We start from the raw sequence: 56,848 nt of genomic DNA on the forward strand, positions 1-56,848 counted from the left end.
CCCCGCGGAGGCGGCGGAGAAGGCCCATCAGGAGATGGCGACGGCGATCGGCTGATCCCACGCTCGCACGATCCCTCCGGCCGGGAGGGGGTGGATCATCCACCCCCTCCCGGCCGCTCGTGCCCCTCGGGGGCGGCCCTTCCTCATCGGCCGCGGACGCGCTAGGATGTGGTGAGCATCACGGAAAGCGGATTCCCGTGACGATTGCCGGGAAGTGAAACGTTACAGACTGCTGGAGCGCCGGCCTGACGACGGCCGCAGCACTGCGAGGAGGAACAACGATGGGGACCAAGGACAAGAAGCGGCTCGCCCAGGCGGTGGCAGTCGCCGCCGTGTCGGCGCTGGCGCTCACGGCGTGCGGCGGCGGTGGCGAGAGCGAGGATGGCAAGGTCCGCCTGACCTTCGCCTGGTGGGGCTCGGATGACCGGTCGGAGCTGACCGAGGAGATCATCGCGGCCTTCGAGGAGCAGAACCCGGACATCGACGTCGTGGGCTCCTACTCCGACTGGAACGGCTACTGGGACCGGCTCGCGACGCAGACCGCCGCCGGCGATGCGCCGGACGTCATCCAGATGGATTCGCAGTACCTCCGCGAGTATGCCGACCGCGGTGCCCTGCTGGACCTCTCAGGGGTCGATGTCTCCAAGTTCGACGAGAGCGCCGTCGACAACGGGCGGACCGAGGAGGGGCTCTTCGGCATCACCACCGGCGTCAACTCGCCGACCATCCTGGCGAACCCGGCCGTGTTCGAGGAAGCCGGCGTCGCGCTGCCGGACGACACGACGTGGACCTGGGACGACTACGCCGAGATCTCGCAGCAGATCTCCGAGGCCACGGACGGCAAGTACGGATCCTCCGGCCCGTCGGAGCCGCTCGGCCTGCAGGTCTGGCTGCGTCAGCAGGGCAAGGCCCTCACCACGGAGGAGGGGACGCTCGGCTTCGACCAGGCGGACGCCGCCGAGTACCTCCAGCACCACCTGGGCCTGATGGAGTCCGGCTCCTACCCCGAGGCCTCGATGCTCTCCGCCGACCAGACCGTGAGCGTCGACCAGTCGCTCATGGGCACCGGTCAGTCGGCCATGGCGCAGTACTGGACCAACCAGGTCAGCACGATCGCCTCCGCCTCCGGGGCCGACATCCAGCCGCTGCGCTTCCCGTCGCCGACCGGCAACGCCGAGGACGCGGGCCTCTTCTACAAGGCCTCGATGCTGCTCTCGGCCTCCGGTCAGACGGAGCACCCGGAGGAGGCGCAGCAGTTCATCGACTTCTTCGTGAACAACGTCGAGGCCGGCCTGATCGGCGGCACCGAGCGCGGCGTCCCCGCCAACAGCGAGGTCCGCGAGGCGGTCATGGCGGAGCTCGAGGGCCCGGACAAGGTCTCCGCCGAGTTCGTCGAGGAGATCGAGCCGGAGCTCGGCCCCTCGGAGCCCATTCCGCCGCAGGGCTTCTCCGAGCTGCAGAACATCGTCTTCCGCTACGAGACCGAGGTCTACTTCGGGCGCCAGTCGCCCGAGGAGGCCGCCGGGGCCATGATCGGGGAGATGGAGCAGGCCATCGCCTCCTGACCCGCCTGAGGCGAGGGTCACCGCCACGAGGAAGGTCCTCTCGCCCACTGGGCGGGAGGACCTTCCTCGTGGCGAGTCGGTGCCGTCGGACTCCGTGCGATGGTTCACCGCCGGACGGGAACCCGCCACCGTGACCCGCGCGGGGTCCCGTCAGGCGGGAGTCGGACTCCCGTCGATCCGACGGTTCAGGCGGCGCGGGTTGGCCTCCTGCAGGTCCGCCGGCAGGAGTGCGTCGGGCAGGTTCTGGTACGCCACGGGGCGGAGGAAGCGCTCGATCGCGAGGCTCCCGACCGACGTCGTCCGGCTGTCCGAGGTGGCCGGGAACGGGCCGCCGTGCACCATGGCGTGGCCGACCTCGACGCCGGTGGGCCAGCCATTGGCGAGGATGCGGCCGGCCTTGCGCTCCAGGACGGGGAGGAGCCCGCGGGCGGCCTCCCGGTCGGCGTCGGTCAGGTGCAGCGTGGTGGTCAGCTGGCCCTCGAGCCGCTCGGCCGCCTCCCGCAGCTGCTCGGCGTCGTCGTACCGGACGACGAGCGACGCGGCGCCGAAGATCTCCTCGTGCAGCACCGGGTTCGTCAGGAAGGTCGCGGCGTCGGTGCCGAGGACGACGGGCGCGGGGGCGTTCCGGGTCGCGCCGTCCGTGCCCCGGCCGACGACGTCGACGCCGTCCTGCCCGGCGAGGGCCTCGACGCCGGACTGCCAGGATCCGCAGATGCCGCGCGTCAGCATGGTCTGTCCGGTGCAGGCCGCCGCCGCACGGCCGACGGCGGCGACGAAGGCGTCTCCGGCATCGCCGGCCGGGACGAAGACGAGGCCGGGCGCCGTGCAGAGCTGCCCGCTCGACCCGGTGACGGAGCGGAGGTAGGCCGTCGCGAGCGCGTCCAGGTCGCCCTGCAGCGCCCCGTCGAAGAAGAAGACGGGGTTGATCGAGCTCATCTCCGCGTACACCGGGATGGGCTCGGGCCGCGCTGCGGCGGTCCGCATGAGCGCCGTGCCGGCGGAGCGGGAGCCGGTGAATCCGACCGCTTTGATGGCCGGATCGGCGACGAGCGCCTGCCCGATCGTCGAGCCCGGCCCGTAGACCAGCGAGAAGACGCCGGGGTGGAGATCGAAGTCGCGGACTGCGTCGACGATCGCGCGGCCCACCAGCTCGCTGGTGCCGGGGTGGGCGTTGTGCGCTTTGAACACGACGGGGCAGCCCGCCGCGAGTGCGGATGCAGTGTCGCCGCCGGCCGTGGAGAAGGCCAGGGGGAAGTTGCTGGCGCCGAAGACGGCGACCGGCCCCAGCGGGATCATGCGCTGGCGGATGTCGGCCCGCGGCAGCGGCGTCCGCTCGGGAAGGGCCGGGTCGATGCGGGCGCCGCGATGATCCCCCTGGCGCACGACGGCGGCGAAGAGCCGCAGCTGGTTGGCGGTGCGCCCGCGCTCGCCGGTGAGGCGCGCCTCGGGCAGGCCGGTCTCGGCCATGGCGCGGGCGACGATCTCCTCGCCGGCGGCCTCGATGTTCTCGGCGATGCGCTCGAGGAAGGCCGCGTGGGTCTCCGGGTCCAATGCCCGGAACGAGTCGAACGCGTCCGCGGCAGCGCGGGTGGCCGCGCCGAGCTGCTCGGTATCGACGAGCGTGTAGGCGGGCTCGAGCGACTCGTTGGTCGCCGGGTCGACGGCGACGGTGGTCTCGCCTCGGCCCTCGACCGGGGCCCCGTTGATGAGCGAATGCCCGGCGAGTGCGGTAGCTGTGCTGGTCATGGTGCTCCCTTGCTTGGTGGTGCTGTCTGGGTCAGGCGGTGGCGAGCGCGGCGTCGGCGGGGCGGATGCCGGCGGCGTCGATCAGGGCCGTCAGGTCCGCGACGTCCCGTTCGGTGAGGTCCTGCAGGGGCGGGCGGACGCTGCCGGCGTCGCGGCCGACGGCCTTCAGGCCGCCCTTGACGATCGAGACGCCGTAGCCCTTCACTCGGTCCCGGATGTCCAGGTACGGCAGGACGAACCGATTCAGCTTCTCCGTCACGGCGGCGCGGTCCTGGCGGCGCACGTCGCCGTAGAACTCGAGCGCGAACTCCGGGACGAAGTTGTACATGGCCGAGGAGTAGGTGCTCATCCCGAGCTGGAGCATCGGCAGGGCGAAGGTCTCGGCCGTCGGCAGGCCGCCGAGGTAGAAGAGTCGGTCGCCGGCGCGGGCGACGACGCGGGTGACCGCCTCGATGTCGCCGGTGGCGTCCTTGAAACCGATGAAGTTCGGGTGCCGCTCCGCCAGTCGGATCACGGTCTCGGCGCTGTAGATCGCATTCGCCCGGTTGTAGACGATGACTCCGATGCCCGTGGCCGAGCACACGGCGTCCACGTGGGCCAGCAGCCCCTCCTGGTCGCACTCGGTCAGGTACGGCGGCAGCAGGAGGAGGCCCTCCGCGCCGGCGGCCTCGGCCGCACGCGCGTTCTCGACGGCCTGCGCCGTCGAGCCGCCGGCCGAGGCCAGGACCGGGACCCGGTCCCCGGCGACGTCGACGGCCAGCTCGACCACGCGGGCCGACTCGGTGGGTGTGAGGCTGAAGCCCTCGCCCGTGCCGCCCGCGGCGAACAGCCCGGCCACGCCGTGGCTCGCCTGCCAGTCCAGATGGCGGCGGTACGCGGCCTCGTCGACCCGCAGGTCGGCGTCGAACGTGGTCACCGGGAAGGAGAGCAGCCCGTCCTTGAGCTGGTCGGCGAGTTCCTGCGGGGCAAACTGGGGCACGGCTACCGTCCTTGATCGCGCGGAGTGGGCGTGCGGTGCACGCGGGGTGTCAGTGCGAGCCTAGGAACGGATTCAATACCTGTCCAAGCCCGAAATTGGATGATCTGATGCCCTCCGTGCATCGAGGCCGTACCGGGCCATGCGTTCTACGCCGACGACGGCTCCCCGGCGTCCAGGTACTCGGCCAGCCGGGCGACTGCCGGGTTCCGCGTGCCCCGGTGCCAGATCGCGTGGAGCTCGACCGCCTCGCCGTCCGCGGAGGACAGCGGCACGTACTCGACGCCGGCGATGCCGAGCCTGCGGGCGGACTCCGGGACGAAGGCCACGCCGCGGCCGGCGGCGACCAGCGACACCATGGTCAGGATCTGGCTGACCGAGTGCACCACGTTGCCGTGCTCCACCGGCATGTGCCGGACCGCCAGGTCGTAGAAGTAGCGGGCCTTGGTGGGGGAGTGCATGATCAGCGGCTGGCCGCGCAGGTCTTGTGCGGAGACCGGCCGCTCGGTCGCCAGCAGTGGGTGCCCGGAGGGGACGGCCAGCAGGAGCGACTCGGCCAGCAGCAGGCGGGACTCGAAGTCCGCGGCGTCGAACGGCGGACGGGCCAGTCCTACGTCCAGCTCACCGCCGAGCAGGGCCTGCGTCTGCTCGGAGGTGACCATCTCCTGCAGGTCGACGTCGACGTCGGGCAGCGCCTCGGCCAGTCCCGTCAGCAGGGCGCCGAGGACGCTGAAGCCGGATGTGGCGGTGAAGCCGATGCGCAGCAGGCCGGCCTGGCCCTGCGCGATGCGCCGCGCCGTCGTCGGCGCCTGCTCGGCCGTCGTCAGCAGCCGGCGGGCGTCCGTCAGGAAGGCCTGCCCGGCGGCGGTCAGGGCCACGGACCGGTTGTCGCGCTCGAGCAGTAGCGTGCCGATCGACCGCTCGAGCTTCTGGATCTGCCGGCTCAGCGGGGGCTGGGTCATGTTGAGTCGCTCGGCGGCGCGGCCGAAGTGCAGCTCCTCCGCCACGGCGACGAAGCTGCGGACTTGGTCCAGTGTGAACACGATGCTCCCGGGGTATCGAAGTGAACCGACGAATGCTCAGATGGGCCATCCTACGGGTGGCGACCCGCCGCGGACAGCCGTCGCCGCGACGCGGTCAGATGCACCCGCATGGCGGCGGCCGCGCCGGCCGCGTCCCCGCCGGTCAGGCACTCGAGGATCTCGAGGTGCTCCGCGTGAACCTGTGCGGGGGTACTCGTCCCGGCGCCGGCCAGGCGGGCGCGCGGCATGGCGATCATGAGCGGCCCCAGTGCGGCGATGGCGTCGGCCAGGTACGGATTGCCGGAGGCCCGGGCGATGCCCAGGTGGAACGCGAAGTCGCTGCCGAGGGCCTCGGCCGGGCGGTCGGCGGCCGCGTCGAGTCGGTCCAGGTGGTGGGCCAGGTCGGCCAGGTCCGCGTCCGTTCTGTGTCCCGCGGCCAGGGCCGCGGCCTCGGGCTCGAGGGCGAGCCGGAACCCCAGCAGGTGCGCCCGGTCCTCGAGCGTCCGCACCGGGCGGATCCCCGGGGTGTCCGCCGGGTCCGGCGGCGGGGCGAGGACGAAGCTCCCCGCGCCCCGGCGCGTGTGGACCAGCCCCTCGGCCTGCAGCCGGGTCAGCGACTCGCGGACCGCCGACCGCCCCACGCCGTGCTCGGCCATCAGCCCGGACTCGCTCGGCAACCGCGTCCCCGGCGGAAGGGTGCCGTCGACGATCTGTGCGCGCAGGTGCGCCGTCAGCGCGTCGGTCCGGGTGGCCATGTCAGGCCCCGAACTCGACCGAGTCGGTGGTCCAGGCCCGCGCCTGGTCCGACAGCGTGATGCCGAGCCCTGGCCGGTCCGGCACCAGCATCCGGCCGTCACGGGTCTCGAGTCGCTCATTGAACAGCGGGTCCAGCCAGTCGAAGTGCTCCACCCACGGTTCGCGCGGGTACGCGGCCGCCAGGTGCAGGTGGATCTCCATGGCGAAGTGCGGGGCCAGGTCCAGCCCGGCATGGTCGGCGAGCGTCGCGAGTCGCAGGAACTGCGTGATCCCGCCGACGCGGGGCGCGTCGGGTTGGATCACGTCGCACGCGCGGGCGGCGATGAGCCGCTCGTGCTCGGCGACGGAGGCCAGCATCTCGCCCGTGGCGATCGGCGTGTCCAGAGCGGCGGCCAGGGCGGCGTGACCCTCGGCGTCGTACGCGTCCAGGGGCTCCTCGATCCAGATCAGGTCGAACTCCTCCAGTCGGCGGCCCATGCGCAGGGCCGTGGCGCGGTCCCACTGCTGGTTGGCGTCCACCATGAGCGGGACGCCGTCGCCGAGGTGCTCCCGGATCGCCGTCACGCGGCGCAGGTCCTCGGCGGTGTCCGGCAGGCCCACCTTGATCTTGATGCCGCCGATGCCGTCGGCCAGCGAGCGGGTGGCACGGTCCTTGATCTCGTCGATGCCGGCGTGGAGGAAACCGCCGGAGGTGTTGTAGGTCCGCACCGAGTCGCGGTGCGCCCCGAGGAGTTTCGCCAGGGGGAGCCCGGCGCGCTTGGCCTTCAGGTCCCAGAGTGCGACGTCGACGGCGGCCAGTGCCTGCGTGGCCACTCCTGAGCGGCCCACCGAGGCGCCCGCCCAGAGCAGCTTGGTGTTGATGCGGCCGATGTCGCTCGGGTCCTCGCCGAGCACCAGTGCGCCGACCTCCTTGGCGTGGGCGTACTGCGCGGGCCCGCCGGCGCGCTTGGAGTAGGAGAAGCCGAGCCCCCGGTGCCCCTCTGCCGTGAGGATCTCGGCGAAGAGGAAGACCACCTCGGTCATCGGGCGCTGCCGGCCGGTGAAGACCTTGGCGTCGGAGACCGGGGCGGCGAGCGGGAGCGTGGCGGTGGAGAGCCGCACCTGGCGGACGGTGTCGTGGGTCATGCAGGCAATCCTGCAAGTCGGCGATTTGTCGGACAAGAGGCAGGGGGCACTCGGTCCGGATCGGCATGACGGGGTGCCCCGGGAGCATGGTGCGGCGCGGGGGAGCGGCGGTGCCGCGCCCGCAGGTGCGGGCGCGCGACGGCGAGCTGCGGAGAGGGACGGCGGCGGGCCCCGTGGAGGGACCCGCCGCCGTCGTGCTCCTCACCCCGTGAGGCTCCGCAGGCCTAGAAGCGCTGCTGCGCCTGCGGGTTGAGCTCCTTCAGGTTCTTCTTCGCCTTGCCGTCGATCGACGGGTCCAGCTTGAACGTGTCGAAGCCGAGTGCCAGGTCGTTCGAGTACACGTAGCCGTTGTAGTAGTACGACGACCAGGTGCCTCCGTCGCTCAGGCCCTCGCCGCGGTCGAACCACGCGACCTCCTTCGGGTTCTTCGAGTCCGTGAAATCGAAGACCGAGGTGCCGCCCTGGTACCAGGACTGCACCATGAGGTCGCGGCCCTTGACCGAGATCAGCGAGCCGTTGTGGGCCACGCAGTTCTCGTTCTCGGTGTTCATCCGCGGGATCTTGTAGTAGGAGCCGAACTCCATCTCGCCACCGGCGATGTCGTAGATCGCGTTGGCGCCGAGCTCGGGGCCGAACTCCTCGGTGCAGGTGGCCCAGCCGCCGCCGCCGAGCTCGTCGGTGAAGACCACCTTGCTGGCGTCGTTGTTGAAGGTCGCCGAGTGCCAGAAGGCGAAGTTCTCGGTGTCGCGCACGCGGTCGATCACCTTGGGGTTCTCGCGGTCGGAGATGTCCATCAGGATGCCGTCGCCCATACAGGCGCCGGCGGCGAGGTCCTTCTCCACGTAGGTGGTGATGTCGTGGCAGCCGGACGTGGCGCTCGCGTTGCCGCGGTCGTCGCCCTCGTAGCCGCCGTCGGGGAAGAGCGACGGCTCGGAGACGACGGCGGCCGAGGCCGGGTCGGCCGTCGGGATCTTGACCACCGAGATCAGGTCGTGCGGCGGTTGGCAGTTGGCCAGGGCCTCATTGGGGGAGTACGACGAGACGTAGACGTAGAGATCCTTGCCGTTCTTCGTCGGCGCCATGGAGTTCGTGTGGGAGCCGCACTTGGTCTCGACGGCCTTGACGTACTTCGGGGCGGCCGGGTCGCTGATGTCGAAGACGCGGATGCCCTCCCAGTAGTTCTGGGTGTCCGAGGTCCGCTCGCTGCCGCAGGACGAGTCCGCCATGCGGGCGTCCACCGAAGTGACGAGCAGGTCGCCGTAGACCGAGACATCGTTCTGGGCGCCGGGGCAGTAGACCTCGACGACGGTGCGGGGCTGGGCCGGATCGGACAGGTCGTAGACCGTGAAGCCGTCGTAGTTGCCGGCGTAGGCGTAGTCGCCCTGGAACGCGATGTCCGAGCCCGTGCCCTGGAGCGCGCCCTTGCGCGGGACGTTGCTGAGGTGCTCCATGTTGTGGCTGGCCACGTCGCCGGGGGCCACATCGGGAGCGGAGGTCGCGGCGGTGACGTCCGGGGCGGAGAGCTGCTCGGCGAAGGCATCCTCCGCGAACGCGTTGTCGGGGACGAGTGCATCGTCGTCAGCGGGCACGGCCGAGGCGGGGGCGGCGGCGAAGAGGGCCGAGCCGGCGAGCAGCACGGCCGCGGCCGCTCCGATCGCCGATCGGCCCCTCGGGCGGTTCTGTTGGGATAGACGCATCGTGCGTCTTCACCTCCTAGGTCGGGTGTCTGTAGTCTGTCGGGTGAACGGCCATTCGTCCAGAACTTTTCGGAACAGTTCGTTCGGTCATGACCGCCCGCACGAGAGGACCCAGACGTGGATCGCGCTACCCCTAGTCATCGTTCAATCTTCAAGCAAAGCGAGAGTCCGCGCCGCCGTCGCCTCGTCGCTGGCGGCGCGGCCTGCCTTCTGACACTCGCGCTCGTTTCCTGCTCGGCGAGCGCGGCCGTGACCACCGGCAAGGGTCCCAAGAAGTCGGAGGCTCCGGCCTCCTCGCCCGCGGTGGTCATGCCCGGTGCGCCGGGGGAGGAGGGGGAGACGGGCTCGCCGGAGGACCTCCCCGAGGATGCCGGGTCCGACCAGTGGAATGAGGCCGACGCCCACTTCATGGCGATGATGATCCCGCACCACGCCCAGGCCGTGGAGATGACCGCGCTGGTCCCCGACCGGGCGCAGTCCGAGCAGCTCAAGAGCCTCGCGTCCCGCATGCACCTGGAGCAGGGCGCGGAGATCGACTACATGGCGGAGTGGCTCACGGCCCGCGGGCTGGAGGTCCCGCCGGAGGCCGGCGGCACGGACTCCGGCCACCACGGCCACCACGACGGCGCGCCCATGGAGGGCACGCTGACCGAGGAGGAGATGGCCGCGCTCGCGGCGGCGGAGGGGACCGCGTTCGACCGGCTGTTCCTCGAGGGGATGATCAAGCACCATCGCGGCGCGCTGACTATGTGCCACGAGGTCCAGGTCGAGGGGATCGACCTGACCACGCAGGAACTGGCAGCCCACATCGCTTCCGGCCAGTCGGCCGAGATCGCACGCATGCAGGATCTGCTCGCCGCGCTCCCGGAGTGACCAGCGTCGCGACCCGTCACCCGGGTGGGCCAGGCGGGCCCGCGGCGTTGAGCTCCTCGTAGATCCCGCAGGCCCCAGGCCGCGGGCCGCTCGGCGAGCGCGGCGACCAGTTCGGCCGGAGGCTCCGCGCTCGCCGACCCGGCGTAGGCGCCGGTGGGAGGCCGGGTCAGCGTTCGCTGACGGGCTCCGGGCTGTGCAGCTCCGGATGTGACCGTCCGGACCACACCTTGATGATCGCCCAGCTCGCGGCCGTCAGCGGCACGGCGAGGATCGCGCCGATCAGGCCGCTCACCACGGTGCCCATCGTCAGGGCGAGCAGGATGACGAGCGGGTGCAGGCTCAGCGTGTGGGCCATGACGATCGGCTGCAGGAAGTTGCCCTCGAGCTGGTTGACCAGGATGACCACGCCCAGCACGATCAGGGCGACGACCCACCCGTTGGCCACGAGTGCCACGAGGGTGGCCAGCACGCCGGCGACCGTCGCACCGACCATCGGGATGAACGAGGCCAGGAACACGATGACGGCCAGCGGCAGCGCCAGCGGGACGCCCAGGAGCAGCAGGGCGAGGCCGATGCCGACGGCGTCGACGGCGGCGATGATCGCCGTCCCGCGGATGTAGCCCCCGAAGGTGTCCAGCGCCTCGTCGCCGGAGGCCCGCCACTTGGGCAGGTGCGCGTCCGGCATCCAGGACAGGAAGAAGCCCCAGATCTTGTCCCCGTCCTTCAGGAAGAAGAACAGGATGACCAGGAGCAGGACAGTGCCGGTGAGGAAGGAGCCCGCCGCCGTGATCCCGCTCAGGGCGCCGGCGCCGAACTGACTGCTCGTCAGCCAGTCTGCGACGGTGTTCACCGAGTCGTTCAGCGCGGTGTTGAACTGGTCCTGGCTGACATCGAACGGCAGATTCCGGGAGATGTCCTGGACGGTGGACTGCAGCTGCGTGAAGCCCTGCACCGCCTGATCGACGAGCCGCGGCCACTCGCTCATCACCGAGACCACCAGGCCCCAGCCGAGGCCGCCGAGCACCACGATCGAGCCGAGGAAGACGGTCCACGCGGCGAGCAGCGGGCTCATGACCCTGCGCAGCCGCGCCACCAGCGGCCACAGGGCGCACGCCAGGATGAGGGCGATCAGCAGGGGCAGCACCGCCAGACTGACGATCCGCGAGCCCCACACGATGACCGCGATGATCGCCAGCACCAGCAGGACCTGGGCGGAACGCGTCGCCGCCGAGCCGAGGAAGTCGCCCCACATGCGGGCGACGCGATCCGAGTGGGTCCGCGCGGCCGGGCGGGACACCGGCGGCCTGCTCGTTGCCTCCAGACGACGACGGCGGAAGAGTCCCATGGGCATGACGCTCCTTCGTGGGGTGGCGCATTCTCGGTCCCCTCCGTTCGGGGAGGACCTGCGGATGGACGAAACTGTGTTCAGGCTACAGCGGCGGGAGCCCGGAAGCCGGTAGGCCCCGGGCCGAGCGGCCGTCCCGGCGGAGTGCGCCCGCCGGGACGGCCCGTCGGCTCAGGCCTCGGCCTGGCCGCGCCAGAGGTCGACGCCGGTCTCCCCGGACGTGATCCGGTCGATCAGGTGCAGCTCTTCGTCGGAGAACGGGGACGCGTCGAGGGCGCCGAGATTCTCGTCGAGCTGCGCCGTCGACGACGCGCCGATCAGGACCGAGGTCGCCCCGCCGTCGCGTAGCAGCCACGCGAGCGCCATCTGCGCGAGCGTCTGGCCGCGCTCCTCGGCGACCCGGGCGAGGTTGCGGACGATCGAGAGGTTCTCCGGCGTCAGTCCGCGCAGGGAGGTGCGGCCGCCGCTCGGGGTCGCGTTCTCGTCCGTGAGGTACTTGCTGGTCAGGAGGCCCTGGGCCAGCGGGGTGAACGCGATGGAGCCCATGCCCTCCCGCTCCAGGGTCTCGAGCAGGCCGTCCTCGACCCAGCGGTTCAGCAGCGAGTAGGAGGGCTGGTGGATGACGAGCGGCGTGCCGAGGTCGCGGGCGACCCGCGACGCCTCGGCGGTGCGCTCGGCGGAGTAGGAGGAGATGCCGACGTAGAGGGCCTTGCCCTGGCGCACCAGCGTGTCGAGGGCCCCGATGGTCTCCTCGATCGGGATCTCGGGGGAGGGGCGGTGGGAGTAGAAGATGTCGACGTACTCGAGGTTCATGCGTTTCAGCGAGGCCTCGGCCGAGGCGAGGAGGTACTTGCGGGAGCCGCGGCTTCCGTACGGGCCGGGCCACATGTCCCAGCCGGCCTTCGAGGAGACGACGAGCTCGTCGCGGTACGGCGCGAAGTCCTTGGCCACCATGCGGCCGAAGTTCTCCTCCGCGCTGCCGAAGGGCGGACCGTAGTTGTTCGCCAGGTCGAAGTGGATGATGCCGTGGTCGAACGCATGCCGGAGGATCTCGCGCTGGAGATCGAAGGGGCGGTTGTCGCCGAAGTTCCACCAGAGGCCCAGGCTCAACGGCGGGAGCATCAGGCCGGAGCGCCCGACGGCGCGGTACCCGATCGCGTCGTAGCGGTCCTCGGCGGCGACGTAGGGGCGGTGCGTCTCGACGACGCGGTCACAACGGAACTCTTCCACGGGGAACTCCTCGAAGTATGGGGTCACTGTGTGTCGTCCGCCCTGGGGCGGACGTCGGCGGGGCCGCCGGGAGCGGGCCCGCGGGCCGGTGCTGTCGCAACCGGCCCCTGGGCGCATTCTGCCACCGGACATGAGAGAAGCACCGGCCGGATGCGGACAAGGAGGCGATAAAACCGCATTCGACCGGTGCTTCGTGATCACTCGCACCTTGAGAAGGTGGAACCAGCCTAGGATGCGTTTCTTGGAACGGGCTGAACATCAGGTCGGAGTGCCCTGTGGCCTCGGGACTGCCGCCGGCGCCTCGCTGCCGGCCGGCGACACGCCGGAGAAGCAGCGCAGAAACAGCGCAGAAAGGGACGGGCCGGCCCCGGTGGGCCGGCCCGTCCGCCGTCGCACGCGCCGGGGCTCGAGCGGCTTTCGCCGACCGAGCCCCGGCGGATCAGTAGTTGGAGGGTGGATCGGAGCCCGGGAACGACTCGTCGGACCACTCCTCGACGAGCTGCTCGTCGTGCTGGTGCTTCAGCTCCTCGTCGGGGACCTGCACCGGATCGTCCTCGGACTTCGCGTTCACGTCGTTCCGATCGAGGTCCTGTGGGTTCGTACCGGGTGCACTGTTGCTCACGGGTGTCTCCTCTCCATTGGTGACTCCAGTCTGCGTCCAGATGCGCCGCTTGGCCAGAGGACCGGCCGCCGATGGCACTGCTTTGAGCAACCTCCCAGTGACCGTCCAGCTCCGGGCGGCCGTCGGGCGCAGGGGCGCGCTCCGGGGGCTCGGACGGGCCCCGCAGCGTGGATGCTCACCCGTTAAACGCAGAGGCACCGGTCGGCGGTTGGGGGAAACCGTTGGTCCGACCGGTGCTCTCATCACTCGCACCTTCATGAGGTGATTCCACTGTAGGAAGCGGACCTTGGGCCGTCCTGTGAAGCGAGTGTCAGCGCGGTGGGAATCTCAGACGGCGAACGCCGAGCGCCCGGTGATTGAGCGGCCGATGATCAGCGCCTGGACTGTCTCGGTGCCCTCGTATGTGTGGATCGCCTCGATGTCCGCGAGGTGTCGCGCCACCCGGTGCTCCAGCAGGATGCCGTTCCCGCCCAGGAGGTCGCGGGCGTTCGCGGCGATCGCGCGGGCCGTCCGGGTGCAGGTGTACTTGGCCAGCGATGCCTGCTCGGGCGTCAGGGAGCCGGCGTCCGCGCGGGCCGTCATGTGCCGCACCATCAGCTGCAGGGTCACCAGCTCGGACTGCATCCGGGCCAGCCGCTCCTGGACGATCTGGCTGGCCGCCAGCGGCCGGCCGAACTGCACCCGCTGCTGCGCGTACTGGACCGCCGTCTCGTAGCAGGCCGTGGCGTGCCCGACGGCGGACCAGGCCACGCCGAGGCGCGTCGCGAAGAGCACCCGGGCCGTGTCCTTGAAGCTGCCCGCCCCGGGGAGGACGTGCGTGTCCGGGACGAACACGTCCTCCATGCGGACGTGCGCCTGCCAGATGGCGCGCAGACTGAGCTTGTTCTCGATCGTCGTCGCGGTGTAGCCCTCCCACTGCTGCTCCACGAGGAAGCCGCGCACCGCGCCGTCGTCCTCGGTCCGCGCCCAGACCACCGTGACGCCGCCCTCGGGGGTGTCCGCGAGCGAGGCGTTGCCGATCCACTTCTTCTCCCCGCTGAGCCGGTAGCCGCCCTCGACCCGCGTGGCCCGGGTCTCGAGGGACACCGAGTCGGAGCCGTGCGCGGGCTCCGTCAGGGCGAAGGCGCCCCACACCTCGGCGCGGGCGAGCCGCGGCACCCAGTGCGCGATCTGCTCCGCCGAGCCGCAGTACGCCACCGAGCGGAGCGCGAGGCCGCCCTGCACGCCGCAGATGGTGCCCACCGAGCCGTCGGCGCGGGAGAGCTCCATGTTCACCAGGCCCGCCGCGAGCGTGCTCATCGGTGCGAATCCCTCGACCTCGACGCCGTCGCGCAGCAGGTCGAGCGCACCCAGGCGGCGCCCCAGGTGCAGCGGGTAGTCGGCGCGGTTCCAGTAGTCGTCGATCACCGGGCGGACGTCGTTCAGGCCGAAGTCCCGGGCGCGGGACCAGTACGCGCGGTCGGCATCCGGCACGTCGGCGAAGACGCCGGCCGGGTCGACCTCCACGTCGCCCCAGACCTCGTACGACGGCGCCTCCACGCCGTGCGGGAAGGAGTCAGCCTCCGGGGCGGGCGACGGGGCGGAGTGGGTCTCGGGGTTCATGGGTGCTCCCTCTGCGGAGGCCGCGCGCGGCGGCGGACGTGGTGAGACCACTATCGATGAAACTCAGTTCCAGGTCAAGGAACTGAGTTTCATCCCGTTTCGCCGAGCCGGGTCGCTCGTGTCGAGCCGGGGTTCCTGCGGGTCGGGGGCCATCACTCCGCCTGCGCCGTCGGAGGGACGGGGCGGTCGCGCAGCTGGGCCCGGACGGCGTCCAGCACGGCCGCCTCGTCCAGGCTCCCGTCGGGCGCGGCCTCCAGGACGGTGACGACGACGCCGGCCGGGCGGCGCGGGCCCGGCGAGGATCCGGGCGTCCCGCCGGTGGTGCCTTCGCCGGGGCCGCCGGCTGCGGACGGGATGCGCAGCAGCTGCCCGACGACGCGGCGCAGGTCCGACTCGAGGCTCGCGCGCGCGGCTGCGGTCGCCGCGGCCGCCTGGTCCTCGGAACGCAGCCACTGCCGCAGCCGCGTGTTGTGGACCGCGACGATGGCTGCGGCGAGGGCGGCCGACGTCGCGTCGTCGTCCAGGAGCGGGCGCAGGGCACGGCGGAAGGCGCGCTCGTAGCGGTGGGTGCTGACCAGCTCGCGGTCGCGCAGGGCCGGGACGGCGGACAGGAGCCGGTGGCGCAGGCGGGAGACCTCGGCGTGGCCGGTGTGGTGGTCGAAGACGGAGAGGGCCGTGGTGAGGAGCGTCTCGAGGATCCCGGCGTCAGGTGCCGCGGAGCGATCTCTTTCCGCGAGGTCCTCCGGGCGAGATCCCGCAGCCGCGCCGTCAGCGGGCACGGGCTCGGCGCGCTCGCGCAGCGGCGCGAGGCCGTGCTCGACGGCGGCCAGGATCCCGTCGAGGTCGGCGAAGACCATGCCCTCCTTGGAGCCGTAGCGGCGGAAGAAGGTACTGCGGCTCATGCCGGCGGCGGTGGCGAGCTGGTCCACGCTCGTCGCCTCGAATCCGTCGCTGATCAGCAGGCGCAGCGCGTCCTGCGGGATCGCGGAGTCCGTCATGACGGCGAATCTAGCACGCGCTCCTCCGCCCGTTCGTCGTCGCGCACGTGCCGGAAGCCCAGCGCGAGGACGCCGCCGAGCAGGGCGGCGCAGCCGGGGAGCAGCAGGGACTGGCCGAGCCCCGTGGCGACCGCGTCCGCGAGCTCGGGTGGGATGGCGCCGGCGAGGAGCTCCCCCGGGTCGCCGACCCCGCGCGCTGCCGCCGCGGTGCCGTCTCCCGGCGCGGACGCCGCGGCCTGGTCCGCCACGCTGGCGGAGATCCGGGCCTCCATCAGGAGCGCGACGAGGGCGGAGCCGACCACGCCGCCGAGCTGGCGGGACGTGTTGTAGATGCCCGAGCCGGCGCCGGCGTTCGAGTGGTCCAGGTCCCGCGTGGCGGTGAGCGAGATCGCCGGCCAGACGAAGGCGCTGCCAGCGCCCATCAGGGCGGCGGGGAGCAGCAGCCAGAGCAGGGGGACTCCCAGCGGCAGGACCAGGCCGTAGCCGATGATGGAGCCGCCGAAGCAGAAGAACCCCAGCGCTGCCTGGATCCGCGGGTCGCGGCGGTTCACCAGGGAGCCCGCGTAGCGGGCCAGCAGCGCGCCGACCACCGCCATGGGCGCGATCAGCAGGGCCGCGACTGTCGGCGTCGTCCCGCGCACCGACTGGAGGTAGAACATGATCGGGATGTTCAGGCAGTAGATCACCAGGCCCATGCAGGTGACGGCGGCCGTGGCGAGCGTGAAGTTGCGGTCGCGGAACAGGCCGAGCGGGACCAGCGGGTCGAGCCACGGCCACCAGCGGCGCTGCACCGACTGCCAGAGGACGAAGACCACCATGATGACGGCACCGGCGGTGATCAGATGCCAGATCCCGATCCAGCCGACCACCGGGCCCCAGTCGTACGACTCGGCCTCCTGCAGGCCGAAGACCAGGAGCAGGATCCCCACCGCGGAGAGTCCGACGCCGAGCCAGTCGACTGTGCGCGCATGCGTCTCGAGGGTCGGGACGGCGACGACCACGCGCCAGTACGTCACGACGCCGATGGGGACGTTGACGAAGAAGATCCACTCCCAGCCCAGGGAGTCGGTCAGGACGCCGCCGAGCAACGGTCCCGCCAGCGAGGCGATGCCCGCGATGGCGCCCCAGACGCCCATCGCCGCGCCGCGCCGCCGGGCGGGGAACAGGCGGGTGATGAAGGTCATCGACTGCGGGGTCATCAGCGAGGCCCCCAGGCCCTGGGCCACGCGGGCGACCACCAGAGTGGTCAGGTCCCCGGCGAGCCCGCACGCGAGCGAGGCCAGGGTGAAGACGGCCAGGCCGGCCAGGTAGAGGTTCTTGGGGCCGTAGCGGTCGCCTAGCCGCCCGGTGATCAGCATGGGGACCACGAGCGCCAGCAGGTAGGAGCTATGGACCCAGACGACACCCGAGACGCCGGCTCCGAGGCCGCTCATGATCGCCGGCATGGCGGTGGTGACGATCGTCGAGTCCACCAGGATCATGAAGAAGCCGATGGCCAGCGCCCAGAGGGCGCGCCATGCGGCGCGGTCCTCCTGCGTGATGGCCGCGTCGGGGGCAGCGGGGTTCACGGCACCAGGACGGAACCGTCGATGCAGGTGACCGAGTGGCCCGCGAGCCAGACGCCCTCGGCGTCGCGGTACGGGTAGAGGTCCCCGGCCCGGCCCACGCGGGTGCCCTGCCGGACGGAGTACGCGTCCTCGGCCAGGCCCTCGGTCATGAGCCAGCGGGCGAACCCGGCATTGAGGCTTCCGGTCACGGGGTCCTCGGGCAGGGCCTCACCCGGGCAGAAGGCCCGGACCTCGTAGTCGGCGGGGGCCTGCTCGACCGCGGAGCCGAAGGCGCTGAGGTCCATGGCCGCGGTGTCCGGAAGGGGCTCCAGCTCGGCCCGGGCACCGCTCGGGCGGACGGCCTCCCGGGCAGGATCCCGGCGGAGCACCTGCTCGGCCCCTGGGCGGGAGTACGGGCCGATGACCCCGACCTCGAGTCCCTCGAGCGCGGCGAAGTCCGGCTCGATGCGCAGCACGGTCTCCGCGTCCTTGAGCAGGAGCCCGGCCCAGTGCGGCCCGTTGACGAGCCACTGGTGCGCCACGACGTCGTCCGCCCGCAGGCCGAGCGCGGAGAGCGCCCAATCCAGCACGTCGTCCTCCAGCGGGCCGGTGCGCACGAATTCCGGCCCCTTCAGGGCCAGACGCGGGCTCGCGTCGGTCGACTCGATCCTGATCTCGATCAGGCCCGCGCCGCACTCCTGGACCAGGACGCCGGGCCGCGCCGGCCGTCCGCCCGCCTCCAGCCAGGCGTGCGCCGTGCCGAGCGTGGGGTGGCCGGCGAAGGGCAGCTCGGTGGTCGAGGTGAAGATGCGCACCCGGTAGTCGGCCCCGGGGCTGGTCGGCGGGAGCACGAAGGTGGTCTCGGCCAGGTTGGTCCAGCGGGCGAAGCCCTGCATGTCCTGCGTGCTCAGCCCGGATGCGTCCAGCACCACGGCCAGCGCGTTGCCGCGGTACGGCGCGGTGGAGAAGACGTCGACCTGTTTGAAGGGGACAAGAGCCATAGGTGAATCGTGGCACAGGGGGCCCGTGCAATGGCTACCGTGGCCCAAGATGACCGTGGATCCGGCCACGGACACGGTCCATCCCCGCAGTCGGATATGCCACGCTTGGACCATGCGATCTTTCGTCCCGACTGCCCCCGCAACAGATGAGCCGATCATCGATCCGGACCGGTTCGGCGAACCGGACCCGGGGATGGGCAAGCTGACCGAGGAAGTCGTGGCCGGTCTGCCCGCCTACGTCCAGCCGTGGGTCGGCGCCGGCATCGCAGTCGTCGTCGCGTTCGTGCTCACCTGGGTCGGCGCCGCCGTCGTGAACCGGGTCCTGCGGCGCAGGCCGCTCCTGCGCGACGACATCAAGCGGGCCCGCTGGCCCCTGTTCCTGCTGCTCAGCTGCGTCGGCACGCTGGGCTCGTTCGCGGTGACCGCTCCGGTGGCCGACTGGCGCGGCTCGGCCGACTTCCTGCTCCTGGCCACGATGATCGCCGCCTTCGCCTGGCTGGTGACCGTCCTGCTGCACCTCGTGGAGTCGATCCTGCTCTCCAAGTACCGCAGCGAGCAGTCCGTCGACGCGCGGCACATGGCCAAGCTGCGGACGCAGGTCTCGCTGCTCCGGCGCGTCGTCGTCGCGGCCGTGCTGGTGCTCGCCGTCGCCGGCATCCTGCTCCTGATCCCCGAGGTGCGGGCGCTCGGCGCCGGAATCCTGGCCTCCGCCGGCCTCATCTCGGTGATCGCCGGCATGGCGGTCCAGTCGACGCTCTCCAACGTGTTCGCGGGACTGCAGCTGGCCTTCACGGACGCGCTGCGCGTGGACGACACCGTCCTCGTGGAGGGCTCGCGCGGCAACGTCGAGGAGATCACGCTGACCTACGTCGTCGTGAAGCTGATCGACGACACCCGCATGATCCTGCCCTCCACCTACTTCACCACCACACCGTTCCGGAACTTCTCGCGCGGGACGGACGACGTGTCCGGCGGCATCGAGATCGAGCTCACCTGGAAGGCGCCGGTGGACCTGCTCCGGAAGCGGCTGGAGGAGACGGTCGCCGCAGACCAGGCCTGGGACGGCCGCGACGCGAGCCTCGCCGTCTCCGATGCCAAGGGCGGGCTCATGACCGTCTTCATCTGGCTCACCGCGCGCAATGCCGGCGACCTGTGGAACCTGCAGAACAGTGTGCGCGAGGAGCTGCTCCGGACACTGCAGCAGCAGCATCCGGACGCGCTGCCCGAGCCGGTGATCCGCGGGGGTGGCGCCTGACCGTCTGAACCTGACGGCGGGGGCCGAGGATCGGGAGTTCGGGCCACGCGGCGTCGGCTGACCGGGTCCTGACCCGCCGATGGGGCAGAATGGACCGGTGCCGTTCGACCAGCCCTCCGCCCCCCAGCAGCGGGAGACCCATCCCTGCCTGCGGCGCGTGGTGGCCGACTCGAGCGACCGGGTGGCGTGGCTGCGGGCTCGCACCCGGGGCATCACCGCGACCGACGTCGCCAAGCTGTCCACGCCCCGCAGCATCGAGGCCGCCGTCGCGGCGAAGCTCGGCGGCTCCGGATTCACCGGGAACCCGTACACAGAGTACGGGCGCACGCGGGAGCCCGTAATCGCCGACTGGGTCCTGCGGCACCACGGGATCGAGCCGAGCAGCCTCCTCTTCCACGCGGAGACCGAGGTCCGCCACCTCGCGACCCCGGACGGCATCGCGATCCGACCCGACGGACGCGTCGAGCTCGCCGAGATCAAGACCACCAACAAGGTCTGGCGCTCCATCCCCCGCCACTACCTCCGCCAGGTGTGGTGGCAGCAGTACGTGATCGGCGCCGAGCGCACGCTCATGGTCTGGGAGGAGCACCGGGACTTCCGGCCGCTGCACGACGAACCCCGGATCCAGTGGGTGGACCGCGACGACGAGCAGATCGCCGACCTCATCCGCAACGCGAATCGGCTGATCGACCTCCTGCACCAGCGGACCGTCGCCATGCAGCAGTACGCCGCGCGCCGGGCCGACTACGGGCCCGCCGCGCTCAACTACTGACGCCGGGGCCGCACGCGCGCGGGACCGGCCTCAGGGCCCGCCCGGAACCAACCCCGAGCCGGGGACGTCGCGGCCCTGAAGTCCGCGCCTGACGGCCCTGAATTCCGGCCGGAGCGCTCGGCCGACACCGGTCCTGCGCCTAGTCTGGCGCCATGGAGACCCACGATTCGTCCGATGCGCCCCGACGTCCCGGCCGCTCCGGGCCGAGGCCGTCGCGCACGATGGTCCTGGCGGCGCTCGGCCTCGTCGCGGCCCTGGCGGGCGTGCTGTACTTCGGCCGGCCGCTGCTGCCATTGTTCAGCGACCCGCAGGTGGCACGGGAGACCATCGGCGGGCTCGGCGCGTGGGCTCCCCTGGCCTTCATCGGCCTGCAGGTCGCGCAGGTCGTCATCGCCCCGCTGCCGGGGCAGGTCAGCGGCCTGATCGGCGGTCTGCTGTTCGGGCCGTGGCTGGGTCTGCTCTACACGATGACCGGCGCGTTCATCGGCTTCTGGCTGGTGTTCGTCCTCGCCCGCCGGCTCGGCCGGCCGTTCGTCGAGCGCTTCGTCGAGCCGGCGACGCTGGAGAAGTTCGACGCGCTGCTCGCCCGCCGCGGTGCGTTCGTCCTGTTCCTCATCTACCTGCTCCCGGCCTTCCCCGACGACGTCGTCTCCTTCGTGGCCGGGTTGAGCACCCTGCGGATCCGGACCCTGCTCCTGGTCTCGCTGGCCGGGCGGCTCCCCGGCTACCTCGTGCTCGGCTTCGCGGGGGAGGGGCTCACCGGCGAGAACATGAACCCGATCGTCGTCGGCGGGGCCGTCCTGCTGGCCCTGGGCATGGTCGCGCTCTGGCAGCGCCGCTGGATCCACGAGTTCGTCGCCAGCGAGGACCACGCCGCGTTCCTGCGCGCGTCGTGGCGGTTCTCCCTCGGCTGGACGATCGTCCTGGGGATCGGCCTCGCCGGCCTGGTCGCCTTCCTGCTCTGGGCGGCCCTGGTCCCGCCCGTCCAGTGACGAGGTCCGGTGCACCGGCCCCGTGCGTGAGGCCCTGGCGGGAGAGGTCTCAGCGCGCGAGGTCTCAGTGCGCGAGGTCTCAGTGCGTGAAGATGGCGACCGGGCGGTCCTCGATCCGGTGCACCCGCACCTCGGTGTCGAAGACGTCCGTGAGCACGTCGTCGCGCATGATCTCCTCGGGGCTGCCGGTGTGGCAGACCTGTCCGTCCCGCAGCGCGATGATGTGGTCCGAGTAGGCCGCGGCGAAGTTGACGTCGTGGACCACGATCACGATGGTCTTGCCCAGCTCGACGGCGGCGCGGCGGAGCTGGCGCATCATCAGCACGGCGTGCTTCATGTCCAGGTTGTTCAGCGGCTCGTCCAGCAGGATGTACTCGGTGTCCTGCGCCAGGACCATCGCGACGTACGCGCGCTGGCGCTGGCCCCCGGAGAGCTGGTCCGTGAACCGGTCCTGGAGCGGGGTGAGGTTCAGGAACTCCAGGGCGCGGTCGACGGCGGCGCGGCACTCCGGGGTCGGCCGCCCCTTCGAGTGGGGGTAGCGGCCGAAGCCGACCAGGTCGCGCACGGTGAGCCGGGCGGTCAGGTGGTTCTCCTGCCGGAGCACGGAGATCAGGCGCGCGAGGTCGGAGCTGCGGGTCGTGGCGACGTCGTGCCCCTTGACCGTGATGCGCCCGGCCGAGGGGTCCATGAGGCGGCCGATGATGGTCAGCAGCGTCGACTTGCCGGCGCCGTTGGGGCCGATCAGGGAGGTCACGCCGCCGGCGGAGATCCCGCCGGTGACCGGCCCGAGGACCCGGAGGCCGTTGTAGTCCTTGACGACGTCGGTGAAGGCGATCACAGCTTGCCCTTTCGCAGTAGGAGCAGCAGGAAGAGGGTGCCGCCCGCGAATTCGATGATGACGGTCAGGAAGCCCGACGCGTAGAAGACGTGCTCCAGCACGAACTGCCCGGCCGTCAGCGTCAGCAGTCCCAGCAGGAAGGCCATGGGCATCACGTACTGGTGCCGGTGCGTGCCGGCGATCTGGTAGGCGAGCGTCGCGACGACGAATCCGAAGAACGTCATCGGACCGGCCAGGGCCGTCGAGAACGCGACCAGGATCGCGATCAGCACCAGCATGACGGTCAGCTCGCGCTTGTGGTCGAGGCCCAGGGTCTGCGCTGCGTCGCGGCCCAGCAGCAGGACGTCCAGCCGGAAGCGCCGGCGCCACAGCACGGCCCCGACTCCCGCGCAGACCGCGAAGGCCAGCGGGAGGTAGCCGGTGTCCACGGAGCTCATCCGGCCCATCAGCTCCACCGAGAGCATGTCGTAGTCGGTCGGGTTCAGGAGCCTCTGGACGAAGATCGAGACGGAATCGAACGCCATGCCGAGCACCACGCCGACCAGGAGCAGCACGTACAGGCTGCCGAACCGGCCGGAGAACAGCCAGCGGTACAGGAGCGTCGCGAAGACCACCATCAGCAGCGTCTCCGCGACGAGCTTCGGGATCCCGTCGACCCTCGCGAGGAGGACTCCGCCGAAGAGCCACACGAGCATGGTCTGCAGGAAGGTGTAGAGCGAGTCGAAGCCCATGATCGACGGCGTCAGGATCCGGTTGTGCGTCACGGTGTGGAAGACCACGGTCCCGATGCCCTGGGTGAAGGCGACCACCAGCATGGTCCCGAGCATGGTGAGCCGCTGCTCGATCGCGAAGGCGAAGGAGCCCTGGATGAACAGGAGGAGCAGGCAGCACGACGCCGCCGCGGCCAGTGCGCCCACGACGGCCAGCCGCTGGCCCGGGCCGAGCCGGCCGGGGGCCAGACGACCGGCCAGCCGGCGCAGGCCGGAATCCCTTGCGGTCGGCGCCGCCGGCGCGTCGGGGGTGCGTCGGGCATCAAGCATTGACATGTCTGCGCTGCCTCAGGACCAGGGAGATGAAGACGACGGCGCCCACCACGCCGAGGATGACGGACGCCGGGATCTCCATCGGCGCCACGATGGTGCGGCCGACGAGATCGCACGCGAGCAGGAGCACGGTGCCCAGCAGGGCGACCCACGGCAGGTTCCGGCGCAGGTCGTCGCCGAGCACCAGGGAGACGAGGTTCGGCACGATCAGCCCGATGAACGGGATGAACCCGACGACGACGGCGGTCACGCCCGTGGCCAGTGCGACGATCGAGACGCCGAGGAAGACCACCCGATGGTAGTCCAGGCCCACGTTGGTGGCGACGTCGCGGCCGAGTCCGGCGACCGTGAAGCGGTCCGCGACGAGGTAGGCGGCCGCGCAGGCCAGTGCAGCGAGCCAGAGCGGCTCGTAGAAGCCCTCGACGATCCCGCTGAAGCCCCCGGACCGCCAGGCGGACATGGTCTGGAGCAGGTCGAAGGTCCCCGCGATGAACGTGCTGAAGGATCCGACGACCGCCCCGAGCATGATGCCGACGAGGGGCACCACTAGCGAGTCCTTGACCCGCACCCGGTTCAGGAAGGCGATGAAGACCCACGTGCCGCCGAAGGCGAAGGCGATGGCGACGGCCATCTTCGCCAGCGGGGAGGCCCCGGGATCCACGAGCAGTACCGCGAGCATCCCCAGCCCGGCCCACTGGGCCGTGCCGGCGGTGGTGGGCTCCACGAACTTGTTCTGGGTGATGAGCTGCATGATCACCCCGCAGACGGCCATCGCCGCGGCGGCGAAGACCAGGGCCAGCGTGCGCGGCACGCGCGAGACCCAGAACATGTGCAGGACGTCGGACTCCGTCAGGAGGCCGTGCAGGGTGATTTCGTAGCCGCCTACCAGCAGGGAGGCAGCGGTCAGCCCGAGGGCCGCCACGACGGTGGCGGCCAGGAGGAGACGTGGAGTGGGGGTGCGCATGGTTGCCCTCGGGAGAAGGGCGCGGGCCCCGCAGGGCGGGGTCCGCGCGGCGGGCGCTACTCGGCCGGCGTGAACTCGTCGCCCTCGGCGGAGACCGCGGCGTCGCGGTCCATGACGATCATCCAGTCCGGGTTCGCCTGGGCGACGGTCTCGGGCGCCAGTCCGGAGTCGTTGTGCACGGACTCGCCGTCCAGCTGCTGCTGGGCGAAGACGTCCTCCAGGTCCACGCCCTCGAGCAGGCGGCCGATACGTCCTGCACCGTTGTCGATCCGCCCGCCCGAGGCGTTGGCGAGGAAGACGGTCTCCCCGCTGGTCGCCTCCTCGGCGGCGGCCTGGGCCTCGTCCAGCGCCGCCACCAGCTCCGCGGCCCTCTCCTCCTCGCCGAAGATCTGGCCGAGGACCTCGGTCTGGTGGCGGAGGCCGCCCAGCCAGCCTCCCGCGGACTCCTCGTCCGGCTGCACGTCGACCACCGGGGCGATCTTCTCCAGGTCCTCGGTGTACTCGGTGAAGCGTCCGCCGCCGATGATCAGGTCGGGCTCCGCGGCGCTGACGGCCTCGAGCTTGGCCTCGCGGTGCGAGCCGGCGTCGGCGATCTCCGCGTCGTCCTCCCACGCGGCGTAGCCCTCGGCCGGCAGCAGCGGCTTCGGTACGGCGACGGGCTCGATGCCGAGGGCCTTGACCGTGGCGAACGTGGTGTTGTTCAGGACCGCGACGCGCACGGGCTCCGCCGGCACCTCCATCTCGCCGTTGTTTCGTCTCGATCGTGACCGTCCCGGCGCTCGAGGACGACGCCGGTGCGTCGCCCTCCGCCGGGGCGGTGCTGCTGCACGCCGCGAGCGACAGGACGGCGGCGCCGGCCGCGGTGAGCGTCAGGGCGGACTTCAGCGAAAGCTTCATTGACTTCTCCTGGGCGAGAGGGGAGCGAGGGCCGCCAGGCGGCCCTCGCTACAAAATTAGGACACGTAATCGTTTCGAAAACGGTGTGTCACATGGAAACGCACACGAAGGGTCACCTAACTCCCAATCGCCGAGGCCGACCGACCCGACCCTGGAGACCTGTTTATGCCCCATGCCTCATTTCCGTCACAGAAGTTTTGTGTAATTGGGCTGAGTGAGGCTAGCCTTACTGCGTGGTGGACCCGTATCCGCCGCTCCCCGATCATGACCCCTCGACCCGCAAGGACGTTCCATGGCCATCACCCGCCGCGCCGGGCTGCTCGCAGCCGCCGCCGCCGTCGTTCTCACCGCCTCCGCGTGCTCCGGCTCCGCAGCGCCCGCGGAGTCCGCCGACTCGCCGGAAGGGGCGGGCGGCTTCCCTGTGACCGTCGAGCACATCTACGGCGAGACCGTGATCAAGGAGCAGCCGGAGCGCGTCGCCGCCGTCTCCTGGGTCAACGCCGACACGGCGCTCGCGCTCGGCGTCGTGCCCGTCGCCATGCCCGAGGACACCTGGGGTGGCAACGAGAACGGCTCCACCGACTGGAAGGACGCCAAACTCGAGGAGCTCGGTGCGGCGATCGGCACCGAGAACGCGCCGGTGCAGTACTCCGAGGCCGACGGCATCAACTACGAGGCCATCGCGGAGTCCACCCCCGACGTCATCCTCGCGGGCTACTCGGGCCTGACGCAGGAGGAGTACGACAAGCTCTCCAAGATCGCGCCGGTCGTCGGCCCCCAGAAGGAGAACTACCTCGCCTCCTGGCAGTCGGTGACCGAGGCCACCGGTGCCGCGCTCGGCAAGACGGAGGAGGCCGAGCAGGTCGTGGCCGACGTCGAGGCGCAGTTCGCGGCCGTCGTCGAGGAGAACCCCGTCCTGGAGGAGAGCACCTTCATCGCCGGCAACGTGGACGCGGCCGCCAACACGCTGAGCATCTACGCGGGCGACGACACGCGCCCGCGCTTCTTCAAGGCCCTCGGCATGGAGCAGGCGCCCGTCGTCGACGAGCTCGTCGAGGACGGCCAGTTCTACGGCGACGTCTCGCCGGAGCGCAGCTCCGAACTCGAGTCGGATGTCTTCTACAGCTGGGTCGCCGGCGAGGAGGGCGCCGAGGCCGTGCGCAACCACGACCTCTTCAAGCAGATCCCGGGCGTCGCCAACGGCGGCTTCATCACCACCGTGGACGATCACTCGACGCTCGCGATCTCCTCGGCCTCAGCGCTGAGCCTGCCGTGGGCCATCGAGAACATCGTGCCGGACGTCGTCGCGGCCGCCGAGGCCGCGGCCGAGTAGACGTCCACCAGCAGGAGCCCGGCCGGGCCCGCGAGCCGCGGGCCCGGCCCCGCGGGTGCGGACCGGGAACGGTCCGCCGCCCGGGCCGGGTTTCAGAGGGCGGCGCGCTCGGCCGGTTCGAGCGTCGCCAGATACGAGAGTTGAGCAGCAACGGAATGCTCCGCAGCACCGCGCACCGAGGAGTCGACGTCGGCATAGACCACGTCGGCCACTCGGCGCACGTCCGAGGCGGCCGGGCGCCCGCCGTCGTCGGCGACTGCGGCCGGGTCCAGGTCGAGTTCCAGCTGCACGACGGCGTCGCGTACCTGGCGCAGGCGCTCGAACCGATGCGCCCGGTAGGCACCGGCGATGGCGGCCAGATCCGGCAGCACGGGACCGTGCGCCGGCAGCACCGTGGCGGCGCCGAGACCGGTCAACCGGTCCAGGCTCTCCAGGTAGTCCCCGAGGGTCCCGTCCGGGAAGTCCAGGATCGTCGTCCCGCGGCCCAGGATGGTGTCCCCGGTCAGGACCGCGCCGTGGGGCCCGTCGTCGGGGAGCAGGAAGCACACCGAGTCGGAGGTGTGCCCCGGCGTCGCCAGCACGCGGATCCGCAGGCCCGCCGCGGTCACCACCTCGTCCGGACGCAGCGGGTCGCCGTCGCCGGCGAGCGTTCCGTGGAGCGGGTGCCCCGGCGCCGCGGGACGGCAGTGCTCGCCCAGGACCGCCCGGACGGGCGCCCCGGTGAGGGCGTGCAGCCGGTCGATCCCCTCCGTATGGTCCGGATGCCGGTGCGTGACCAGCACGAGCTCCACCGCCCCCTCGCCGGCCAGCGCGGCGAGGTGGCCGGCGTCGTCCGGGCCCGGGTCGACGACCACCACGGCTTCGGCGCCGGGGAAGGCGAGCACGTAGGACTGCGTGCCGTCCAGGGTCATGGGCCCCGGATTCGGCGCCAGCACCTGGCGGGCGAAGGCGGAGACGGGCCGCGCGGTACTCTGCGTCATGCACCCCAGTGTGGTCGGCGGCGGGACCCGATGACAACGCACGCCGCCGGGGACCCCGCGGCGCCGCGCACGACGGCCGCCTCGACGACGGCCTCGACGACCTCGACGACTAGGCGACGGAAGACGACATGACTGAAGTTCTCGCCCGGCGCCCCGCCGCCTCCCGCGCGGGCGGCCCCGAGACCGCCGAAGGCCCCGGCCACCCGTCCGGCGGGGCCGTCGGGCCGATCGGCCGCCGCCGCTCGCTCCCGCGCGTCCTGACGGTGGCCGTCGCGCTCGCCGTGCTCCTGGTCCTCGCCACCGCGCTGTCGCTGACGGTCGGCGCCCGCAACACCGGTCTGCCCGTCGTCTGGGACGCCCTCACGGCGTTCGACCCCGCCGACGGCGACCACCTGGTGGTGCACTCCCGGATTCCGCGCACCGTGGCCGGGCTGCTCGCCGGGCTCGCCCTGGCGCTCGCCGGCACCGCCCTCCAGGGGATCACGCGCAACCCGCTGGCCGACCCCGGGATCCTCGGGCTCAACGCGGGCGCCGCGCTCGCCGTCGTCCTGGGCATCCACCTGGCCGGCATCGCCGGGGTCACCGGCTTCGTCTGGCTCGGCTTCGGCGGCTGTGCGCTCGCCGCCGTGACCGTGTACGCCGTCGCGAGCCTCGGCCGGGAGGGGGCCACGCCCGTCAAGCTCGCCCTGGCCGGCGCCGCTCTGACCGCCGGCTGCACGTCCGTTATGCACGGCGTGCTCATGATCGACCAGACGGCGCTGGACAGCTTCCGGTTCTGGCAGGTCGGCACGCTCGGGGTGCGCAGCACCGAGACCATGGTCTCCCTGCTTCCGTTCCTCGCGGTCGGGACCGCGGTGTGCCTGCTCTCCGCCCGCCTGTTCAACGCCCTCGCCCTCGGGGACGACGCCGCCGCCGGCCTCGGCCTCCGCGTCGGCCGCGGGCGGGGGATCGCGGCCGCTGGCGTGGTCCTGCTCGTGGGGACGGCCGTGGCGATCGCCGGCCCCATCGCGTTCGTCGGGCTCGTGATCCCGCACGGCCTGCGCGTCCTGGTCGGCAGCGACTACCGGGCCCTCCTGCCCCTCTCCGCCCTCGCCGGGCCGGTGCTCCTGCTCCTCGCCGACGCGTTCGGCCGGGTCGTCCTGCCGCCGTCGGAGGTCCAGGTCGGCGTGATGACCGCCGTCATCGGGGCCCCCGTCTTCATCTGGCTGATCCGCACCCGGAAGCAGGTCGCCCTGTGACCGCCGCCGTGACGGACCGGACCGTCCCCGCCCTGCCCCGGCCCCACCGCGGGACACGGGTCGCCCTGGTGCTCGCCGGCGTCGTCGTCGTGCTGTTCCTCGTCACGGTGCTCCTGGGCTCCACGATCGTGAGCCCCTCCGAGCTCCTCGCGGTCCTCTCCGGGCAGACGGTGCCCGGGGTGAGTTTCATCGTGCTGGAGGACCGGCTGCCGACGGCGTTCGTCGGTGCCCTGGCCGGGGCGGCGTTCGCGCTCTCCGGGACCGTCTTCCAGACGCTCCTGCGCAACCCGCTGGCCAGCCCGGACATCATCGGGATCGGTTACGGAGCGGCCACCGCCGCCGTGGCGGGGATGCTGGTGCTCGGCCTGCAGGGCCCGTGGTTCAGCGTCTCCGCGTTCGTCGGGGCGCTCGTGGTGGCGCTCGTGGTCTACTTCCTGGCCGATTCCGGCCAGCACACCGGCGGCCGGCTGATCCTCATGGGCATCGGTGCCGGCGCCATGCTCCACGCCGTCATGAACTACCTGCTCTCCAGCACCGACGTGCGCAGCGCGGGCGACGCCCTGCACTGGCTCGTCGGCTCGCTCTCCAACAGCAACTGGGAGCGCGTCGGGACCCTCGCGGTGGCCCTGGCCGTGCTGGCGCCGCTGACCGCGTTCGCCGCCACGCGGCTCAAGGTGCTCCAGCTCGGCGACGACGCCGCGGCAGGCCTCGGCGTCGACGTCGCCCGGAGTCGGCTCACCCTCGTGGTCCTCGGCGTCGCGCTGGCCGCGGCCGCCACCTCGGTCACGGGCCCGATCGCGTTCGTCGCGTTCCTCGCCGGCCCGCTCGCCCGGCTGCTCACCGGCGGCCGCACCGACTTCCTGTGCTCGGCGCTCGTCGGGTCGGCCCTCGTGCTGGCCGCCGACTTCGCCGGCTCGAATCTCTTCGGCGACACCAGTCTGCCGGTCGGGGTAGTCACGGGCGCGCTCGGCGCCCCGTTCCTGCTCTGGCTCCTGGTGCGCTCCAACCAACAAGGAATGGGAGGCTGACATGGCCCGTCTCGAAGCCCAATCGCTCACCCTCGGCTACGACAAGTCGATGATCGTCAACGACCTGACGCTGGAGCTCCCCGCGGGCGAGGTGACGATGATCGTCGGCGCCAACGGCTGCGGCAAGTCCACGCTGCTGCGCGGCATGGCCCGGCTGCTCAAGCCCTCGGCCGGCTCCGTGGTCCTCGACGGCAAGGACATCCACACCCAGCCGGCGCGCGAGATCGCCAAGGTCCTGGGCCTGCTCCCGCAGACACCGATCGCCCCGGACGGCATCACCGTCCGCGAGCTGGTCGGGCGCGGCCGCTACCCGCACCAGGGCTGGTTCCGCCGGTGGTCCGCCGAGGACGACGACGCCGTCGGCCGGGCGCTGCATGCCACCGGGACCGAGGAGCTCGCCGAGCGCGCGATCGACGAGCTCTCCGGCGGCCAGCGCCAGCGCGTCTGGATCGCCATGGCGCTGGCGCAGGAGACCGACCTGCTGCTGCTCGACGAGCCCACCACGTACCTCGACGTCGCCCACCAGTTGGAGGTGCTCGACGTCGTCGCCGACCTCAACCGGCGGCGCGGCACCACCGTGGCGATCGTGCTGCACGACCTCAACCTGGCCGCCCGCTACGCGGACCACCTGGTGGCTCTCAAGCACGGCGAGGTCTACGCGCAGGGGCACCCGGCCGCCGTCGTGACGGAGCGGATGGTCCAGGACGTCTTCGGCATGCCGTCGCGCGTGATCCCGGACCCGGTCGCGGGCACGCCGCTCGTGCTGCCCATCGGCCGCCACCGGGTGGTCCGCGGGCGGGACCTGGACCAGAACGCCGCCCGCGCCGCCGCCGGGACCGGGAGCACGGGCACGATGCCCAGCGTGGCCGCAGCCCCCACGGCAGCCGTCGCCGGGGACGCCCAGCACGCCGGCGTCGACGCGCCGGAGCCCGGGGTCGAGGGGGAGGACGGGCTGTTGGCCGCCCTCGAGGCCTGCCCCACCGTGGCGTTCAAGCTGACCGCCGTCGCCGCCACCACGCTGAGCCCGAGCTACCGCCGGGTCACGTTCACGGGCGAGGACCTGGCGCACTTCGGCACCGGCGGGCACCCGCTGGATCTGCGGATCAAGCTCGTCATCCCGTCCCCGGCCTCCAGCGGCGAGGACCACGTCGCGGCCCTGCGGCCGGACGGGCGGATCGCCGCCGACGACGTCGCCGGGTGGTACCGCAAGTGGCTCGCCGTCGACCCGCAGGAGCGCGGCTGGCTGCGCACCTACTCCATCCGCTCCTTCCGCCCCGCCGGGCACCCGGGCAACGTCGGCGAGCACCCGGAGATCGACATCGACTTCGTCCTCCACGTCAAGCGCGAGGGCGGGAAGCTCGTCGGCGGTCCGGCCTCGGTCTGGGCCGCCGAGGCCGAGCCGGGCGCCGAGATCACCATGCTCGGGCCGAACTCCAAGCTGTGCGCGCCCGACTACGCGGGCATCGAGTTCCGGCCCGGCACCGCCCGGCGGATCCTCCTGGCCGGCGACGAGACGGCCGCCCCCGCCATCTGCTCCATCCTCGAGACCCTGCCGCCGGGGATGACGGGCAACGCGTTCATCGAGGTGCCCGGCGTCGACGACATTCAGGGCTCCTTCACACGTTCCGGCGTCTCCGTGCAGTGGCTCCCGCGCGGGTCGCGCCCGCACGGAGAGCTGCTGAACCAGGCCGTCCGCTCGGCGGTCGCGATCCCCGCGGCGGGTGCCGTCGTGCCCGGGCAGGACCCCGAGGACGTGGACGTCGACTCGACGATCCTCTGGGAGACCGCCGAGGCCGGGAGCCATCCGTTCTACGCGTGGCTGGCCGGGGAGGCGGGCACCATCAAGGAGCTGCGCCGGTACCTGGTGCGCGACGCGGGCCTGAACCGCAAGCAGGTCTCCTTCATGGGCTACTGGCGGCGCGGCAAGGCGGAGATGTAGCCGGGGCGCCAGGGAAGCCGCCGTCCCGCTGGGACGCCTCGGCGTCGCACTCCTGCAGGTCTCGGCAGCGATCCGGCTGCAGGACTGCGACGCCGAAGCGGTGCGACTACTCGGCGGTGGTCTCCCAGTGCTCCGGGCCCCGCGAACCGGCCGCGTAGGTGTCCATCGGGACCTCGTCCCGGGCCCAGGCCTCCAGCACGGGAGTGACGATCCGCCAGCACTCCTCGGCCGCGTCGCCGCGGACCGCCAGGCGAAGGTCGCCGTCGAGCATCGAGGACAGGACCTCGCCGTAGGGCTCCAGCTGGCCGCCGCCCAGCTCTCCCGTGAGCTCGCTCTGCTCCAGCGTGAACGGGTCGCCGCGGCCGTTGGTGGTGACTCTGAGCGTGAAGGTGTCCGGCTTGAAGTCGATGGTGAGGGTGTCCGGAGTGTTGCGGCCCTGCAACCCCTCGGGGACGTGGGCGGGGCTGCGGAAGTGGACCACCGCCTGCTTCTGCCCCTGTCCGAACGACTTGCCGCTGCGCAGGACGAACGGGACGCCCGCCCACCGGTGGTTCGCGATCTCCACCTGCACCTCGGCGAGGGTCTCGGTGCCGCGGGCGGGGTCCACGCCCTCCTCGCTGGTGTAGTCCGGCACCTCGCGGTCGCCGATGCTGCCGGCCGTGTAGCGGGCGCGCCGAGAGTGCCGCACCGGGTCGGCCACGCGGGCGGCCCGGAGGACCTGCCCGACGGCGTCGCGAAGGTCGCGCTCCTCGACGCTTGTGGGCTGGTCGATCGCGAGGAGCGCCATGACCTGCAGCAGGTGGCTCTGGATCATGTCCCGGAGCGCCCCGGCTTGGTCGTAGTAGCCGGCTCGCCCCTCGAGCGTGACGGTCTCGTCGTAGAAGATCTCGACCCGCTCGATGGACGTGCGGTCCCAGACCCGCTCGAAGACGCGGTTGGCGAAGCGCAGCCCCAGAAGGTTCAGCACGGTGTAGAGGCCCAGGAAGTGGTCGATGCGGAAGACCTGCTCCTCGGGGACGATGCGCGTCAGGAGCCGGTTGAGCTCGCGCGCCTTCCCGCCGTCGGTGCCGAAGGGCTTCTCGGCGGCGAGGACGGTCCTCTCCGGTAGGTCGACGTCGACCAGCGCCTCGCAGACGCGTGCGGTGATGTGCGGCGGGAGGGCGAAGTAGATGACGAGCCTCTGCTCGTCGCCGAGGTCGAGCGAGTCGATCAGCCGCTGCAGGGACGCGGCGTCGGTCGCGTCGCCGGCCGTGTAGCCCGTCGTCTCGAGCGCGCGGTCGAGCGCCGTGCGGTCCGAGCCGTCCTCCGTGGATCCGGGCACGCCGGCGTCGAAGGCGGTCCGCACGAGCTCACGCCACTCCTCTGCCCCGATCTCCTCCAGGTCGGATCCGACCACCCGGACCTCGCGGGAGGGCTCGACGGCCAGCAGCGTGGCGAGCCCGGGCAGCAGGAGCCGGGAGGTGAGGTCGCCGGAGGCACCGAGGATCAGCAGCGTCGTTTCAGCCATGGTCATACTGTGGCATGTCGGGCCCACAGGTGGAACCGTTGCGTTCCCGGGCGCCGGGTCTAGTCTGGACGGCATGAGCGACCTCCAGACCGCACCCGACGAGCTGGTGTGCCGGGTCGGCGACCCGTGCACCGGCGTCGTCCTGCTGGAGCCGCGCGACGTGCCGCTCGGCGGGACCCGGGCCATGGACGTCCGCCGCACCCTGCCCCAGCGCAGCCGCAGCCTCATCGGCGCGTGGTGCTTCCTCGACCACTACGGCCCGGACCGGGTCTCGGCGACCGGCGGCATGAACGTGCCCCGCCACCCGCACACGGGCCTGCAGACCGTCAGCTGGCTGTTCACCGGAGAGATCGAGCACCGGGACTCGGCCGGGTTCGAGGCGATCGTCCGCCCCGGCGAGCTCAATCTGATGACCGCCGGCCGCGGCATCAGCCACTCCGAGTTCTCCACCCCGGGCACCGAGGTGCTCCACGGCGTCCAACTGTGGCTCGCACTGCCGGACCGGGCGCGGGGCATGGAGCCCACCTTCGAGCACTACGCGCCTGAACCCGTGCACCTGCCGGGCCGGGCACCCGGCACCGCCCCCGGCCGCACGCACCCCGGCGAGGCCCCGGTCAGCGGCCCGTCCGACGGCGAGGGGCCCGGCGCAGGAGGTGCCGAGCTGCGCGTCTTCCTCGGCGAACTCGCCGGCAGCGCCTCTCCGGTGACCGCGCACCACCCCACCGTCGGCGCCGAGATCCTCATCGACGCCGGGGCCTCCGTGTCGCTCGACCTGGACCCGGACTTCGAGCACGGCGTCCTGCTCGACGCCGGCGACCTGGCGATGGACGGGCACATCGTGCCGGGCAACCACCTGGCCTACCTCCCGACGGGGCGCACCGCCGTCGTCCTGTCCGCGGGGGAGCGGCCGGTCCGCGCGGTCCTCATCGGCGGCGCCCCCATGGGGGAGCGGATCATCATGTGGTGGAACTTCGTCGGCCGCGAGCACGACGAGATCGTCGCCTACCGCCGCGCCTGGCAGGCCGAGATCGGCGCCGAGCCCGCCGAGGCGGAGGCCGCCGGGTCCGCGGCGGCAGCGGGGGAGTACGACGACGGCGCCCCCTACCCGCGCTTCGGCGTCTTCGGCGAGGGCACGCCGCCGCCGTTGCCGGCGCCGACCCTGCCCAACGTCCGGCTCCGGCCGCGAGACCAATAGTCCCCTCGCGACCGAGCGGCACCCGGTCGCGAACCATCCACGAGACCCCAGGAGGAACCATGTCAGAGGAAGCCCCGCACCTCGACGGCGCCGAGGACCGGAACGCCGACATCCTCGTGCGCCACAACTCGGACCGGCAGCGCTACGAGCTCGTCGACGCCGGCGCGAGCGGCGACCCCGTCATCGGCAGTGCCCACTACCGGCCCTACGGCGACGAGTCCAGGATCTTCTTCCACACCGTCGTCGACGACGAGTACAGCGGGCGCGGCCTCGCCGGAACGCTCGCCGCCTTCGCGCTGCGGGAGACCGTCGAGGCCGGGCAGCGGATCATCCCGGTCTGCCCGTACATCAAGGTCTACGTCGGCAAGCACCGCGACGAGTTCGGGGACCACGTCGACCCCGTGAGGCAGGAGCACGTGGACGCAGTCCAGGACGGCCGTCCGCGCCCATAGGCCGGCCGGGCACGAGCCAGAGCACGACGACGGCCACGGGGCACCGGGGCCGGCACAGCAGATTCCACGGAGGACAGGAATGGCAGAGGACCAGAGCAGCAGCGACCGCGGCACCGCGCACTCCACGCGCGGCAGCTACGTGACCGGCGGCGAGTTCACGCGGGACACCAACTACATCGAGGACCGGATCGTCGCCGACGTGGACGCCGTGAACGTCCTGCCGACGGCGGAGCCATCCCGGATCGGCGAGCTGGGGGCGGGCCTGACGGAGGGGGCGACGGCATGGCCGGCCGTTCCCGGCAAGTACCGACTGGTGGCGGCGCGGGCCTGTCCGTGGGCCAATCGCACCCTGATCGTGCGCCGCCTGCTCGGACTCGAGGACGCGATCTCCCTGGCCACGCCCGGACCGGTCCACGACGCCCGGTCCTGGACCTTCGACCTGGACGAGGGCGGGACGGACCCCGTGCTCGGCACCGAGCGGCTGCAGGAGAACTACTTCAAGCGGTTCCCGGACTACCCCCGCGGTATCACCGTCCCCGCGATGGTGGACATCGAGTCCGGCGCCGTCGTCACCAACAACTACCCCCAGATGACCCTGGACTTCTCCACCGAGTGGCGGGAGCACCACCGCGAGGGCGCACCGGACCTGGTGCCGGAGGCGCAGTGGGAGGAGATGAAGCCGGTCATCGAACGGATCTTCACCGAGGTCAACAACGGCGTCTACCGGTGCGGGTTCGCCGGGAGCCAGGAAGCCTACGACGACGCCTACGACCGGCTCTGGGCCGGGCTCGACTGGCTCGAGGAGCGCCTGACGGACCGGCGCTACCTCATGGGCGACACCATCACGGAGGCCGACATCCGCCTCTTCACCACGTTGGTGCGCTTCGATCCCGTCTACCACGGCCACTTCAAGTGCAACCGCAGCAGGTTGACCGAGCTGCCCGCGCTCTGGGGCTACGCCCGCGACCTGTTCCAGACGCCCGGCTTCGGCGACACGATCGACTTCGTGCAGATCAAGGAGCACTACTACGTGGTCCACGAGGACGTGAACCCGACGCAGATCGTCCCGAAGGGCCCGGACCTCTCCGGATGGATCACCGAGCACGGACGCGAGGCGCTGGGCGGCAGCCCGTTCGGCGACGGAACCGCACCCGGCCCGGTCCGCCCGGAGGAGCAGGTCGAGCCAGGTCACAACCCGCTCTACCCGGCGTAGCCGGACCGTCGCCGGCGCTTTCCCGCAGGAGGCCCGTGGCAGGATGGACGCCATGACGATCACGGCAGCCGCAGACGGCTCAGCGCTGGGCAACCCGGGCCCGGCGGGCTGGGCCTGGTACATCGACGAGGCGAACTGGCGGGCCGGCGGGTGGCCCCACGGCACCAACAACATGGGCGAGCTCATGGCCGTGCTGGACCTGCTGAACGCCACGGCCGACCGCGCCGACGAACCGCTGCACATCCTCTGCGACTCCCAGTACGTCATCAACTCCGTGACCAAGTGGATGAAGGGCTGGAAGCGGCGTGGCTGGAAGAAGGCCGACGGCAAGCCGGTGCTCAACGTCGACCTGCTCAAGCAGCTGGACGCGGCGCTCGCCGGCCGTGCCTACACGTTCGAGTGGGTCAAGGGCCACGCCGGCCACGAGCTGAACGAGGCCGCCGACGTGCGCGCGCGTGCGGTCGCGACGGCGTTCCAACGCGGCCTCGAACCGGACAGCGGACCCGGTCTCACCCTGGGCACAGCCGCCGAACCGGTGGTCGCCGCCCAGGCGCGCACGGCGACGGGGGGCGCCGCGGGGGCGACGGCGCCTACGGTGGCGACCGGCCCGGCTCCCGTACCAGAGGCCGTGGCGGAGCCGGACCTCTTCAGCTCGCTGGAGGAACCGGCGTTCGACGACGTGCAGGAGCTCGGCACCGGCAGCATCGAGACGGATGCCGTCGTGACCCTCGAGCGCGAGCTGCTCGAGCCGGCCGTGCGCGCCGACCCCAGCCAGGTGTCCTACCTGCTCCACCCCGAGTTCCGCCAGATCAGCTCCTCGGGAGGGCTGCAGGACCGCGACACCGTGCTCGCGCTCCTCGAGGAGAGCGCCGAGAGTCCCGCAGGCACCTTCGAGCTGCTCGACGCCGGCCGGATGGGCGCCTCCGGCCTCCAGGTCCTCTACCGCCTCTCCGGCGCCGGGTACAGCGCCCTCGTGAGCTCGGTCTGGGAGCGCTCCGGTGACCGCTGGCGCCTCCGCTTCCGGCAGTCCACCACCGAACGCTGAGGTCCGCCCATGACCTGGATCGATCCCCGCTTCCAGTCCGTCGCGGACGTCTTCGAGGGCTTTGCTCTGGACGATCCCGACTACTCCGGCCAGTTCGCCGCCTATGTCGACGGGGAGCTGGTCCTCGACCTCGCCGTCGGGGACCACCTCGGACCCGACGATCTCACCGGCGTCTTCTCCTGCACCAAGGGCGCCGCCGGCCTCGTCATGGCGCTCCTCGTCCAGGACGGCCTGCTCGACCTGGACGCCACCGTCGCCCACTACTGGCCCGAGTTCGCCGCGGAGGGCAAGCAGGACGTCAGCGTCCGCCAGCTCCTGTCGCACCAGGCCGGCCTCACCGGCGTCGAGGGCGGCTTCACCGAGGAGGAGTACATCCACTCCGAGCTCGCCGCCGCGAAGCTGGCCGCGGCAGCGCCGCGGTGGCGTCCGGGCGCCGCCCACGCCTACCACGGCCTGACCATCGGGGTCCTGATGGAGGAACTGGTCCGGCGCATCACCGGCGGCCGGCTCCAGGACCTCTACGAGGAACGCATCCGCGCCCCGCACGGCGCGGATTTCTACCTCGGGCTGCCCGAGGACCAGGACCACCGGTACCGTGACGTCCTCCGGCCCGCCCAGCCCGGATCCCCGATCGACGTCGACCCCTTCGGGCAGGCCGGACTCGCGTACAACTCCACCGCGGGGTTCGCCGGTCCGGACGGGGCATCGCTGGACCTGCTCGACCTGCCCAACCAGCCCCGGATGCGCCGCGCTGGCATCTCCTCGGCCGGCGGTGTCGCCAGCGCCCAGGGGATGGCGAAGGTCTATGCGGCCACGAGCACCGGCGTCGTCCTGCCCCATGGGCGACGTGCCGATGCCCTGTTGACGGGCCCGACGCAGCGGGCCTTCTCCCAGACGCAGGTGTACGGCCCCGATGTCAGCCACGGCGGGCTCTCCGCCTACGGCGTCGTCTTCATGGCCTCCGACCCCGGCAACGACTTCGGGTCCTGGCGGGTCTTCGGGCACAACGGGGCCAACGGATCGATCGGCTACGCCGACCCCGCCTACGGCTTGGCCGTCGGCTATGTCCCGGCCCGCGCCGAGGCCAACGGCACCGCGGCCCGGAACGGCCGACTCAGCAAGGCCCTGCGGCGCGCCGTGCTGGACGCTCGTACGCCGCAGGGATGATTTCCGACGCTCGGTGCCGCTTCGCGGCGCACGACCGGCCGGGCCCGGGTCTAGGGTGAAGCCGTGGACTTCAGCAAACGCTATGTAGCAATCGGGGACTCGTTCAGCGAGGGCGTGGGCGATCCCGACGTCGGCCGCCCCAACGGCGTCCGCGGCTGGGCGGACCGGGTGGCGGAGCAGCTCTGCGCCTCCGAGGCGGACTGGGGGTACGCCAACCTCGCGATCCGCGGGCGGAAGCTGCCGCAGATCGTCGCCGAGCAGGTACCGCGCGCCCTGGAGCTCGAGCCCACGCTGGTGACGGTCTCGGCCGGCGGCAACGACATCCTCCGGCCCCGTGTCGACGTCGATCTGATCACGCAGCAGCTCGAGCGCGCCCTGAAGGACCTCAAGTCCACGGGCGCGGACGTCGTCGTCTTCACCGGGTTCGACGTCTCAAACTCGGGCCTGATCTCCGCGACGCTCGGCCGGGTGGCGCTCTTCAACGAGCGCCTGCGGGAGATCGCGGACCACCACGGGATCGTCCTGGCCGACTACTGGCGCTGGCGCGAGTTCCAGAACTGGGGCTACTGGGACCAGGACCGGCTGCACATGAACACCGCCGGCCACACGCTCATGGCCACCCGGGTCCTCGAAGTCCTGCGGCAGGAGCACTCGATCGAGGCGCCCGAGCTGCAGACCCCCGCCGCGCGGTCGCGGGTGGAGGAACTCAAGCGCAACGCCGAGTGGGGCCGGACGCATCTGGTCCCGTGGATCCAGCGCCGACTGACCGGCCGCAGCTCGGGCGACGGGATGTCGCCGAAGTACCCCGACTACGTCCGGCTCGACGCCGGGGTGCCCGAGGCTCCGGGACGTCCCTGAGCCGCCACGGAACGGACCCCGGGACGCCCCGGGTTTCCGGCCGGCGGCCTTGGCTCGCCCGCAGCGCCCGCTGACGATGGAGCCATGAGCCTCCCACACCAGCCCCACGTCGCGACCCCGCGCCCCGGATCCACGACCCTGCGCTCCGAATCCACGACTCTCCGGGCCGGGGCCCGGTCCCTGCCGGCGGCCCCCGCGGCGCGGACCACCGGTGCTTCGACCATCGGCAGCGCCGGACCGCTCCCGCCCTGGGCGGCCGGTTTCGCGGCCTCGTTCGCGATCGTGCAACTGGTGGTCGCCGTCGCCGTCTGCCTCCCCGTCTTCGCCGGCCTGGCGCGATCCGGCTATCTCGTGGCCCTGACCCCGTTCCTGATGTGGGTGCCGGCCCTCGGGGTGATCGGCCTCCATGCGGTGCTCCGGCCTCCCGTGCGGCTGCTCGACTGGTGCGGCCTCCGGGTGGGGTCGCGGGCCTCGCGGCGGCGCGCTGCGGCGGGCCCCGACGGGCGCCGCCGCCCGGCCTCCCTTCCCGGCGTCCTCGGCTGGTCGTTCGCCCTGCTGGTGCTCCTGAGCACGGTCGCGGCGGCGACCATCGGCGCTGCCGTGGCCGTCGGTGCGGTGGACTGGGATCCGGCCCCCGGTGCCACGTCGGCGGCCGCATGGGTGCTCCCGCTCGTCCTCCTCGGCATGCTCGCCACGGCGGGCGAGGAGATCGCCTGGCGGGGGTACCTCGCCAGCACGCTCGCACCGTGGGGCTCCGTCCGCTCCTCGGCCGCCATCGGCGCGTTCTGGGCGCTCTGGCACCTGCCGCTGACGGCCGCCTACGCGATGGACGGCGTCGTGGGCTGGCGCGAGGTCGCCGCCACCACGGTGAACCTCTTCCTCTCCGCCCTCGTGCTCGCCGCCGCGCGGTACGCCTCCCGCTCCGTCTGGCCCGCCATCGCCGGGCACGCCATGCTCAACACGGTGCTCGTCTTCGCGTACTCCAACCTGATCACGCCCACCCGGACGCTCGACGACGCAGCCTACTGGACGTTCCAGCTCGTGGCCTGGGGCGTCCTCCTCGCCGCGGCCGCCCTCGGCGCCGTCGTCGCTGCACGACGTCGGCCCTCCGCCCCGGCGATCACGCGCGGCTGGATCCAGCCCGGCTAGGGTCCAGCCCGGCTAGGCTGGGGTCCCGTGGTGATGCTCATTCTGGACCTCCTCGGGACGTTCTTCTTCGCCGTCTCGGGGAGCCTGCTCGCCGCGCGGAAGCACTTCGACATCGTCGGCTCGCTGCTCCTGGCCTCCCTCGCGGGGCTCGGCGGCGGAGTGGTGCGCGACCTCGTCCTCCACGAGGGCGTCCCCAACGCCTTCGACCAGCCGGTGTACCTGGTGCCCGTGGCGGTGGCAGCTCTGCTGGTCCTCACCGGCCTCATCCACGAGACGCGCTTCCGGCGCACGCTCCTGCTGTTCGACGCGGCCGGCCTGGCCCTGTTCTGCATCGGCGGCACGGTGACCGCTCACGCGGCCGGGATCAACGCGGTCTCGGCCGCCCTCCTCGGCCTCACATCGGCGGTCGGCGGCGGAGTCCTGCGCGACGTCGTCGCGAACGAGGTCCCGCAGCTGTTCAACCCGCGCGGCGTCTACGCGATCCCGGCGATGCTCGGGGCGGCGCTGACCGGCCTCCTGCTCGAGCTCGGCTGGTTCTCCGTCTACGCAGGGGGAACCATCGCGGTGCTCGTCTTCGGCCTGCGGGTCCTCTCGCTCCGGCTGGGCTGGCACGTCCCGCTCGCGAACGGAAGGAGACCAGTGCAGTGAGTCCCGCACGCAACCAGCAACGCGTCGAGACGGCCGAGGAGCTGGCGCGGAGACTCGACCGCCCCATGGGATTCCTCGGGATCGTCTTCCTCTTCGTGGTGCTGGGGCAGCTGCTCGTGGACGAACCCGTCTGGAGCCGGACCCTGTCGATCACCGGCTGGGTCTTCTGGACCGTGTTCGTCCTCGAGTTCCTCCTGCGCGCCTACATCGCGCGGTTCCAGCGGGCCTTCTGGCGACGCAACTGGTGGCAGGCCGTCTTCCTGCTCGTCCCCTTCCTGCGCTTCCTCCGCGCCCTGCGGGTACTCCGCCTGCTGCGCTTCGCCCGCGTGGCACGCGTCGGGGGGATCCTCTCCGCAGGCATCCGCGGGTCCCGTTCGGCAGGGCGGCTCCTGTCGAGTCGCATCGGCTGGCTGGCCGCAGTGACGGTGGTGGTCGTGCTGGCCTCCAGCCAGTTGCTGTACACGCTGGAGTCTCAGAACGACTACGGCCAAGCGCTCTACGAGGCCGCTCTCACGACCGTGACGGGCAGCGGTATCACGAGCGAGGACCCCTTCTCCCGCGTCCTGCACGTGGTCCTGGCGCTCTACTCCATCGCCGTCTTCGCCACGCTGGCGGGTTCGATCGGCGCCTACTTCCTCCGCGACCAGCCCCCGGGCGGCGACGCCGGCGGCCGCCCGGGTGTTGGACGGCGCGCAGACGGACGATAGAATGAGGCAACGCGCCCGCACGGGTGCGAGCCCCTGACACGCGGCGGGAGAGTCCCGACCGAAGCCACGGCCGGGCGCCGTAGGAGCAATTTCCTCCCCGGGAATCTCTCAGGCCCCCGTACCGCCGCGAAGAGGCGACTCTGGAAAGCAGCGGCCCGTCCCCGGACGGACCGCTCACCGACGGTGCAAGCGCGCCACCCCACCGGGTGGGACGTGGAATCTCTCAGGTACACCTACAGAGCGGGGAGGGCGAGTGCGCACCGGAGCCGAACGGCCCGGGCCGCGCCATCCGAACGCCCGCCACTCCAGGGAGCCTCCTTGTCCGTCACCCCGCTCACGGAACACGCCACCGCCGCTGACACGGCCGACCTCGAGCGCGTCTTCGCCGACCGCCACATCGGCCCGCGCGGCCAGGCCGCCGAGCACATGCTCGCCACCCTCGGCTACCGCAGCCTCGACGAGCTCGTCGACGCCGCCGTCCCCGCCGACATCCGGCAGGAGACGCCGCTGGAGCTGCCCGCCGGCCGCAGCGAGGCCGAGGTCCTCGACGACCTGCGTGCCATCGCCGCCCGCAACGTGGTCAAGACCCAGATGATCGGCCAGGGCTTCTACGGGACCCACACCCCGCCGGTGATCCTCCGCAACGTCCTCGAGGACCCGGCCTGGTACACGGCCTACACGCCGTACCAGCCCGAGATCTCCCAGGGCCGCCTGGAGGCGCTGCTGAACTTCCAGACCATGATCGGCGATCTCACGGGCCTCCCCGTCGCCAACGCCTCCCTGCTGGACGAGGCCTCCGCCGTCGCCGAGGCCGTCCTGCTCATGCGCCGCGCCAACAAGTCCAAGGCCACCGCCAAGACCGTCCTCGACGCCGACCTCTTCCCGCAGAGCCTCGCCGTGGTTGCCGGCCGCGCCGAGGCGCTCGGTTTCGAGGTCGAGATCGCCGACCTCTCCCAGGGCCTGCCCGACGGCGAGATCTCCGGCGTCGTGCTGCAGCAGCCCGGCAACTCCGGCCGCGTGGTGGACCACGCCGGCATCATCGCCGCCGCCAAGGAGCGCGGCGCGATGGTGACCGTGGCCGCCGACGTCCTGGCGCTCACGCTGATCACCCCTCCCGGCGAGCAGGGCGCGGACATCGCGGTCGGCAACACCCAGCGCTTCGGCGTGCCACTGTTCTTCGGCGGCCCGCACGCGGCCTACATCGCCGTCCGCACTGGCCTGGAGCGCACGCTCCCGGGCCGCATCGTCGGGGTCTCCTACGACGACGCCGGCGCACCCGCCTACCGGCTGGCCCTGCAGACGCGCGAGCAGCACATCCGCCGCGAGAAGGCCACGTCCAACATCTGCACCGCGCAGGCACTGCTGGCCATCGCGGCCTCCATGTACGGCGTCTACCACGGCCCCGCCGGCCTGAAGGCGATCGCCCAGCGCACCCACCTGCGGGCGCGGACCCTGGCGGCGGTCCTCACCGGCGCCGGGTTCACGGTCGGCCCGGAGCACTACTTCGACACCCTCACGGTCCGCGCCGAGGACCGCGCCGAGTCCATCGTCGCCGACGCCGAGGTCGCGGGCATCAACCTGCGCCTGATCGACCAGGACACCGTCGGCATCGCCACCGACGAGACCACCACCCCGGCCCACCTGGCCGCCGTCGCCGGCGCCTTCGGGGTCGACGACGCCGGGGCGCGCCTCGCGGCCGCGGAGCTCGACCTCCGCGCGGGCGCCGGGGACGCCCTGCCGGAGTCCCTGCACCGCACCAGCGAGTACATGACGCACCCGGTCTTCCACACGGTCCGCTCGGAGACCCAGATGCTGCGCTACCTGCGCCGCCTCTCCGACCGCGACCTGGCGCTGGACCGCACGATGATCCCGCTCGGCTCCTGCACCATGAAGCTCAACGCGACGGCCGAGATGGAGGCCATCTCCTGGCCCGAGTTCTGCTCCATCCACCCGTACGCCCCCGAGCACCAAACGGCCGGCTGGCGCCAGCTGATCTCCGACCTCGAGCGTCGGCTCGCCACGATCACTGGGTACGCCGCGGTGTCGATCCAGCCCAACGCCGGATCCCAGGGGGAGTACGCGGGCCTGCTCGCGATCCGCCAGTTCCACGTCGCCAACGGCGATGTCGACCGCGACGTCTGCCTCATCCCGGCCTCCGCCCACGGCACCAACGCCTCGTCCGCGGTCCTCGCCGGCCTGAAGGTCGTCGTCGTGAAGACCGCGTCCGACGGCACGATCGACGCCGAGGACCTCGACGCGAAGATCGAGAAGCACCGCGGCAGCCTGGCCGGCATCATGATCACCTACCCGTCCACGCACGGCGTCTACGACGCCGACGTGCGCGAGGTCTGCGCCAAGATCCACGACGCCGGCGGACAGGTCTACATCGACGGTGCGAACATGAACGCGCTCGTCGGGCTGGCCCAGCCGGGCCGCTTCGGCGGCGACGTCTCCCACCTGAACCTGCACAAGACCTTCTGCATCCCGCACGGCGGTGGCGGCCCCGGCGTCGGGCCGGTCGCCGTGGCGGAGCACCTGCGCCCGTTCCTGCCGGGCTCGCCCACCGGCCCGCACAACGGCCACCACGGCACCCCCGTCGCCTCCACCGCGTACGGCTCCGCCGGTGTCCTGCCGATCTCGTGGGCCTACGTGGCGATGATGGGCGCCGAGGGCCTCACCGCGGCCACCAAGAACGCGCTGCTGGCGGCGAACTACGTGGCCAAGCGGCTCAACGAGTACTTCCCGACCCTCTACACGGGCAATTCCGGGCTGGTCGCCCACGAGTGCATCCTGGACCTGCGGGAGCTCACCGCGAAGACCGGCGTGACCGCCGAGGACGTCGCCAAGCGGCTCATCGACTTCGGCTTCCATGCCCCGACGCTGGCGTTCCCGGTCGCGGGCACGCTCATGGTGGAGCCGACCGAGTCGGAGGACCTGGCCGAGCTGGACCGCTTCATCGACGCGATGATCGCCATCCACGGCGAGATCGAGCAGGTGCTCGCCGGCGACTTCGGCGTGGAGGAGTCCCCGCTGCGCCGGGCTCCCCACACCGCGGCCGCCGTCGTCTCCTCCGACTGGGACCGCGCCTACACCCGCGAGCAGGCGGCCTTCCCGCTGCCGCGCCTGCGCCAGGACAAGTACTTCCCGCCGGTGGGACGCGTCGACGGGGCGCACGGGGACCGCAACCTCGTCTGCTCCTGCCCGCCGCCCGAGGCCTTCGAGAACTAGAGAGGCAGTCATGACCGACTCCACCACCGCCGTCGCCACCGACACCGCGCCCGCCGCCGAGACCGACGGCCTCCGGCGCACGGCCCTCTACCCGGTCCACGCCGAACTCGGCGCCGCCTTCACCGACTTCGGCGGCTGGGACATGCCGCTGAAGTACGGCTCCGAGCTGGCCGAGCACCAGGCCGTCCGCGAGGCGGCCGGACTGTTCGACATCTCCCATATGGGCGAGATCCGGGTCCGCGGTCGGCAGGCGGCGGCGTTCCTGAACTACGCGCTCGTCGGGAACCTCGCCGTCATGAAGGTCGGCAAGGCCAAATACACGATGATCGTCGATCCCGACGGCGGCATCATCGACGACCTGATCGTCTACCGCCGCGGCGAGGAGGACTACCTCGTGGTCGCCAACGCCGGCAACGCGCCCACCGTCCACGGAGAGCTCCGCGAGCGCGTCGCCGGCACCGGGACTGCGTTCGACGTCGAGGTCGTCGACGAGTCCGCCGAGACGTCCATGATCGCCGTCCAGGGCCCGGCCGCGGAATCGATCCTGCTCGGCCTCGTCCCGACCGAGCAGGCCGACACGGTCACCGGCATGCAGTACTACGCGGCCGACGCCGTCACGGTCGCCGGGACCGAGGTGCTGCTGGCCCGCACCGGTTACACCGGAGAGGACGGGTTCGAGCTGTACGTGCCCAACGACGACGCCGTCGGGCTCTGGCGCGCGCTGCTGGAGGCGGGGGAGCCGGCGGGCCTCATCCCCGCCGGGCTGGCCGCCCGGGACTCGCTGCGCCTCGAGGCCGGCATGCCGCTCTACGGCAACGAGCTCACGCGTCGGACCACGCCCATCGACGCCGGCCTGGGGGCGATCGTCTCCTTCAAGAAGGAGGGCGACTTCGTCGGCCGCGCCGCGCTCGAGGCCGCCCGGGAGGCCGGGACCGCCCGTCGGCTCGTCGGCCTCAAGGGCCTGGGTCGCCGCGCCGGCCGCACGGGCTACCCGGTGCTCAAGGACGGGGTCGAGGTCGGCGTCGTCACCTCGGGCCAGCCGAGTCCGACCCTCGGCTACCCGGTCGTGATGGCGTACGTCGACGCCGAGCACGCCGAGCCGGGCACCGCCCTGGACGTCGACCTGCGCGGCAAGCCCCAGCCCTTCGAGGTCGTGGCGCTGCCGTTCTACCAGCGCCGGAAGTAACGTAGTCACCACCGTCTCCGACAACTCTAAGGATCACCATGAGCAAGGTTCTCTCCACCCTCCGCTACTCCGCCGAGCACGAATGGGTCGACGGCTCCAGCCCGGCCCGGGTCGGCCTCTCGCAGATCGCTGCGGACGCCCTCGGCGACGTCGTCTACGTCGACCTGCCCGAGGTCGACGCCGAGATCACCGCGGGTGAGGCCTGTGGCGAGGTCGAGTCCACCAAGTCCGTCTCCGAGATCTTCGCGCCCGTGACCGGCCGCGTCGTCGAGGTGAATCAGGAGGCCGTGGACAACCCCGCCCTGCTGAACACCGACCCGTACGGCGCCGGCTGGCTCTTCACGGTCGAGGTGTCCGAGGAGGGCCCGCTGCTCTCGGCCCAGGACTACGCCTCCACCAACGGCGGCGACGTCGAGTAGTCGCTCCCGGGTAGTACCCGCGAGCAGCGGCTCGGGAGGCGTCACCGGCGACGCCCCCGAGCGGCACCCCCGCCGACCGCGGGACGGCGCCGCCCCGCACCCGGGTCCGGCACCGCCGGCGCGCACCAGATCCCTCGCCGACAGCGACCCCGACCCCGTGGACCACCACTGGCAGGAGACAGACATGGCACTGAGCGTTTTCGACCTCTTCAGCGTGGGGCTCGGCCCCTCGTCCTCCCACACGGTAGGCCCGATGCGGGCCGCCGCGGAGTTCGCGCAGGAACTGGTCGGCACGGGCCGGATCGACGCCCTCGCGGGCCTGCGGATCGACCTCTACGGGTCCCTCGCGGCGACCGGCCGCGGCCACGGCACCATGACGGCGGTCCTGCTCGGGCTCGAGGGCTACCAGGCGGACGAGATCCTGCCGGACGTCGCCGAGGACCGCATGGCCGCGCACGCCGAGCAGGGACGGATCGAGGTCGCGGCGCAGCTGGGGCGGGCCGTCCCGCTGGACTACCGCGTCGAGGACATGGTCCTCCACCCGCTGACCGTCCTGCCCCGGCACACCAACGGCATGCGCTTCCAGGCGCTCGATGCGGCCGGCGAGGCCCTCGCCGACTCCACCTACTTCTCCATCGGCGGCGGTTTCATCGTCCGCGAGGGCGAGGAGGACGCCGTCGTGCAGGAGATCGAGGAGCACCTGGACACGGTGCCGCACCCGTTCCGCACCGCCGCCGAGCTGTTCGAGCACTGCCGCGCCACCGGGCAGCCGGTCAGCTCGATCATGCTCGCCAACGAGTGCGCCGTGCGCCCCGAGGCGGACGTGCGCGCCGGGATCCTCCACCTCTGGTCGGTCATGGAGGACTCGAAGGAGAACGCGCTGCGCCGCACCGGACTGCTCCCCGGCGGGCTCAAGGTCCGACGCCGAGCGCCAGCGTGGCACGCCCGGCTGTCCGCGGAGGACGCGGACCGGGACCCGAAGTACTGGCAGGAGTGGGTCAACCTCGTGGCCCTGGCCGTGAACGAGGAGAACGCCTCCGGCGGACGGGTGGTCACCGCGCCGACCAACGGCGCCGCCGGCATCATCCCGGCCGTCATGTTCTACGCCACGCACTACTCGCCGATCGTGGAGCAGGCCGCGGGAGAGCCGGAGGAGCGGCGGCGCGCGGTGCAGGAGGACGTGATCGTCCGGTTCATGCTCACGGCCGCGGCGATCGGCGTCCTCTACAAGGAGCAGGCGTCCATCTCCGGCGCGGAGGTCGGCTGTCAGGGCGAGGTCGGCTCGGCGTCGTCCATGGCGGCCGGGGGACTCGCCGAGATCCTCGGCGGCACGCCGGACCAGGTGGAGAACGCCGCCGAGATCGCCATGGAGCACAACCTGGGCCTGACGTGCGATCCGATGGCGGGGCTGGTCCAGGTACCGTGCATCGAGCGCAACGCGATCGCGGCCGCGAAGGCGATCAACGCCGCCAAGATGGCGCTCTGGGGCGACGGGCAGCACCGGGTCAGCCTCGACGACGTCATCGTCACCATGCGCGAGACCGGCAAGGACATGAGTCATAAGTACAAGGAGACGGCGCTCGGCGGACTGGCCGTCAACGTGGTCGAGTGCTGAGCGTAAAAACAGTAGTGAGAGCCTGATTCGCCGTACGTTGCGGGGTCCGGTGTGGAAAGATTGACCGCATGAGTGAACCGCAGTGGCTGACCGCAGAGGAACGCCGCGCGTGGCTGGCCCTCTGGGCCGTGTTCTTCAAGCTCCCCGGCATGCTGGACAGCGAACTGAACCGGCTCGCCAAGATCACCGTCTTCGACTACCACGTGCTCGCGATACTCTCCGAGCAGCCGGACCGGCGCCTGAGCATGAGCGACCTCGCCGCCAAGACCAGCTCCTCCCTCTCCCGACTGAGCCACGTGGTCAAGAAGCTCGAGGGGCGCGAATGGGTCGCCCGCTGCACCAGCACCGTCGACGCGCGCGTTACGGTGGCGTCTCTCACCGACGAGGGCTACCGCGCGGTGCAGGATCTGGCGCCTCCGCACGTCGCGTCGGCGCGCCGGCTCATGTTCGACCAGCTCGACGACGACGACGTCGCCGATCTGGCGCGAGTGGGGCGCAAGATCATCGCCGGGCTCGACGCGAACCACTGGATCTTCCGCGACGAGGGCGTTCGGGAGTAGTATCCCCCCGTTTTGCGCCGAGGCCGTCCGGGGCTTAGGATAGTAGACGCGTTAAGTCATGTCTGCGTGCCCTAGGGACCGCCGGTGTGGCTGCCCGTAAACCGAATAAAGCGGCCCCATGGGATAGGGAAAACATCGCAAGATGATCTCCGGGCCGCCGAGTTCACCGTGTTTCGCGCAAGACAGGGCGCTTCGGTTGGTTCTCACCCAGCCTGGTTACCTTCATAGTCGCAGTAGAGAACGGTGTCACAACTGGTGGCGGGAAGTTATCAGCGCAGATCAGAGACAGCAATCAGGTAGCTGTATCTGTCGATGAGTACCGCCAATATTTACTACTACTGAGGAGTGATCATGGCAGCTGTATGCCAGGTGACCGGTGCAGTCCCGAACTTCGGGCACAGCATCTCCCACTCGCACCGCCGCACCAAGCGTCGGTTCGACCCGAACATCCAGAAGAAGCGCTACTGGGTTCCGTCCCTGCGCCGCAACGTCACGCTGACGCTGTCGGTCAAGGGCATCAAGACCATCGACGCCCGCGGCATCGACGCTGTGGTGGCCGAACTGATCGCGAAGGGAGTGAAGCTCTAGTGGCTAAGGACAAGGACGTACGTCCCATCATCAAGCTCAAGTCCACCGCCGGGACCGGCTTCACCTACGTGACCCGTAAGAACCGTCGTAACGATCCGGACCGCATGGTCCTGAAGAAGTACGACCCGGTCATCCGCAAGCACGTCGAATTCCGAGAGGAGCGCTAAGACATGGCCAAGAAGTCCAAGATTGCCAAGAACGAGCAGCGCAAGGTCATTGTCGAGCGCTACGCCGCCAAGCGCGCCGAACTGAAGAAGACGCTCGTCGATCCGAACGCGACCGAGGAGGCCCGCGAAGAGGCCCGCCTGGGTCTGCAGAAGCTCCCGCGCAACGCCTCGCCGATCCGCGTCCGCAACCGCGACTCGATCGACGGCCGCCCGCGCGGCACCCTCCAGAAGTTCGGCATCTCCCGCGTTCGCTTCCGCGAGATGGCGCACCGCGGAGAGCTCCCGGGCATCACCAAGTCCTCCTGGTAGGACCCCCACGGCGCCAGCCGTAGTCCTCCAGAGCGAAGGCCCCCGTCCTGCGACGGGGGCCTTCGTCGTCCCCGGCGGCGCGCGCGACGAAGGCCCCCGTCCTGCGACGGGGGCCTTCGTCGTCCCCGGCGGCGCGCGCGGCCCGCTCGTCCCGGCGCTCGCGCCAGGCCAGGACCTCCCCGGGGACATCGCGCATGGGCGTCACGACCGGCGGGACGAGTCCGCTCAGCTTCTCCCGGTCGATCGCCCGGCGGGCGACCTCCGCGACGTCGTCGTCGGCGTCCAGCGTCGTCTCGATCTCCCGGGCCGGATCCGCCGGGCCGCCGGTCCCACCGGGCCGGAACACGGCCGCGAGCCGTCCGAATCCCCTGAAAACTCGGGGAAAACCTAAAAAATCGGGCCGAAACCCGGGATTCTGGGCGTGTCCGCCAGTCGCGGCTGGTAGTTTTCACTCAGAAGACCTCGCGACCGCGGGGCGGCCCGCCCCGATCGGCGCGGGAGGAAGAGCTGTCCAGGAGGACCACATTGGCTATGAACCGTAAAGAGCTCGTTGAGGCAGTCGCCGAGAAGACCGGCAACTCGCAGGTCGCCGTGAACGGCGTCCTCGACGCCGTGTTCGACGTCTTCGTCGAGCAGGTCGGCAAGGGCGAGAAGGTCTCGATCCCGGGCTGGCTCGCCGTGGAGCGCACCGACCGCGCCGCCCGCACGGGCCGCAACCCGCAGACCGGTGCCGCCATCGAGATCCCGGCCGGCCACTCGGTCAAGCTGACCGCCGGCTCCAAGCTGAAGGCCGCCGTCGCCAAGTAGTCTGCCCCGCAGGCTGCAGCGAACCGCGTGTTCGTTTCCCCACACGGGGAACCAGGAAGGCCCGTCCCGCCCCTCTCGGGCGGGGACGGGCCTTTCTACTTGCCGTAGAATTCGAGGCGGACGCCCGTTCGCGGGCGGTCAGTCCCTGTGCGTGACGGCGCCGCCGACAGCAGGCCCCCGCCACTGCAGAAGCCGATCAGATCCGACGCGTAAGGACCCCATGCACTCCCTCCGGAGCAGCCGAGCAGCTGTTGCACCCGCACCCTCGATCCGCGCCGCGCTGGCCGCGGCCCTCGCCTGCCTGGCGGTCCTCGCGGCTGTGGCGCTGGCGCCCGCCGCGCACGCACACGACCAGCTGGTCGCCACCGACCCCGAGTCCGGTGCCGTCCTCGCGCAGACACCGGAGACGCTCGGCCTGACGTTCAGTGGCGAGGTCCAGGAGATCGGCAGCGCGTTCGAGCTCACCGCGCAGGACGGGACCGATTACCCGAGCACCGCGACGATCGAGCGCACCCAGGTGACGGTGACGCCCACGGAGGCCCTCCCGGCCGGCGACTACACCCTGTCCTGGCGCGTGATCTCCTCCGACGGCCACCCGATCGAGGGCACGACGGCGAACGGCCAGGCGGTGACGTTCTCCGTCGCCGGGGCGCCCGCCGACTCAGGGGGAGCCGAGCCGTCCGCCACGCAGCCCGCGGACGGCACGGCCGACGCGGAACCGTCGGCCGCCGCGTCGAGTGCCGCCGCGCCGCAGGACGACCAGGGACAGGACGACCAGGTGCAGGGCACCGACGCCCAGGACTCCGAGCAGGCGGCGGGCGACCCGATGGCGGCTCTCTGGATCGCCCTCGCCGCGATCGCGGCGGCCGCGCTGGTCTGGATCCTCGCCGCAAAGGCGAAGCGCGTCACCGAGGGCCAGCAGCGGCCCGACCAGACGTCCGAGGGCGACGACTCCGCCGCCGGCGGACGGTCCTGACGACCGTGGGGCCTGGCGCGTGAAGCCGCAGCAGCTCGTCCTCCCCGCAGTCTTCGCGGGGCTCCTGGCCTGCGTCGTCGCCCTCGTCTACACGGGAACGGCCGCCGCAGGGCAACTCGCCGACCCGGGAGCCCTCACCCGCTGGGGCCTGCCCCTGGTCAAGACCGTCCACCACGGGGCGATGGCGACCACGGTCGGGGCGCTCGTCTTCGCGGCAGCGATCCTGCCCCGCGGCCTGAAGCCGAACCGGTCCGATGCCGACGCAGGCGGGGAGCATCCCGCGTTCGGCCGGACCATGAACCTCGCGGCCGGCGCCGCGACGGTGTGGACCCTGGCGGCCGCCGTCGTGCTGGTCCTGACGTTCTCCGACGTCTCCGGCCTGCCGCTGCAGACGACCGACGCGTACACCACCGGGATGCTGGACTTCATCCTGAACATCCCGACCGGCACGGCCTGGGCGTGGATGGTGGTCCTGGCCGCCGTCACCGCGTCCTGGGCGTTCGGCGTCCGCTCGCCGGCGGGCATCGCGATCGGCGCGGTCCTCGCGATGGTCGGCGCGCTCCCGCTGTCCCTCATCGGCCACGCCGGCGGCAGCGACGACCACTGGGCGGCGGTCAACGGGATGCTGCTGCACCTGGTGGGGGTCTGTCTCTGGGCCGGCGGCATCGCCGTCCTCGCCTGCCTGGCCGACCGGCTCGACGTCCCGGCTCCGGGCCGCGCCCGGGTAGCCGGGGAGCGCCCGGTGCTGACCGGCGTCGTGCTCTCCCGCTTCTCCTGGCTCGCGACCATCGCGATCGGCCTGGTGCTGCTCTCCGGCGTCGTCAGTGCGTTGCTGCGCGTGCAGTCGCTCTCCGATCTCGCGTCCCCGTACGGCGCGGTGCTGCTGGCGAAGGTGGCGCTCACCGTGCTGCTCGGCGTGCTCGGCTACCTGCACCGGCGGCGGACGATCCCGGCGCTGCTGGCCGGGCGGCTCCCCGCCGCGGCCGCGGCCTGGCGGATCGTGGCGGTCGAGACCGTGGTGATGGCGGCGGTCTTCGGCCTGGCCGCGGTGCTGGCCCGGACGGCGCCGCCGGTGCCGGAACTGGAGCCCGAGAACCCGTCGCCGGCCCGGTTCCTGACCGGCTACGAGCTGCCGCCGCCGCTGACCGCCGGGTCGTGGGTGACGAGCTGGCGCATCGACTGGCTGTGGGTCGCGATCATCGCGATCCTCGCCGGGTTCTACCTCTACGGGTTCGTCCGGCTCCGCCGCCGCGGCGACGGCTGGCCCGTCCTCCGGCTCGTCTCCTGGCTGATCGGCCTCGCGACGCTGTTCTACATCACCTCCGGCGTGCTGGCGGTCTACGGGATGGTGCTGTTCTCCTCGCACATGATCGGGCACATGGCGCTGACCATGGTGGTCCCGTTCTTCCTGGTGCTCGGCGCGCCCGTGACGCTGGCCCTGAAGGCCGTGCCCGCGCGCACCGACGGCTCCCGCGGCCCGCGCGAGTGGATTCTCTCGATCGTCCACTCGCCGGTCTCGAAGGTGGTCACGCACCCGCTGTTCGCTGCCGCGAACTTCGCCGGCTCGATCGTGATCTTCTACAACACGGACCTGTTCCGCTTCGCCCTCAGCGAGCACGTGGGCCACGAGCTGATGAACGTCCACTTCCTGCTCACCGGCTACATCTTCGCGCTGAACATGATCGGCGCGGATCCGCTGCCCAAGCGGGCGCCGTACCCGTTCCGGCTGGTGGTCCTGCTGGCCACCATGAGCTTCCACGCGTTCTACGGCGTGTCCATCATGGGCAGCGAGTCGCTGATCCAGGCGTCCTGGTTCGGCAGCATGGGCCGCGACTGGGGCCTGGATCCGATGGCGGACCAGAAGTTCGGCGCGGGCGCGATGTGGGGGATCGGCGAGGTGCCGACGCTCCTGCTGGCACTCGGCGTCATGTTCGCCTGGAGCCGCTCCTCGGAGCGGGAGGCCAGACGCCGGGACCGCAAGGCCGATCGCGACGACGACGCCGAACTGGCCGCCTACAACGCCATGTTCCAGGACCTGAACCAGCACGATGAGGAGCACGACCGCCGTGGTTGAGCCAGATCCGCAACTCGATTACCGGCGCCGCCCCCAGGCCGCGCGACGCCGCCGCGGCGCGCTCGCGGTGGGCGCCGTCGTCGTGCTCCTGGCCCTGACGGGCTGCGGGAACGACGACGGCGCCGTGCCGCCCGACGACGCCCAGCACTCCGGGGTGACCGGCTCGGCGGCGCCCGGGGGTTCGCCCGCGTCGGGGGAGGCCGCCGAGTCCCCGCGCCCGGCCACGGTGGAGAACATCGCCGCCTCCGCCGGCGTGCTGCAGGCGGCCCAGCTGGGTCTGGACCGGTCGGCCGTCGCCTCGGGGGAGGATCTCGCCCGGCTGCGCGATGGCCTGCCGGACGCCATGGACGGCGTCGTCGTGGCGCCGTCGTCCTGCCAGCAGCCGCTCCGGCAGCTGAACTGGTCGCCGGTGATGCTCGGCGAGGAGTCGGCCCGCACCGACTTCGCGGCGGAGGGGGCGCCGATGACCGGCACGGTCGAGGTCGCGCGCATCGTCGACCGGGGGGCGCTCGACGCCTACTACGGCACGGTGCGCACGCTGCTGGAGGACTGCCCGCAGGTCATGCTGAACGTCCAGAAGCCCACGGGGGAGGACACGACGACGCCGGCGAGCGGGCCCCTCTCCTTCGCAGCGCCGGACGTCGAGCGCGACGTCGACTCGGCCGTGTTCTGGAGCCGGTTCCCGCACGATGCCGACCTGAAGCAGCAGTCCGTGGTGCTCGTCGAGGAGGCCGGCGACTACGTGGCCATGGTCTCGTTCGCCGGCCCGGCGGGTGTGGAGGATGAAAGGACCACGCGCGTGGCCGAAGCCGTCATGGACGCCACGATCCGCGAGCTCACCGCGCAGCAGGAGAACTAGCGGGCAGCAGGAGAACTAGCGGCTTCTTCCTGCGTCAGCGATTTCGGCCCCGGGAAGAATGCGGGGCGATAATGGGTTGTCAGGACCAGTGGCCCGGCCGGCCACTGCCTGACGCCGCGGGCCGAGACCCGCTGCCTCCGAGCCCACCACGTCAGCCGACACCAGGAGCCACCATGACCGAGACCCCCGTGACGGAATCCATCCGCGCCAGCTACCGCGTCCGCGCTTCGGAGCTCGTGGGCCGGAACTGGCTGAACACGGGCGGTCGAATGGTCACGCTCGAGGACCTGCGCGGCAAGATCGTGGTGCTCGACTTCTGGACCTTCTGCTGCATCAACTGCCTCCACGTGCTGGACGAGCTGCGTCCGCTGGAGGAGAAGTACCGGGACGAGCTCGTCATCGTCGGCGTCCACTCGCCGAAGTTCGAGCACGAGGCCGACCCGGACGCGCTCGCGGCCGCCGTCGAGCGCTACGAGATCCACCACCCGGTCCTCGACGACCCGGAGCTGACCACCTGGCAGGCCTACGGTGCCCGCGCGTGGCCGACGCTCGTCGTCGTCGACCCCGAGGGCTACATCGCCGCGCACCTTTCCGGCGAGGGACACGCCAACGGGCTCGAGGCCCTGGCCGGCGAGCTCATCGCCGAGCACGAGGCCAAGGGCACGCTCCACCGCGGCGACGGGCCCTACGTCGCCCCGCTGGCGCGCGAGGGCGACCTGCGCTTCCCCGGCAAGGTCCTGCCGCTGCCGAACGGCAACTTCCTCGTCGGCGACTCCGGGCACCACCGGATCGTGGAGCTCGCCGGGGACCTGGAGACGGTCGTGCGCACCATCGGCGAGGGCGTCAAGGGGTACGCCGACGGCGACGCCTCCAGCGCGCGCTTCAACGAGCCCCAGGGTCTGGCCCTCCTCCCGGGGGCCATCGCCGCGCAGGCCGGGTACGACGTCGTGGTCGCCGACACGGTCAACCACCGGCTCCGCGGGGTACGGCTGGAGACCGGCGAGGTCACCACACTCGCCGGGAACGGCGTGCAGCGCCTCCTCGACGCCGAGCGGGCGCGTGAGAACGAGGCCGACGGCTGGCACTGGGACCTCGGGACGGACCCGCTGAACACGTCGCTCTCCTCCCCCTGGGACGTGCTGTGGAGCGAGCGGGCGCAGGCCGTCGTGGTTGCGATGGCCGGCACCCACCAGATCTTCGCCTTCGACCCGCTCACCGGGCACGTCACCGTCTACGCCGGCACCGGCCTGGAGGGCCTGCTCGACGGCGGCCGGGACACCAGCTGGTTCGCGCAGACATCCGGCCTCGCCGCGGACGCCGCGGGCGACCTCTGGATCGCGGACTCGGAGACGTCGGCCCTGCGGGTCCTGCGGCTGGACGACGACGGCCGAGTCTCCGCCGTGGAGACCGCCATCGGCGAGGGCCTCTTCGACTTCGGGTTCCGGGACGGCGACGCCGCCGCGGCCCGGCTGCAGCATCCGCTCGGCGTGACGGTGCTGCCGGATGGTTCCGTGGCGGTGGCCGACACCTACAACGGGGCCCTGCGCCGCTACGATCCGGCCACCCTTACCGTCTCGACGCTGGCGCGCGGCCTGGCGGAGCCCTCCGACGTGGTGCTCGACGCGACCGTCGACGGAGACCCGGTGCTGCTGGTCGTCGAGACGAACAAGCACCAGCTCGTCCGTGTCCCGCTGCCCAAGGAGGCGCTCACCGTGGACGAGGGCGCTGCGCAGACCCAGCGACCCAAGACCCCGGTCTCCCCGGGGGCCCATGAGATCCTGGTGCGCTTCTCGGCGCCGAAGGGCCAGAAGCTCGACGACCGCTGGGGCGATCCCACCCAGCTGAAGATCTCGGCCTCTCCGGAGGAACTGCTGCTCAGCGGTGCCGGGACGTCCGTGGGGCTGTCCCGCACGCTCGAGCTCAACCCGGAGGTCCCGGACGGGGTCTTGCACATCACGGCCCGGGCCGCGGCGTGCGACGGCGAGCCCGGCGGCGAGATCCCGGACCACGCGGCCTGCCACCTGTACCAGCAGGACTGGGGCATCCCGGTGCGGCTCGACTCCGACGGCGAGACGGAGCTGACGCTGGACCTCCGCGGCCTGGACTGACCGGCGAGCCCCCGCCGGCGGGGTCTCGCTGGCGCCAGCAGGTGTCCCCGCGGTGTCGGCGGCGGCACTCGTCCTCCACATCCTGTCTCCGGGGCGTGATGCTCCACAGGGCGAGGGCTTGGCCTGCCCGTTGGACGTGGCCCCAACGAGGATGGGGGTGTGGATTTCACCGGAGCGGATGGGGCGGGCGGAACGTCTGCGGCAGCAGCGGCAGCTGCGGGCGCAGCGTCGGTTGCCGCGCCTGTTTCTGCCGCGTCGACCGGCACGCTGCCGGCTTCGGATGGTCCCGCCGCGGTCTCCTCTGCCGGTCCTGTGTCCTCCGTCGAGGCAGGCGGTCCTGCCGTGTCGACTGATCCGTGGCCGGGTCCTTCGGCTTCGTCCGCTCCTGGCGCCGAGGCCGCGGAGACTCCCTCTGACGGGTCCACCGCCGGGGCCTCGGCGGTGGCTATGGGCTCGACGCTCGGGCGCTCTGGCCTGGTGGAGCGGTGGGAGGCCTTGGATGTGGTGGTCCGGGAGCTTCTCGCGGAGACGGCCGAGGCGGTCTGCGAAGGTCCGTGGGATCCGGGGCCGGCGGCCCGGCTGGTGCACCTGCTCGAGGGCGTGGGCCGGGGCACGGACTTCGGGCGG

At 71.8% G+C, this 56,848-nt stretch carries 52 protein-coding genes and 1 riboswitch; of the genes, 32 read left to right on the forward strand and 20 right to left on the reverse strand.

Features of this window, described 5'->3' with window-relative positions:
- The first annotated feature begins 281 nt into the window (after positions 1-281).
- Positions 282-1,565 (forward strand): extracellular solute-binding protein, encoded by a 1,284-nt coding sequence (locus RIN46_RS13945; protein ID WP_309080870.1) that lies wholly within the window; start codon positions 282-284, stop codon positions 1,563-1,565.
- A gap of 150 nt (positions 1,566-1,715) precedes the next feature.
- Here the strand turns inward: RIN46_RS13945 and RIN46_RS13950 are convergent, their stop codons facing one another.
- From RIN46_RS13950 to RIN46_RS13975, 6 genes are all read right to left on the reverse strand, one after another.
- Complete coding sequence (locus tag RIN46_RS13950) at positions 1,716-3,311, reverse strand: aldehyde dehydrogenase (NADP(+)) (RefSeq protein ID WP_309080871.1); 1,596 nt, start codon at positions 3,309-3,311, stop codon at positions 1,716-1,718.
- Positions 3,312-3,342: 31 nt separating this feature from the next.
- Positions 3,343-4,290, reverse strand: a complete 948-nt coding sequence (gene kdgD, locus RIN46_RS13955) for a 5-dehydro-4-deoxyglucarate dehydratase (protein ID WP_309080872.1) — start codon at positions 4,288-4,290, stop codon at positions 3,343-3,345.
- A 146-nt stretch (positions 4,291-4,436) separates the two neighbouring features.
- Complete coding sequence (locus RIN46_RS13960; RefSeq protein WP_309080873.1) at positions 4,437-5,330, reverse strand: LysR substrate-binding domain-containing protein; 894 nt, start codon at positions 5,328-5,330, stop codon at positions 4,437-4,439.
- Positions 5,331-5,380: 50 nt separating this feature from the next.
- Entirely contained in the window at positions 5,381-6,064 is a 684-nt protein-coding gene (locus tag RIN46_RS13965; protein ID WP_309080874.1) for an FCD domain-containing protein, read from the reverse strand.
- A 1-nt stretch (position 6,065) separates the two neighbouring features.
- Complete coding sequence (locus RIN46_RS13970; RefSeq protein ID WP_309080875.1) at positions 6,066-7,190, reverse strand: mandelate racemase/muconate lactonizing enzyme family protein; 1,125 nt, start codon at positions 7,188-7,190, stop codon at positions 6,066-6,068.
- A 224-nt stretch (positions 7,191-7,414) separates the two neighbouring features.
- Positions 7,415-8,887 (reverse strand): hypothetical protein, encoded by a 1,473-nt coding sequence (locus tag RIN46_RS13975; protein ID WP_309080876.1) that lies wholly within the window; start codon positions 8,885-8,887, stop codon positions 7,415-7,417.
- A 249-nt stretch (positions 8,888-9,136) separates the two neighbouring features.
- Here RIN46_RS13975 and RIN46_RS13980 point away from each other — a divergent pair, with 249 nt between their 5' ends.
- On the forward strand, positions 9,137-9,760 hold the full coding sequence (locus tag RIN46_RS13980) for a DUF305 domain-containing protein (RefSeq protein WP_309080877.1): 624 nt from the start codon (positions 9,137-9,139) through the stop codon (positions 9,758-9,760).
- A gap of 166 nt (positions 9,761-9,926) precedes the next feature.
- Here the strand turns inward: RIN46_RS13980 and RIN46_RS13985 are convergent, their stop codons facing one another.
- From RIN46_RS13985 to RIN46_RS14015, 7 genes are all read right to left on the reverse strand, one after another.
- The gene (locus RIN46_RS13985; protein WP_309080878.1) at positions 9,927-11,111 is read right to left on the reverse strand and encodes an AI-2E family transporter; all 1,185 of its coding nucleotides are present in this window, start codon (positions 11,109-11,111) and stop codon (positions 9,927-9,929) included.
- A 165-nt stretch (positions 11,112-11,276) separates the two neighbouring features.
- Entirely contained in the window at positions 11,277-12,335 is a 1,059-nt protein-coding gene (locus RIN46_RS13990) for an aldo/keto reductase (protein WP_309080879.1), read from the reverse strand.
- A 439-nt stretch (positions 12,336-12,774) separates the two neighbouring features.
- Entirely contained in the window at positions 12,775-12,957 is a 183-nt protein-coding gene (locus RIN46_RS13995; RefSeq protein ID WP_309080880.1) for a hypothetical protein, read from the reverse strand.
- 327 nt (positions 12,958-13,284) lie between these two features.
- A complete protein-coding gene (locus RIN46_RS14000; RefSeq protein WP_309080881.1) occupies positions 13,285-14,559 on the reverse strand; it encodes an acyl-CoA dehydrogenase family protein in 1,275 nt (424 codons plus the stop codon).
- A 152-nt stretch (positions 14,560-14,711) separates the two neighbouring features.
- Positions 14,712-15,557 (reverse strand): helix-turn-helix domain-containing protein, encoded by an 846-nt coding sequence (locus RIN46_RS14005; protein WP_309080882.1) that lies wholly within the window; start codon positions 15,555-15,557, stop codon positions 14,712-14,714.
- Positions 15,554-17,125, reverse strand: a complete 1,572-nt coding sequence (locus RIN46_RS14010; RefSeq protein ID WP_309080883.1) for a DHA2 family efflux MFS transporter permease subunit — start codon at positions 17,123-17,125, stop codon at positions 15,554-15,556. The genes RIN46_RS14005 and RIN46_RS14010 overlap by 4 nt, the downstream gene beginning before the upstream one ends.
- Positions 17,122-18,105, reverse strand: coding sequence for a PhzF family phenazine biosynthesis protein (locus tag RIN46_RS14015; protein WP_309080884.1), 984 nt, complete (start codon positions 18,103-18,105; stop codon positions 17,122-17,124). Before RIN46_RS14015 ends, RIN46_RS14010 begins: the two co-directional genes overlap by 4 nt.
- Before the next feature lie 112 nt (positions 18,106-18,217).
- Between RIN46_RS14015 and RIN46_RS14020 the strand changes: the two genes are divergently transcribed.
- From RIN46_RS14020 to RIN46_RS14030, 3 genes are all read left to right on the forward strand, one after another.
- The gene (locus RIN46_RS14020) at positions 18,218-19,360 is read left to right on the forward strand and encodes a mechanosensitive ion channel domain-containing protein (RefSeq protein ID WP_309080885.1); all 1,143 of its coding nucleotides are present in this window, start codon (positions 18,218-18,220) and stop codon (positions 19,358-19,360) included.
- Positions 19,361-19,457: 97 nt separating this feature from the next.
- Positions 19,458-20,132: a YqaJ viral recombinase family protein gene (locus RIN46_RS14025; protein ID WP_309080886.1), complete on the forward strand. Its 675-nt coding sequence runs from the start codon at positions 19,458-19,460 to the stop codon at positions 20,130-20,132.
- 152 nt (positions 20,133-20,284) lie between these two features.
- A complete protein-coding gene (locus RIN46_RS14030; protein ID WP_309080887.1) occupies positions 20,285-21,124 on the forward strand; it encodes a TVP38/TMEM64 family protein in 840 nt (279 codons plus the stop codon).
- 79 nt (positions 21,125-21,203) lie between these two features.
- On the opposite strand, the gene RIN46_RS14035 is transcribed toward RIN46_RS14030, so the two are convergent.
- The 4 genes from RIN46_RS14035 to RIN46_RS14050 are packed head-to-tail and all read right to left on the reverse strand — an operon-like array spanning position 21,204 to position 24,709.
- Positions 21,204-21,962, reverse strand: a complete 759-nt coding sequence (locus RIN46_RS14035; RefSeq protein ID WP_309080888.1) for an ATP-binding cassette domain-containing protein — start codon at positions 21,960-21,962, stop codon at positions 21,204-21,206.
- Positions 21,959-23,008, reverse strand: a complete 1,050-nt coding sequence (locus RIN46_RS14040; protein WP_309080889.1) for an iron chelate uptake ABC transporter family permease subunit — start codon at positions 23,006-23,008, stop codon at positions 21,959-21,961. Before RIN46_RS14040 ends, RIN46_RS14035 begins: the two co-directional genes overlap by 4 nt.
- Positions 22,995-23,969, reverse strand: coding sequence for an iron chelate uptake ABC transporter family permease subunit (locus RIN46_RS14045; RefSeq protein ID WP_309080890.1), 975 nt, complete (start codon positions 23,967-23,969; stop codon positions 22,995-22,997). Before RIN46_RS14045 ends, RIN46_RS14040 begins: the two co-directional genes overlap by 14 nt.
- A 56-nt stretch (positions 23,970-24,025) precedes the next feature.
- Positions 24,026-24,709 (reverse strand): ABC transporter substrate-binding protein, encoded by a 684-nt coding sequence (locus RIN46_RS14050; protein ID WP_309080891.1) that lies wholly within the window; start codon positions 24,707-24,709, stop codon positions 24,026-24,028.
- A 449-nt stretch (positions 24,710-25,158) separates the two neighbouring features.
- Here RIN46_RS14050 and RIN46_RS14055 point away from each other — a divergent pair, with 449 nt between their 5' ends.
- Positions 25,159-26,199, forward strand: coding sequence for an ABC transporter substrate-binding protein (locus RIN46_RS14055; protein WP_309080892.1), 1,041 nt, complete (start codon positions 25,159-25,161; stop codon positions 26,197-26,199).
- Between the two features lie 92 nt (positions 26,200-26,291).
- Here the strand turns inward: RIN46_RS14055 and RIN46_RS14060 are convergent, their stop codons facing one another.
- Positions 26,292-27,179: an MBL fold metallo-hydrolase gene (locus RIN46_RS14060; protein ID WP_309080893.1), complete on the reverse strand. Its 888-nt coding sequence runs from the start codon at positions 27,177-27,179 to the stop codon at positions 26,292-26,294.
- Between the two features lie 128 nt (positions 27,180-27,307).
- Here RIN46_RS14060 and RIN46_RS14065 point away from each other — a divergent pair, with 128 nt between their 5' ends.
- The 3 genes from RIN46_RS14065 to RIN46_RS14075 are packed head-to-tail and all read left to right on the forward strand — an operon-like array spanning position 27,308 to position 31,384.
- The gene (locus tag RIN46_RS14065; RefSeq protein ID WP_309080894.1) at positions 27,308-28,417 is read left to right on the forward strand and encodes an iron ABC transporter permease; all 1,110 of its coding nucleotides are present in this window, start codon (positions 27,308-27,310) and stop codon (positions 28,415-28,417) included.
- Positions 28,414-29,445, forward strand: coding sequence for an iron chelate uptake ABC transporter family permease subunit (locus tag RIN46_RS14070; protein ID WP_309080895.1), 1,032 nt, complete (start codon positions 28,414-28,416; stop codon positions 29,443-29,445). The genes RIN46_RS14065 and RIN46_RS14070 overlap by 4 nt, the downstream gene beginning before the upstream one ends.
- A 1-nt stretch (position 29,446) precedes the next feature.
- On the forward strand, positions 29,447-31,384 hold the full coding sequence (locus tag RIN46_RS14075) for an SIP domain-containing protein (RefSeq protein ID WP_309080896.1): 1,938 nt from the start codon (positions 29,447-29,449) through the stop codon (positions 31,382-31,384).
- A gap of 106 nt (positions 31,385-31,490) precedes the next feature.
- Here the strand turns inward: RIN46_RS14075 and RIN46_RS14080 are convergent, their stop codons facing one another.
- Positions 31,491-32,891 carry a glucose-6-phosphate dehydrogenase gene (locus RIN46_RS14080; protein WP_309080897.1) on the reverse strand — a complete coding sequence of 467 codons (1,401 nt, stop codon included), beginning with the start codon at positions 32,889-32,891 and terminating at the stop codon, positions 31,491-31,493.
- Positions 32,892-32,964: 73 nt separating this feature from the next.
- Here RIN46_RS14080 and RIN46_RS14085 point away from each other — a divergent pair, with 73 nt between their 5' ends.
- The 17 genes from RIN46_RS14085 to rpsN all read left to right on the forward strand — a co-directional run bounded on the left by RIN46_RS14085 (position 32,965) and on the right by rpsN (position 49,397).
- Positions 32,965-34,086, forward strand: coding sequence for a pirin family protein (locus RIN46_RS14085; RefSeq protein WP_309080898.1), 1,122 nt, complete (start codon positions 32,965-32,967; stop codon positions 34,084-34,086).
- Between the two features lie 59 nt (positions 34,087-34,145).
- The gene (locus RIN46_RS14090; RefSeq protein WP_309080899.1) at positions 34,146-34,538 is read left to right on the forward strand and encodes a GNAT family N-acetyltransferase; all 393 of its coding nucleotides are present in this window, start codon (positions 34,146-34,148) and stop codon (positions 34,536-34,538) included.
- A gap of 79 nt (positions 34,539-34,617) precedes the next feature.
- Positions 34,618-35,751 (forward strand): glutathione S-transferase C-terminal domain-containing protein, encoded by a 1,134-nt coding sequence (locus RIN46_RS14095; protein WP_309080900.1) that lies wholly within the window; start codon positions 34,618-34,620, stop codon positions 35,749-35,751.
- Positions 35,752-35,803: 52 nt separating this feature from the next.
- A complete protein-coding gene (locus RIN46_RS14100) occupies positions 35,804-36,796 on the forward strand; it encodes a ribonuclease HI family protein (RefSeq protein ID WP_309080901.1) in 993 nt (330 codons plus the stop codon).
- Positions 36,797-36,805: 9 nt separating this feature from the next.
- Entirely contained in the window at positions 36,806-37,963 is a 1,158-nt protein-coding gene (locus RIN46_RS14105; protein ID WP_309080902.1) for a serine hydrolase domain-containing protein, read from the forward strand.
- Positions 37,964-38,026: 63 nt separating this feature from the next.
- Positions 38,027-38,821, forward strand: a complete 795-nt coding sequence (locus RIN46_RS14110) for an SGNH/GDSL hydrolase family protein (RefSeq protein WP_309080903.1) — start codon at positions 38,027-38,029, stop codon at positions 38,819-38,821.
- Between the two features lie 84 nt (positions 38,822-38,905).
- Complete coding sequence (locus RIN46_RS14115) at positions 38,906-39,970, forward strand: type II CAAX endopeptidase family protein (protein ID WP_309080904.1); 1,065 nt, start codon at positions 38,906-38,908, stop codon at positions 39,968-39,970.
- A 33-nt stretch (positions 39,971-40,003) separates the two neighbouring features.
- Positions 40,004-40,618, forward strand: a complete 615-nt coding sequence (locus tag RIN46_RS14120) for a TRIC cation channel family protein (RefSeq protein ID WP_309081048.1) — start codon at positions 40,004-40,006, stop codon at positions 40,616-40,618.
- A complete protein-coding gene (locus tag RIN46_RS14125; protein ID WP_309080905.1) occupies positions 40,615-41,325 on the forward strand; it encodes a hypothetical protein in 711 nt (236 codons plus the stop codon). Before RIN46_RS14120 ends, RIN46_RS14125 begins: the two co-directional genes overlap by 4 nt.
- 34 nt (positions 41,326-41,359) lie before the next feature.
- Positions 41,360-41,459: riboswitch (glycine riboswitch) on the forward strand.
- A gap of 262 nt (positions 41,460-41,721) precedes the next feature.
- Positions 41,722-44,553: an aminomethyl-transferring glycine dehydrogenase gene (gene gcvP / locus RIN46_RS14130; protein WP_309081049.1), complete on the forward strand. Its 2,832-nt coding sequence runs from the start codon at positions 41,722-41,724 to the stop codon at positions 44,551-44,553.
- Between the two features lie 10 nt (positions 44,554-44,563).
- Positions 44,564-45,739 carry a glycine cleavage system aminomethyltransferase GcvT gene (gene gcvT, locus RIN46_RS14135; protein WP_309080906.1) on the forward strand — a complete coding sequence of 392 codons (1,176 nt, stop codon included), beginning with the start codon at positions 44,564-44,566 and terminating at the stop codon, positions 45,737-45,739.
- Positions 45,740-45,777: 38 nt separating this feature from the next.
- Positions 45,778-46,158 carry a glycine cleavage system protein GcvH gene (gene gcvH, locus RIN46_RS14140; protein ID WP_309080907.1) on the forward strand — a complete coding sequence of 127 codons (381 nt, stop codon included), beginning with the start codon at positions 45,778-45,780 and terminating at the stop codon, positions 46,156-46,158.
- A gap of 184 nt (positions 46,159-46,342) precedes the next feature.
- Positions 46,343-47,773, forward strand: coding sequence for an L-serine ammonia-lyase (locus tag RIN46_RS14145; protein ID WP_309080908.1), 1,431 nt, complete (start codon positions 46,343-46,345; stop codon positions 47,771-47,773).
- Between the two features lie 68 nt (positions 47,774-47,841).
- Positions 47,842-48,333, forward strand: coding sequence for a MarR family transcriptional regulator (locus tag RIN46_RS14150; RefSeq protein WP_309080909.1), 492 nt, complete (start codon positions 47,842-47,844; stop codon positions 48,331-48,333).
- A gap of 351 nt (positions 48,334-48,684) precedes the next feature.
- Entirely contained in the window at positions 48,685-48,921 is a 237-nt protein-coding gene (gene rpmB / locus RIN46_RS14155) for a 50S ribosomal protein L28 (protein ID WP_309080910.1), read from the forward strand.
- Positions 48,921-49,088 (forward strand): 50S ribosomal protein L33, encoded by a 168-nt coding sequence (rpmG, locus tag RIN46_RS14160; RefSeq protein ID WP_149955989.1) that lies wholly within the window; start codon positions 48,921-48,923, stop codon positions 49,086-49,088. The genes rpmB and rpmG overlap by 1 nt, the downstream gene beginning before the upstream one ends.
- A 3-nt stretch (positions 49,089-49,091) precedes the next feature.
- The gene (gene rpsN / locus RIN46_RS14165; RefSeq protein WP_309080911.1) at positions 49,092-49,397 is read left to right on the forward strand and encodes a 30S ribosomal protein S14; all 306 of its coding nucleotides are present in this window, start codon (positions 49,092-49,094) and stop codon (positions 49,395-49,397) included.
- Here the strand turns inward: rpsN and RIN46_RS14170 are convergent.
- Positions 49,378-49,743, reverse strand: coding sequence for a hypothetical protein (locus RIN46_RS14170; RefSeq protein WP_309080912.1), 366 nt, complete (start codon positions 49,741-49,743; stop codon positions 49,378-49,380). The two genes, rpsN and RIN46_RS14170, sit on opposite strands and share 20 nt — an antisense overlap.
- 179 nt (positions 49,744-49,922) lie before the next feature.
- Between RIN46_RS14170 and RIN46_RS14175 the strand changes: the two genes are divergently transcribed.
- The 6 genes from RIN46_RS14175 to RIN46_RS14200 form a co-directional block, all read left to right on the forward strand.
- Positions 49,923-50,204, forward strand: a complete 282-nt coding sequence (locus RIN46_RS14175) for an HU family DNA-binding protein (protein ID WP_309080913.1) — start codon at positions 49,923-49,925, stop codon at positions 50,202-50,204.
- Positions 50,205-50,424: 220 nt separating this feature from the next.
- The gene (locus tag RIN46_RS14180; protein WP_309080914.1) at positions 50,425-51,180 is read left to right on the forward strand and encodes a copper resistance protein CopC; all 756 of its coding nucleotides are present in this window, start codon (positions 50,425-50,427) and stop codon (positions 51,178-51,180) included.
- 19 nt (positions 51,181-51,199) lie between these two features.
- Positions 51,200-53,254, forward strand: a complete 2,055-nt coding sequence (locus RIN46_RS14185; RefSeq protein WP_309080915.1) for a cytochrome c oxidase assembly protein — start codon at positions 51,200-51,202, stop codon at positions 53,252-53,254.
- Positions 53,247-54,113 (forward strand): hypothetical protein, encoded by an 867-nt coding sequence (locus tag RIN46_RS14190; protein WP_309080916.1) that lies wholly within the window; start codon positions 53,247-53,249, stop codon positions 54,111-54,113. Before RIN46_RS14185 ends, RIN46_RS14190 begins: the two co-directional genes overlap by 8 nt.
- Positions 54,114-54,301: 188 nt before the next feature.
- Entirely contained in the window at positions 54,302-56,221 is a 1,920-nt protein-coding gene (locus RIN46_RS14195; protein WP_309081050.1) for an NHL domain-containing thioredoxin family protein, read from the forward strand.
- Positions 56,222-56,668: 447 nt separating this feature from the next.
- A partial coding sequence (locus RIN46_RS14200) for a hypothetical protein (RefSeq protein WP_309109473.1) occupies positions 56,669-56,848 on the forward strand: 180 nt, incomplete at its 3' end.

Source organism: Zhihengliuella sp. (assembly GCF_031178195.1).
GTDB lineage: Bacteria > Actinomycetota > Actinomycetes > Actinomycetales > Micrococcaceae > Zhihengliuella.

Excerpts from the sequence above, each read along its gene's own strand:
- RIN46_RS14055 (WP_309080892.1), top strand. The coding sequence starts at position 25,159 with ATGGCCATCACCCGCCGCGCCGGGCTGCTCGCAGCCGCCGCCGCCGTC.
- RIN46_RS14030 (WP_309080887.1), top strand. The coding sequence starts at position 20,285 with ATGGAGACCCACGATTCGTCCGATGCGCCCCGACGTCCCGGCCGCTCC.
- RIN46_RS13950 (WP_309080871.1), bottom strand. The coding sequence starts at position 3,311 with ATGACCAGCACAGCTACCGCACTCGCCGGGCATTCGCTCATCAACGGG.
- RIN46_RS14105 (WP_309080902.1), top strand. The coding sequence starts at position 36,806 with ATGACCTGGATCGATCCCCGCTTCCAGTCCGTCGCGGACGTCTTCGAG.
- RIN46_RS14005 (WP_309080882.1), bottom strand. The coding sequence starts at position 15,557 with ATGACGGACTCCGCGATCCCGCAGGACGCGCTGCGCCTGCTGATCAGC.
- RIN46_RS14150 (WP_309080909.1), top strand. The coding sequence starts at position 47,842 with ATGAGTGAACCGCAGTGGCTGACCGCAGAGGAACGCCGCGCGTGGCTG.
- RIN46_RS14090 (WP_309080899.1), top strand. The coding sequence starts at position 34,146 with ATGTCAGAGGAAGCCCCGCACCTCGACGGCGCCGAGGACCGGAACGCC.
- RIN46_RS14100 (WP_309080901.1), top strand. The coding sequence starts at position 35,804 with ATGACGATCACGGCAGCCGCAGACGGCTCAGCGCTGGGCAACCCGGGC.
- rpmB (WP_309080910.1), top strand. The coding sequence starts at position 48,685 with ATGGCAGCTGTATGCCAGGTGACCGGTGCAGTCCCGAACTTCGGGCAC.
- RIN46_RS14045 (WP_309080890.1), bottom strand. The coding sequence starts at position 23,969 with ATGCGCACCCCCACTCCACGTCTCCTCCTGGCCGCCACCGTCGTGGCG.
- RIN46_RS14000 (WP_309080881.1), bottom strand. The coding sequence starts at position 14,559 with ATGAACCCCGAGACCCACTCCGCCCCGTCGCCCGCCCCGGAGGCTGAC.
- RIN46_RS14115 (WP_309080904.1), top strand. The coding sequence starts at position 38,906 with ATGAGCCTCCCACACCAGCCCCACGTCGCGACCCCGCGCCCCGGATCC.
- RIN46_RS14015 (WP_309080884.1), bottom strand. The coding sequence starts at position 18,105 with ATGGCTCTTGTCCCCTTCAAACAGGTCGACGTCTTCTCCACCGCGCCG.
- RIN46_RS14180 (WP_309080914.1), top strand. The coding sequence starts at position 50,425 with ATGCACTCCCTCCGGAGCAGCCGAGCAGCTGTTGCACCCGCACCCTCG.
- RIN46_RS14075 (WP_309080896.1), top strand. The coding sequence starts at position 29,447 with ATGGCCCGTCTCGAAGCCCAATCGCTCACCCTCGGCTACGACAAGTCG.
- RIN46_RS14145 (WP_309080908.1), top strand. The coding sequence starts at position 46,343 with ATGGCACTGAGCGTTTTCGACCTCTTCAGCGTGGGGCTCGGCCCCTCG.
- RIN46_RS13965 (WP_309080874.1), bottom strand. The coding sequence starts at position 6,064 with ATGGCCACCCGGACCGACGCGCTGACGGCGCACCTGCGCGCACAGATC.
- RIN46_RS13970 (WP_309080875.1), bottom strand. The coding sequence starts at position 7,190 with ATGACCCACGACACCGTCCGCCAGGTGCGGCTCTCCACCGCCACGCTC.
- RIN46_RS13945 (WP_309080870.1), top strand. The coding sequence starts at position 282 with ATGGGGACCAAGGACAAGAAGCGGCTCGCCCAGGCGGTGGCAGTCGCC.
- gcvH (WP_309080907.1), top strand. The coding sequence starts at position 45,778 with ATGAGCAAGGTTCTCTCCACCCTCCGCTACTCCGCCGAGCACGAATGG.
- RIN46_RS14095 (WP_309080900.1), top strand. The coding sequence starts at position 34,618 with ATGGCAGAGGACCAGAGCAGCAGCGACCGCGGCACCGCGCACTCCACG.
- RIN46_RS14065 (WP_309080894.1), top strand. The coding sequence starts at position 27,308 with ATGACTGAAGTTCTCGCCCGGCGCCCCGCCGCCTCCCGCGCGGGCGGC.
- RIN46_RS14020 (WP_309080885.1), top strand. The coding sequence starts at position 18,218 with ATGCGATCTTTCGTCCCGACTGCCCCCGCAACAGATGAGCCGATCATC.
- RIN46_RS14060 (WP_309080893.1), bottom strand. The coding sequence starts at position 27,179 with ATGACGCAGAGTACCGCGCGGCCCGTCTCCGCCTTCGCCCGCCAGGTG.
- RIN46_RS13975 (WP_309080876.1), bottom strand. The coding sequence starts at position 8,887 with ATGCGTCTATCCCAACAGAACCGCCCGAGGGGCCGATCGGCGATCGGA.
- RIN46_RS14050 (WP_309080891.1), bottom strand. The coding sequence starts at position 24,709 with ATGGAGGTGCCGGCGGAGCCCGTGCGCGTCGCGGTCCTGAACAACACC.
- rpsN (WP_309080911.1), top strand. The coding sequence starts at position 49,092 with ATGGCCAAGAAGTCCAAGATTGCCAAGAACGAGCAGCGCAAGGTCATT.
- gcvT (WP_309080906.1), top strand. The coding sequence starts at position 44,564 with ATGACCGACTCCACCACCGCCGTCGCCACCGACACCGCGCCCGCCGCC.
- RIN46_RS14080 (WP_309080897.1), bottom strand. The coding sequence starts at position 32,891 with ATGGCTGAAACGACGCTGCTGATCCTCGGTGCCTCCGGCGACCTCACC.
- RIN46_RS14085 (WP_309080898.1), top strand. The coding sequence starts at position 32,965 with ATGAGCGACCTCCAGACCGCACCCGACGAGCTGGTGTGCCGGGTCGGC.
- RIN46_RS14120 (WP_309081048.1), top strand. The coding sequence starts at position 40,004 with ATGCTCATTCTGGACCTCCTCGGGACGTTCTTCTTCGCCGTCTCGGGG.
- RIN46_RS14040 (WP_309080889.1), bottom strand. The coding sequence starts at position 23,008 with ATGTCAATGCTTGATGCCCGACGCACCCCCGACGCGCCGGCGGCGCCG.
- RIN46_RS13985 (WP_309080878.1), bottom strand. The coding sequence starts at position 11,111 with ATGCCCATGGGACTCTTCCGCCGTCGTCGTCTGGAGGCAACGAGCAGG.